The following is a 57,671-nucleotide window of genomic DNA, read 5'->3' on the forward strand; positions in this document are numbered from 1 at the left end:
AAGATAAATTCTTGAGCCATCGAATCAGCCGCAACCGCTAAAATTGGTTCCAAGCCATGGTCAGTGACTTCATAATAGGCATAATTGGAACCAATCGTATAGTCCTTGACTAATTCATCTTTCATTAAAAGATTTTTCCCAAGAGGATCGGCATGATACACTTTGATCACGTCGCCATTACTGACCGTCAACGGTTGCCCATTATTGAATCCCTGGATGGATTCACGAATCGACTGATTACCTGCCACTTCATAACGGAACTTGCTGGTAGCTCCTTGTAAAACTTCGATAGAATAATACGTATCACGCCCAAAATAATTATCCACCGGATCATTTAAGTTTGTGCCGTCCACTCCTTGAGATGCTTGGATTTGCCATTGATTTTGATTCTTCAATAAACTAAACGCACCAACTGTCGCCTCTTTCAATCCTTTAATAACAAAAGTGTCTCCCCACTTCACTTGGTAAGAAATCTCAATGATTTCAGAAGCCAGTTTATCTTTTGTTGTGACTTTGACCCGCATATTTCGTTTACCGATCGTGCTGGTATCAAACTCATCAAGAGGTTCTACTGTATAAAATTCATTGTCCGCTACCCCACCGTTGATCCGCACATTTTTTACTAGTTCATTCAAATTCGTTTGCTTCACGTCTTCGCCTAAAACGAACGCTTTTTCCGCACTTTCTGCCGTCATGACAGGTGCTGGATCAAACCCATAAGGAGTCACACGGTAACGAGCGATCTCCGTACCATACGTAAAATCATTTTCTTTTTCCTTAATCATCACAACCGAAGCATTAGGTGTCTTGCTTGGATATGTGATTTGGATAATATCATTCATTTGTACCGTAGTGTTGTTATTAGCATCTCCATAATCATTCATGATTTCTTGTAACGTGGCACGTTTCGGCACCTCTTGTTTGTAAATTTCATTGCCATTACGCAAGATTTCCAAACGATAATAAAGACCAAATGGATCGGTCATATCGCCAACTCCTTCATTTAAAGGAGACGCAATGCCCTGACGAATCGATAGCGTAGCTGGGGCATTATTAGAATTACTACCATCTAACGCAAAAGCTCCGGCGGAATAGCCATCAACCGAACGTATTAAGATGGTATTACCCCATAGTACGTTCACGGTAGTAGTTCCAGATCCTTTGATCATAACATTAGAATTAGGATGCTTCGCTTGCACAGTGATGCGTACTTCATGGGTACCAACCGATTGAAATTCAGTCTTGGACGATTCGTTCGCAACAAACTCAAGATCATCAATCGCTACAGGTTCCCCTAACAGTGTTGCCTCTTCAATATAGTTTTTAAATGTATTGGCTAACGTATCAGACGACTCCACCAAGGTTACGGTACGATCCTCAATCGGTTTTAATTTTAGTTGTAACTCAGGATGTGGCAGCACTCTCATGGTTATTGATTTCGTTATTTCTCGGTTATCAGAGGTTCTTACTGTAGCTTCCCACTTATGTATTCCTGCTGTCATTGTGTTTGGGTTATTAGACCATTGAAGCGTATAGGATCCTTCCGTGGTTACCTCAAAATAATCATTGACATCTGGCAAAAGAGAATATTGATAGATTTCACCTGCTTCCTTTTTTACTGTGAGCAGAGATTTAACTGTCATCGTAAATGTTAGTTCTTTTGACCGACCTGTTTCATCTTCCACTAATACCTTAACGTTTTGATTTCCTAGTTTATTTGTATCTGGTTTTGTTATCCATGTATAAGTCACTTTTCCAAGGCTATCTTTCACCTCTACATAATCTTCTGGTTTAGGCGAGCTCTTTTCTTCGACCACATGAGGACCATCTTTTACCTCTGCCTTAAGCGTTCCTTTACTTTTAGGAAAATCAACGTTAAACGTCATCGGAACATAACGAGTAGTATAAGCTACCCCATAATCATGATTGATATTACTATAAGGGAACTTACTTACTTTGAATACTTCTTTTTGAGGAATAGCTACTTTTAGTCGCGTAAAGGTAACATATAAATTATTATCTGAAGGTGCTACATAATAAAGTCCCTTAGCTTGATCAGACGTTGTAATTTTCATTTGCCAATTTCCACTTTCTGATTCACTAGTAACATAAAACAAGGCATATGTACCTCTTAAAATATTTAGAAGAGTGACTCTATAATTACTAGAGTTTTCCCAGTTCTCCCAGAAATCACTGAACTCACTAGAAATGATTTCAGCTCCATTCGTATTCCCACCTAGAAAGACGCCAGGAATTTTATAAGTAATTGTATCGCCTACTTTAAAATCATCTGTCGAATTATCTATCATATGATTCAACTTTTTAGAAAGAAATTCATTTACAGCTTTTCCAATTTCTTTTTCTGAGTCAGTAGATGCTGCTATAATGTCAGCTCCAACAGGTATTGGTAAATCAAATGTCGGATTAGCAAAACTTTCAATTGAACTTTTTATTTTATTACTTTCTGTTGAACCAGCAACTTTTTTGTCTTCCTCAGTATTTTTTTTCTTCGTGCGTTTCTCGTCTTTTTTTACTTCTTTCTTAGTCGTAGTTATCTTTTCATTCTTTTTTGAACTTTGCTTGACAGCACTACTTCCAACTGAACTTAACATCGAAACAGCTTCAACAACTGTACCGCTGGTTTGTCCAAATGCGAGCGCTAATATCAATGTACTATGTAATAATTTTTTTCTGGTTTTCAATGTACTCCTCCTTTTAAGGCTATATCTTTAAATGGCAATAGAAAAGTAATGTCTGTTTTCTCATAAGAAAGACTCCTTTTTATGCCATACTTATGTTTGATTTCTTCCTTTGTTTCTGCCAATGTAGTAAAGTTAAAACGTTATGTTTCTTAAGTTTTTTTTCTTTTCTCCCAATTCGCCCCTTTTACGTTTATTTTTATGGAAAAACTTCAATAAAACCCTACTTCTTTAAGTTTAATGGGAATCGCAAGAATATGTAATGTCACTTTTTCACAATGGACAAACACTAAAAGACAGAAGATGTTTTTGTTATGTAAAACATTTTACTTACCATAAAAAAAGGAGCCTTAGCCAAAAATAGAAGAGACCGAGACAAAAACTTGTCTCGATCTCTTCTATTGACTCTATAAATAAACTAATTTTTAGTTACTTCGCTTTCAACTACTTAGCGACTGAACGAACAGCTAATTCGTGCTTGAATCAGTTGATTATTGGTTATTTTCTTTTTGTTGCTCAATTGCTGATTTGGCTTTTTCCGTTTGTTCAGATGCAAATTCTCCTGTGGCTTTTGCCGCATTTGTCAATTTATCTTGAACTGTTTCACTGTTTGCTTCATATTCTTCTTTTGTCTTAATGTCGACAACATCGACATTGACTTCAATGACATCCAGATGTGTCATTTCATGAACTTCTTTGGCAATGATTTTTTTGATTTGTTGGTAAATTTCTTCGATGTCTTTGCCGTATTCAACAACGATCTTAAGATCAACAGCGACTTGTTTTTTCCCAACTTCCGTGTCAATACCGGCTGTTACATTATCAGTGTTGACTAATTTTTCTGCCACGTTAGAGAAGAAGCCACCATCAGCTGTTAATAATCCATCCACTTTTTCTAAGGAGATGCCTATGATTTTTTGAATGACCTTATCTTCATATGTCACATCACCATTCATAGATTCACCGTTTTCCGTTGTGTTTTTTGGATCTTTTGCTGGGGCTTCTGGCTTAGGTGGTGTATGCCCTGGCATTGGAGGTTTTGGCTGATCTCCATGATGTTCTTTTGGATTACTAAAATTTTCATGTTTTCCTTGTTGTTCTGATTGTCCTTCGTTTTCTTTTTTATCATGAGCCACTTTGTTTTCAACGTTGGGTACAACCGGATCTGGATGTGCTGAAACGGGTGCTGTTTTATCTTTGGCATCATGAACACCATTTGCATTGTTCGGTGTCGTTGGATCTGGATGTGCAGATACTGGTTTGTTTTGGTTATTTGTTTTGTTGTTATCCATAATAGAATTTCCTCCTAAGATTTATGATCAAAAATTTTCGTTTGTTTTAAATACATTCCGACCGCCACGCCAATGATCGCCATAAGGATCAGCAACAAGGTTTTAAAGAATCCCACTGTGATCAATAGTACGGCGAGAATCAACCCAATTGCCCCGCAAATGATCGGAAGCTTATAAGCAGCAAAAAGTTCATTCATTTGTGCCCCTCCTTATTCCACACGAGCGTGTTCGTTTGTTTGATATTTATTGGTAGGTGCTTGGTAACCTGTATACTTCACCGACACTTTTACTTGCTCATCTGTGCCGAGTAACTGTTTCACTTCTTTTTCGATTTCATCCATCAATATTCTTGTTTTCCCGATCAATGAAGAAGTCCGTTTTAATTCACCTTTAACTGTAACTGCTATCTTATTTTTTGTGGCTTTGATATTAACCTTAGGTGAGTGAATGAATTCATCTTCATGTAAATGTGAACGGACCATACCTTCAATGGCTTTTTTATCTAACGTTAATTCGCCGTCCCCTTTTTTCAATAAGAAGGTTCCAATCGTTTTCGGATAAAAAATGACGATCAATAATGCAATAATTAGTAGAATCGCTAAGCCGACTGCTACCCAAAAAATATATTGCTGCATATAGTAATTCGTTATTGTAAAGAAACGGAATCGTTCAAGCATCAATGGTAAAGGATAGACCGCACTGATCAAGACGACAAATAGTAGAATAGACAAAAGTAGCAGAGAAAAAATGACACCAATTGTTTTAGTCCCTTTATTCATCCTGGCACCTCCCATTTTTTATAAGTTGATAGCTTCCCCACCAGTTACACCATAAATTTGTGCAGTAACGTAGCTCGCTTTATTTGAAGCTAAGAAAACGTAAACTGGAGCTAATTCTACTGGTTGGCCGGCACGTTCAAGCAAGCTTTGTTGACCAAATTCAGGAATAGAATCTTCCGGTTGTCCTTCGTCTAACTGTAGTGGTGTCCAAATAGGACCAGGAGCTACTCCATTAACACGAATGCCTTTTGGTGCTAATTGTTTTGCTAAGCCAATCGTAAAGTTTGCAATAGCTGCTTTCGTGGAAGCGTAATCTAAAAGATGTTCACTTGGATTGAACGCTTGAACAGAAGTAGTGTTGATAATTGCCCCTCCTGCTGGAATATGTGGAACTGCTTCTTTAACAATCGCAAACATTGCTAAAATATTCACCATGAATGTGTCTTTCACTTGTTCTAATGGAATTTCTTCAATAGCCGGACAAGAGATTTGTTGTCCCGCATTTAATACTAATGTATCTAAGCCACCTAATTCACTGACAACTTTTTCAACGATTTCTTTAGGCGCTGTTTCGTCTCTAAGATCATATGGTAGTAAAACAACTTTTCGTCCTGCTTTTTCAATATAGGAAGCTACTTGTTTGGCATCTTCTTCTTCTCCTGGGAAAAAGTGCAAGCCGATATCTGCCCCTTCTCTTGCAAAAGCAATAGCTGCCGCGCGACCGATCCCTGAGTCTCCGCCAGTAATCAGAACACGGCGATTTTCTAGTTGATTTGATCCTTCATAAGATTCTTCTCCACAGTCAGGAACTGGTTGCATTTCTTTTTGTAATGCTGGTGTATCCTGGTCTTGTTTAGGAAATTCCTCAGTATGGTAAAGTTTACGTGGATCAATTAATTTTGGTTCTGTCATGTGTATCCTCCTCATAGTTTGGTACATTTTTATTTTGTATAATCTTTTCGGTAAAGATGGTAGCCTACAGCTCCTGCAACAACGATCGAGCCAAAGATAACTAATAAAAAGGCTAAGCCAGAGCTTTTACCAGGTAATCCGCCGGTATTCATTCCCCATATTCCTGCAATCAATGCTGGAACAGAGATCACTAGTGCCGCCGAATCAAGATATTTCATTAAATGATTCAAATGATTGTCCATCATTCCATTAAAAAGTTCCCCAATACTTTCTAACAAGTCACGGTAGATCAAAATCATTTTTTCTGTTTGTCTTTGTCTCAATTGGATGTCATAAAGTAGACGAGCATCAGATAATTTCTCAACAAAATCTTCTGATTGCCATAAAGTATCTAAAGTCTCTTTTTGATCTCTCAACGTATGATCAATATAAACAATGTCCCGTTCTAAATCCGCTTGCTTATATAGTTCTTCGTTTTCCGTCGTTTTACGCGCTTCTTGATCGAGGGAATCAATTCTTTTTTTCATTTCTGTTAGTTCTTTCACGTAATGGGTATAGATATTCAAGACAGAATATGCAATAAGTGTTTCAAAAGAATTGATCTTATTCCCATGTTTTGCTAATACTCGATCAAAAAAGTCCGTTTTTTTATCGATACAACTAATCAATAACTCATCCGAATAAATAAACGAAATAGGCATTAATCGATTCTCGATTTTCTGCTCCTGATTGGACAAATTCAGTAGCACTAAGGAAATCGGATTGTTCAAATTCGTCCCCACAAGCTCTTCAATTCTTGAAACTTCTTCTGGTAGAGAAGTTCCAACAAAGATATCTTTTGGTAAACGATACTTTTCAATCACCTGTTCGATTTCCTTAGTGTCACTACTGTCGATCACGAGCCAATTATAGTTGTTTTTGTCTGTCGTTATTACTTTCTCTTTTCCAATAAAGTAATAGTCCAGCATGATCAATCTCCCTTTCTACAAAGGATGTTAGCTAAAGAAACAGTTGCTTAATTTAATGTTACGATCCAAGACAACAATCTCATTTTCTAAAGAGAAACTGTTTAATTGGTGGTCATAGGCAAGATTCAAATGTCTACCTAAATAAGATTGCTCTAATTTAGATGTGTAGATTTCCAGAGTGGGATGTTCGATTTTATTGACGTATTTCCCAAATTCTACAAAGAAAGGAATAATCTGGAAAAAACTGCCTTTTGCACAAGCCCCTTTATCTCTTAAAAACGGATCTGAAGAATCAATCAATGCCAAAGCAATTTTTGAATCTTTTCCTACTTTTTTTGTCAATGCCTCCATCGCATGTTTTGTCATCGTGATTTCCATCATCATCATCTCCTTCAGATTATATATAAGTTACGACATTTTTCCTCAGCGGCTCACTTCTGTGTTACGATTGATTCTGGCATAAAGTGGATATTTAGGAAATTTTGCGACACAACGGAAAGCTGTCATGTTTGCATATTTATCGTAGTATTTTTTAGTTGGCCCTTCAAAATCTTTACTCCATGGTTTAACATGACCAGAGAAGTGGATGATCGATGGATCTTTACGTGTTTCTTCGTATTCCTTTTCTCCTTGTGGCGTTGGATGTTGCTTCGCTTTTGCCATGATATACCCTTGAGCATTCCATTTTGGATGTAATGGAATCCAACGATCATGTAAAATTGCATTTAACGCATCTTGATCGTGGAAACGTAATTTTTCAGGATTTTCTTCAATGAATGTTAGAACTTTTTTAGTAATGTCTTGTTCTAACCATTTTTCAACATTGATGAGCATCAATCCAGAATTAAAGTAGCGTGTTGATTTTGCTGGGATCTCCATTTTTTCTAATCGTTGGTGGAAACCAGCATCTTCTACGGCGGCCAAGATCGCACCGTTAAATTCAAGATCCCATAATGGTGTAACATCTTTTACGGTAATCATGTCACAGTCCATATATAAAAGACGTTCGACATTTTTTCCTCTAAATAACTCAGGAATAGCAATACGATAGTAAGCAGTTTCCGGAATACGATCACTTGTTACTACATTTTCAAAGAATTTTTTGTTGATCTTCAAGAATTCAACCTCTGTATTCATACGAGAATTCTTAACAGAGAAACGTAATAATTGTTTGCTTTCATTATCAATGTTGTCATCAATGACATAAAATCGTACAAAAACTTTTGGATCACTATTTTCTAATACTGAAACGAACAGCGCCGCTAGATGAGGCACAAATTTGGTATTACAACTTGATACGATTGCGATTTCTTTTCTTCTATTCATTTACCTCTCCCACTTTCTTTAAAACGCTATGCGCTAATTTTTTTAAATAGACATTTGTATATGGATGATCTTTTAACGTATTCCATGGTTTGTCATGCCCTGTGAAATGAACGATCGACGGCGATTCATTTCCTGCTTTGTATAATTTTTCATACGCAGCATCTGGAGCAGGATGACGTTCAAAAATCAAGGAAGTCTGCATATTCCATTTTGGTTCTAATTGCTCCCAGTCTTCATACAGAACTGCATTTAACGCGTCTTGATCATGGTAAATAATTCGATCACCATTTTCTTTTAAATAATTGATTGTTTTTTCAGTGATCATTTTTTCATTCCAACGATCAATGTCGATAACCATCACGCCTGAATTAAAATAATAAGCATCTGATTCAATCCCTAACCGTTTCAAAGCTTTCGTTTGACCTGGATCGATGACAGCTCCAATCGTTTTACCATTTAATGGTTGATCATATAAATGAACGATGTCATCCAGTACTAAAATATCTGAATCTAAATAAAGCACTTTTTTATAGTCGTATTTAGCTAAGATCTTAGGTAAAGATATTCTTAAGTATGCTGTAGTAGTAATATGGTCACTTACTAGGAAATCTTCGTAGACATCTTTATCAACTGTTAAAAATTGAATCGTTGCATTGTCTGAATGTTTTTTAACCGTTTGTCTAAGTCCTTCTTTGCTATATTCAGAAATACCGTCGTCAATGACATAAAAATAAATGTGTCTTGTTTTAGTGGAGTTTTCCAGTACAGTGGCAATCATCACGCTTAAGTAAGGAGCGTAATTTTCATCTGAAGCAGTTACTACCGGAACGATACCTTGTTTCATCTCCATTAAAATCACTCCTTTTTCTAATCTTTTTCTAACCTTTTCTATATCCAGAATATGCCTCAATAAACTTTAAAGCAAAAGATATGCTTCATTTTCATTGAATAATTCATAAAAATAAACCTTTTTTATCGAATTGAAAACGTTAACTTAATCGTTTTTCTGCCTATTTATTCAATTATAGGATGTGGAATACTACCTATATATGTCCAATGAAAACTAAGAATATTTTTTGAAAAAATTCAAAAACACAAAGCATTTTATTTTTATTTTAGGAAATTCTCATTTAACCTTAGAGTAAGCAATAGATAAAGGGAGCGAATAATATGAAATTAGCAGCAATTGATTTAGATGGTACTTTACTCGATCGGAATGGAAAGATACCAAAAGAAAACATCGAGGCACTTCAAAACTTTGATCGACATGGTGGGATCGTCACGATTGCGACTGGTAGAAATAGCATCTCTGCTAAAGATGTATTTGAAGAACTTGGGATCGGCGGCTATTTGATTTCATCTAATGGTTCTTTCGTGGCAAAGATGATGAAAGGCGAGATCCTTCACGTATTGAAACGTTCTAAAATTGAGCTTGCTACCCTTAAACGGGCCTTCTTCTTAGCACAAGAGGCAAAAATATCAATTATTGCTAGTCGAGAAACTCAAGATGATCAATTAACCTTTGATGAGTCAAATTTGGTGAAAGATGATCCCTACTACCAACATTTCAATTTACAAAATCAGACATTTGCTGAAATCACCAAGTTATTAGAAGATCCATCTGTCAGCTATTTAAAATTGGCATTAACAGATAAAGATGAATCAAAATTGCAAAAACTACAACAAGATTTAAAAAGTGAAGGGATTGATTCCGTCTTTTCAGACCCCCATTTTTTGGAAATCACACCTAAAAATGTAACAAAGGCTCACTCATTAATCTTTTTAGCTGAGACCTTGGAAATCGATCCTCATGAGATCGTTGCCTTTGGTGATCAGGAAAATGATATTGCGATGCTAAAAGTCAGTGGAACAAGTATTGCGATGGGAAATGCACAGAAACAGGTAAAAAATATTGCGGATGAAGTAACCAAAACAAATGAAGAAGCTGGTGTAGCGTATATTATCAACAATTATTATTAAGGTTTAAGGAGGGAGACAAAATTGTTAGTAATCGTCGATATGCAAAATCATATTCTAGATCCTGAGAGTAAATATTATGTTCAGCACGCAGATAAGTTAATCAAACAAATCCACTCACGTTTAGAAGCTGCACGTAAAAAAAACGAATATATTCTTTTTACCAGAGATATACCAGTCGAGCGAAAAGAGCAGGATGAAGAAGGCGAAGATTTGCAAATCATTCCTACACTTGCTCCTAAAGAAAATGAAAAAGTCGTCAAGAAATACTACTTCACGATGCCACCGGAAAGCTTACTTGAGATTAAACAAGAAGCTTTTGACCAAGATGAAAAAGAAAAGCACATTGAAGTCGTTGGTACAGAAACGAATCTCTGTGTCTTATCGAATACCATTGCTTTACAAAGCGTATTTCCAGAAGCTGATTTTTTAGTGGATACAGCTTTTGTTTCTGAAAACAAGCATGGCGATCAAGCGCTAAAACTACTCAAAGATTTTAATGTTGAGTTGAAGTAACCGAAAATAAAACGCCCACAACATTTAACTTTGTGGGCGTTTTATTTCGTTATTTACTAAAGGCTTTTCTTTGTTCGTACTATCTATTTCCTAAAATTTGTATTGATCGTTCCCTCACTTTGTGGAAAGTAACGGTTAGGATTTTCTTACTAATAAACTTCCTATAGCGTTTATAAAAAATATCAAATGAGGTTCCCCATCTCCAATAAACAATAGTTGAAACATCAGTTATTAGTCATTTCTAAAAGCATGCAACTTTTCAAAATAAAAAAACAATGATTATCTAATCATTGTTTAAAGAAACGAGCGCTTTAATATGTACCCTGTAGGACTCGAACCTACGACCGGACGGTTATGAGCCGTCAGCTCTAACCAACTGAGCTAAGGGTACAGTAAAAATTTTAAGATATAAAAATAACTTATATCTACTATAGCATGAATAAAAATCCGAAACAAGCTTATTTAATAAAAATCCAAAAGCATCCCATTAAATAACAAATATTCTATTTGGATCAGACGATTTCCAGCTCTTCCCTCCCTCTTCACCACAAATGCTCTATCACTTGGTATATGAATTGTTTGAATCATTTGTTTTTTCAAACACGTAGCATATTATTTGTTCTGTTACTCGGAACGTGCTATCTTGTATTTGGGTTGTTTTTTTATTCTTATGATTATTTAAGTCGTAATCACTTTTCGAAGTGTTTTCCACCTCTTAGTATAAGTGGTTGTTCGTTGTTAACCTACGACTGAAAATCAATGATTATTTAAATACGAAATCTATAGGAGTTAGTACTATGATAACATTGAGTCGACTTATTTTTTTTATTCCTACCTTAATTCTTATCCCTATTATTTGTTACTTAATCAACTGGAACAAGGAACGCCTAATTTTAGCGTTTTTTACGTTACCAGCAATCTTTTTTTCATATAAAATCTTAAATTATCAGTATTTTGAACCAGATCAATTATTCGTAGCAGAACTGATTGGTTTGATTCTAGCTTTGTTATTACCAATTGCTTATTTGGTTTATTTAAATAGAAAGCATTGATCGATGAATTTATTTGAATGACAAAAGGAGCGAATTTATGAGTATTGAAGAAGCGATTTTATTAGATACACTACGCTGTCGGCTGGATTATCTCCGAAAAAAAAAGAATTTAACCGTTAAGGAAGTGGCTGAACAAACCTCACTCCCGTTGGAAACTTATCTACAATTAGAGCAGGGAAAACGTTGTCCGAGCGCTATCGATCTAATTTTTATTGCGGATTTTTATAATGTATCTGTTGACTATTTGATCGGACGATCAGAAAAACCAGACCGCGTAAATTAAACCATCTAATCTAAATGAAAGAGAGTGAGTAAATGCGCTTATGGCATGAAGAATTAATCCCTTTGCTTCCTAGAAAACAATTATTAGGTCAACATAGAGAATGTTGTGCATTAAGAGGTAATGGTTGGGGAAGAAAGCATGCAACAGTTGATTATGTCTTCCAACATTCCCCTTACAAGCTTTATCAGTATCACCAACTTATTCTTACTGAAATGAAAAAGCGCCATTATCTTCCTTCTCCAGAATGGTCTGTCCCGGAGTACCGTGGGAAAGCCTGTGATCCTTATACTTATCTTTCTCCTCAAAAACAAACTTCACCTATTTATCCTGAGCATGACGAAGACTACCTGATGATCTGTTTAACAAACCTTAAACAAAAAGGAATTGATTTAATCCATATAAAAGCTACGGATTCTTAAAAGTTCATCAGATTTTCCTCATTTATTGATTCAAATAAACGCAATGAATATGAGAGTATGAACCTTTTCTCACTCTCATATTCATTATATTAGGATTCATTTAAACTGTCTGACTGACACATTCATTCGTCGATCACGATTCTTCGCTATTGAATAGGGAGAGGTCCGTATCCCTTCCTCAATAGTCTTCACTTGAGCGGCAGAGCAGCATTTTTCTTTACTAAGAAAAAACAAAAAAACTACTCTAATGAAAGAGTAGTTTTTATTATGACAGTATTAACCTTTTACGATGTTTACTGCTTGAGGGCCACGTTGACCGTCTTCAATATCAAAAGTCACTGCTTGACCTTCGTCTAATGTTTTGAAACCGTCACCTTGGATAGCTGAGAAATGTGCAAAAACATCATTTCCATCTTCAGCAGTGATAAATCCAAAACCTTTGTCTGCGTTAAACCATTTTACTGTACCGTTATTCATATATATTTCCTCCTAATACGTATCAACGTACGATTTTATTGCAATAAATTATTGATAGGCAAAAGGAGTCATAAACTAAAATAGTTAGCTCAAATTACGTTTCAAAATAGATTACTTACTTAATATAGCATAGATAAATGAGAAACACAAGAATAAACCTCTACTTTTTTTATAGTTTTTTAATTAAAGCGAATAGGCTATTTCTATCCTGTTTATCTTATCTTCTATATAAAGTTAAACAATCCTTAATTAGCAAAGTTTTCTTCTTTATGCTATAATAATAAATGGAATTTCGTTATCAACGTTTCGTTGCCTTTCGCAAGAATTTAAGAAAGGAGAATGATTATGACATTCTATAACAAAGACTTACAATATCGTGTAACTCTAAATACTGATTTGAATCTATTTGTGGTATTTGATAAAACAAATGAAAATCGAGTAGCCACTGGAGTGACGATTGAACAAGCAGTGCAAGAATTGAAAAAATCCGCATAGGAGTGAAAACCCCAAATGAACGATTACAGTTCTAGTTCACTTTAAAAGCACCTATTCATTCAATGGTAGGTGCTTTTTTGTCGTCTATTTACCTCACTTTATTCAGTTCTCTCCTTAACTTATTCCGCCATTAATGAGTATACAATTAAAAATTGGACAAGGTAATACAAAACTCTTTGTCGGTTATATACTACGTGCTATTATCTAAATTATGCAAAGGCTGTATAAGGATGGGTCATATGATTACGATGAGTAAATTACTGTTTTGGATCCCTTTTATTGGTATTATTCTTTTTTTGTCTCTTTATACAAAATGGAACAAATATGACATACTAATGCTTCTCTCCTCTTTTCCGTCTATCTATTTTATGATCCAAATTTTAGAATATTCCTATAGTCAACCTGTTCAATTATTCGATTTCTATCTTAAAGGACTCGCTTTTTCCACCATCTTCTATTCCATTCTTGTTTTCATTATTATCAAAAAGAAGAAATAGCTCACTTGTTTTAATGACAAGAATATTATTTTTCACTTTTTAAAATCTGTAACTACTGGCATTCTAACAGAGAAAACTATGCAAGGTGTCCAGCGATATTCAATCGATGTAATAAAAATAATCTTACAGCCTAAAAAACTAACCTAAACAAAATTAGTAAAAAAATTTTTGGAACACCTGCTGCAAAATAACAAATAAACGGCGCTCCAGCATCTGCTCTTCAGACAGGATAAATGTTGAACGTCTACCAACGTTTCATTTTTTTATCCTGTCTGAAGAACTGATTGATGCTTTTGCTACCGTTTTCGTTTGACTTACGTCACGTTTGAGCTTTGGCACTATGCAACGTAAAGTTTGCACTTAGCTACCTTAAGAAAAGCCTTGCTATCGACAATCCCTGTTCTACCCATTGGCGTCTCTCGACATTTTTGGGCAGTAGCTTATGTTTACATAGAAGCCTCACCTAACTATTTGAAGATATTTAAATGAAAATCATCAACGACACTAAAAGTCCAAAAAAGCCGACTACCGGAATCATTCCCCAAGTTACAAAGGTTTTATCCTTAGCAAGCTTAGAGTACCTCTGGTCATTATCCATTTCATTCACCTCATCTTTCTATTCTTAATAAACCATATTAATGATTTTTTGTCAAAATTTCATTCGTGAATCCTAGAATGCGTATTTGGACAATCCCCTGCTAATCTATTTCTCCATCAAATTGCGTCAATGCTTCATCACATGGAATAACTGACCAACAAAAAAAATCTAACCAGTACATGCTCCGGCTAGATTTAATAGTTGTTTTTAAATCAGACTTTTTATCGTCTCATTCATTTTTTGAAAACTAATTTAATTCATCTACTTTATCTTTGATTTTTTTAGGAATCTTTTCTTCTGCAATTACTCTAGGAGAGCTTGTTCTTTTGTCACTGATGTCAGCTTGCACGTAACTACCTGGTTTCAATGGTTGTGGTGCTTCTCCACTCACACTAAATGTTCGTTTAGTTGCTTTGCCATCAGCTTTTACAAAAGTCACGTCATAATGGTAACTATATTCACCCGCAATGATTTTCCCATCGCTGTTCTTTGATTTCGTTTTTTCTGGCACTTCTGCTGGAATCTTAGTGTATGCAGTAGTTGTTTTATACGTTTCGCTATAATATTTGTAACCGAAAAATCCTCCAACTCCTAATAAAATTAATACAATAACCCCGAATATTCCCTTTTTCATAAACTCACCTCATCAATAAATTTAACTTATTTTATCTTTTTTGAGCTTTTTTTTCCATTTATTTATCTTTCAAATTTGTCACATAAATGACATTAACCACTTATCAATAGATGCTTATCATCTCCTACATTTTTTTGATAATCCTACTTCTCTATTACTTTCTCGATACCTAATATGATCTTTCGAATAATAAAAAATAACAAATTTTATAATTACATATTTCCAAATCAAACACATCATGTTACTATATGTAAGTAAAAAATGAATATTCTTATTTGATGCGAACTGTTAGGTGTTTTTTTGAAGCTTTTCATTTGTGAAAAACTGAATATTTGGTAATAAAGATGGCTTAATAAATGAAACACAAGATATCTATCATTTGGCGACTATCACTACCTGCCATTAAGTGGGAGTAAATTAGATAATTATTATGGAGGAAACAATGGTTAAAAAAAGTGTTGTAGGGGAAGATGGCAAACGTTACGTAGTAAAGGAGAAAAAGCCATTTTATAAAAAAGTTTGGTTTTGGGTACTAGCAATCATTCTTGTAGCAATAATTGGATCTGCACTGGGTGGCTCAGATGACAATAAAGCAAGCGATAACGGCGGAGAAAAAGTGAAAAAAACAAGTTCTACTAAAGAAGCTACATCAAGCTCTTCTTCAAAAGAAGCGCCAGAAAGTTTTTACCAAGTTGGGGATACTGTAAAAGTTGGCGATGCTGAGTATACATTAAACAGTGTGGAACTTACTGACGAAAGAAATCAATTTGCAGATGAACAACCTGCTCAAGTAGTCAAGATTACTTACACAATTAAAAACAATGGTCAAAATGACCTTCCTGTAGGAATGGATGTAGAAGTTTATGGCTCAGACGATAAAAAAGCTTCTTCTTATCCAAATGACAATACAATGGGATCAGTTGCTCCTGATAAAGTAATGGATTGTACTGCTCATTTTGGTCTGAATCAAACTGGAGACATCGAAATTCAGTTTAGTCCATTAGTTTCTATCGAAAAAGCGGCGAAATTTAAAGCAACAGTCTAGTTTATAGATTCATATCGGGACATTTTAGAAAAAAAGTTAAACGACGGTTAGCTATTGATATGGTTAACCGTCGTTTTTTGGTGAAAAACAAGTTCAGAAATAGCGAGTATCTACTGTCCTTCTTTTAAATAGTCACTATCTGTTATTGCTTTGAACAGTTTGTGTATTTTGCGTTCATTTAGTTTTGTTTAGTTTTTTTCATCTCATCCTTCCTAATACTAAATTCTATATATTACATAAAATTTATATTACATAAGTGAACTAATTTTTCGATCGTATTTCATAGTTCCCGCATATCATTTTATAAACCTCGGTTGTATTCTTCTAGTTGGAGTAATCGAACGACAAAGTCTTTGATAAGTCTCTTGATAACCAAAGCTTAGGACACGAATCAACTATTTTCTGACTCGTGTCCTTTGCGTTTATCCTTTTTCTTATGAGGGACTATATAAAAAAGAATCGTTTGGTCAAAACCATCTTAACCTGGCGCATCTTCTAGTGTCCAAATTAGGCTTCCTTGATATGCCCCAGTTTTGTAAAAAGGATGTAAATTTAACTGGATCGTATGATGATCAGTGAAGCTTGCACTACCGTCTCCTTGCCAAACCAATTGGTCTTCTGCATTAATCGTTTGATCCACTCCACTCTTATACAGATGAAGAGCATTATGCAACTGGTCATTCTCTTGGTTAGTTAAAGGTCGTTCTTCTTTTAACTTAACGTGCCAATGACTCTTCTCCAACACACTTTCATCGATAAGCTGAATTTCTTTTTGATTCGTTGCTTGTACCGATTGATCTTGCCCCGGAATCTGTTGTTCCCCAAACGTCAACTGTTCCGGTAATCTAAGCTTAACCCCGTGATCAATTAAAACCTGACGGCTCTCTTCCTTTGATTTTTGTCCTTTTTCGTTTTCCATATAAAAGCAACTTCCTTATTCAACCAATTTTCAGGAAGCTGAACATTCACTTTATCTTGGATCTCGTTTTCAGAACTTAGATAGTCCTTTAACCTTAAGACTTCATCTCCACATTTCGCCATAAATGATAAATTCTGTTTCTCTTCATAAGAAATATGAATCGTCATCTCTCTTGTTTTTGAGAAACGAGAAAACAGTAAAGGATTTTCTTTAGGCATCAAAGTAAATTCAATTGGCGAACCTTTCTTATAATGATGAACGAATTGCTGTTCTTCTGGAGTAAAGATTCCTTGATCCCTTTCCACTATTTCCTTGACTGGATAATATCCGTTCAATTCTGGATATTCTTGTGATAGATCAAAAGAATCTGTTATGATTCCTGAAATGATTTTAGGATCAGAAAGTTGTTGGTTATTTTCATCCAAGTAATTCAGTATGACCTTCCCCACGTAGTATACAGAAGAATAGGCAGAACTCGTTCCTTTCTGTTTGTGATTAATCTGTGTAGTAACAGTGAAAGGAATGTTTAAATAGCCTTCTTTCAAATTCGTTTTATCTACCGGATTTTGCTTACTCCCAATCCACTCAAGATTAAGTTGATAATTCAAAACTGTATCATAAAGATTTTCATTGTTAGGGTCTTTTAACGTTAGTTGATAGGAGTGATCCTCTTTTTGATTCCCCACAAAAAGATCACTAATGTCCGTCCCATCAAACTTCACTACGTTAAAATCTTTAATCTTATATTGTGAGTGAGCTGTCACATCATCCAATGAAAAAGTCACAGATAAATCTTTCATTTTATTCCCATGTCCCACATTCGGTATGGTTTGCATCGCATTTAAAGTAACCTTTTGTTGTTCCTTATCAAAACGCTTATCCACTGCTTCAGCAGTAGGAAACTCTGGACTAGCCAAAAAATCTGTTTCATACATGAGAGAGGATGGCGTATTATCTAAGTTTTTAACAACCGTTTCTATTTTAGTTACTGGTTTAGTGATAATCTGGAACTCTTGTGTAGGATGCCCCCATGGTTTCGAAAAATTATTTTCAAAATACGTCCAGAAAGAATGATCATCACTCCACGTATGGTAACTGATATCTGTTGGATTATTCGCAACAAGATATTTTGCCACCTTACCGATATGATTATAGCCGATATACTTGTTTCGATTGATCCCAAAATAATTAAAAGAAGTTTCAATTGGAAAAGCATTCCCCGCTTGATCGAAAAATTCATAAGTAAGAAAGATTTCGCCAGAGATATCGATATCTAAAAAACTTTTTGGATTGCCAATACCGATCTCTCCTCCTGCTTGTCCATCCTTTTTTTTCATTATTATTTTAACATCTACTGGTTTCCCATTGAAAAAGCCAACGTTTTTGATCAACGCACTACTTTCTGGATTTTCCTGATTGACAACCAGCCAATTCCCAGAATACTGACCTTTAACTTGTTCCACAGTTGTAAAACTACCATAATGCATCATAAATGTGTTATTGGCGGGAGTTTCTATCGTATTTGCATATCTGAAATACGGAAGATTTGTAATACTTCCAGCTGCTCGAACTTCTTTTGGAAATATGCCAATCAACCCTAACAAAAAAGGAAGTAACCAAATTTTATTAAACTTACGAACAAATTTCTTCCTCTTTTTACACCAATACAGGATGACTAAAGTCAATAGAGCTGCACCAATAAAGAGAGATAAATGATGGTTAGATTGGTTTGTTTTGGGATACATTTTTATTTTTCCAGCTTCTTCAGACTTCGCTTGTCCATCAGTAACTGGTCTATTTCTCTCATTTGGATTAGGAACTTTTTCCATTGGGACAATTTGGTTCGCACTCGTTGGTTGGTAAAAACGAATCCCTACCTGACTATTGACCTGGCTATCAGCTAAACCAATTCGTGGGAAAACCACTAAGAAAGCCAGTAAGAGTATATTGAGCCATCGTTTTTTCATCAATGTGCCACTTCCTTTAATTTCCTTTATTCCTTCGCAATTTTGTAATATGCCACAGTAACAAGCCAATAATGAGTAAGCAAACAATTAGCCCCCCATATAAGTATTGGTAGTTATTGTTCTTCGATTTTTTAAGCTTAACCGTTTTGTTGTTAAGACTTTCATCTTTTCCTTTTACCGTAAAGTCTTTTTTCAACGTCCAAACTTTCCCCGACTTTTCTTTCAAAACGGTAGTTAACGTATACTCTCCTTTTTTTAAAGGTTCATTTTCCCAACTAATCGGTAATTTGAAGGTACTTCGTGGTGCTAAAGAAACCAGCTTACTAACATCGTGCAGTACTTCTTTCTGTTTCTTTTTTGTGATGAAAGCATGAAGATCCAATTGACTCATAATCATTGGTTGTGGATTTGCCAATTTTGCATAGACTGTTAAATAACCATTATCTAGTCCTGGCTTTGCCTCCAAGAGTTTTAGTTCAGGAGCAATTTTTTTGTCTGAACATTGGAGTTGGATACCAATTGTATACGCAAATTTATTTGCTAAGCTAAATCCAGCTGGTTGATCCTCTGCCTTATTCTTTTCTTCATAGCAATAAAAACCACCCAGAACCGTCCCCTCAAATCCAGTTGACGGAATCTTTAATTGAAACACGACATCTTTTTCTTCATTCGGATTCAGTTCAACTGTTTGAGGACCTGAAATCAGTTCTTCTAAAGAAGGACCACCTAATAATTTTTGATCATGTTGTGAATAATCTAGCACCCCATTTTTATTGGTAGTCGCATTATTGGCTGCTACTTTGACTTTTATCTTTTCAGAGCTGGTATTTTTAAGCTTTATCGTCAACTCTTGGGACTGGTTAGGCTCAACTTTAAGATCATAATAGCTTACTTCTGAACGTTGATTCTCTGGCAAGACAGCCTTAGCTTCAAAGTTCACTTCTGTTTTTTCAGCAAAAACTGAGGCAGGGTGGCAAGCAAACAGTAAACTTGTCATAAAAAGGATGGAGACTATCCAGCCCCATCCCGGCCTAAATTTATACTGGAGCATCGCTTAACGTCCAAGTAATCTCAGCTGTATAATTTTTTGCTTCCACACCTGCCCGGGGAACATGTAATTTCACATTTTCGTTCTTGCCATCTGTTCCTTCGAATACTGCAGCAAAAGCCCCTGCACCTTCGCCTGGTTGAGCCAACATAACGGTTTGATTGACTTCGTTTAGTACAAATGTATGATCTTTTGACTCTACCAAATGAGGTGCTTTGGATGAGTTGTTTTTCGTTACTACTTGACCATTGCTTAAAGATAGCTGTGCGCCTGTCAACTCCGAGTGATCTTTATCTGTTGAAGTAAATGGTGAGATAGATACACCTAATGTCCAGCCTTTCGCTCCCCCACGAGTATCATTCACTTGGACAAATGGCTTTTTATTCAATGCAAAATAATCCGCATCTCCTTGTTGGATTTCTTGTTCACCAAAAGTAATGTTTGATGCGAAAGGAATAGACAATGAACCTTTCGCTCCTGTGCTTGGATCGTCATCATGGGTATCATCTGGTACCACTGGCTGGACATCACTACCCGAACCTTCCTTCAAAGTTACATTTGTTTTATTTGTGACTTGACTCGTTAGTCCTTCATTTTCAGCTGCACAAACCACGGAACTAGATGTCCCTAATGCCAATAAGGCAAGTCCAGCTATACTAACAACTTGTTTCTTCATAATTCTCTTCCTCCTAATAAAAATTAGTCTGCAATTGCGACTACAACTATTCTTCCATTTCTTGATGAGGAAAAAAACAGTAAAAAAATTCCGGAATCTGGAAAAAAATTAGAAGTACTTTTTTGAAAAACGTTTCGTCTCTCATTTGATTTCCTATTGATACTGCAATAATTGATTGAAAACAGGTGCCAATTCGACTTATTCTCAGCTAAGCCATTTACGATCAAATCCAAAAGTGCTGATTGACTCAATCTATTTTTCAATTAAATTGAGGTCGTGATATGTCCAGATTTGAGAAAAAGCCGGAGAATCCAAAGACAGTTTTCCTATTTTTGGAATTCTTCGGCTTATTTCAAGGAGCTGATGCTTAAACATCGTTTAGAGTAAAGTGTGAGTTTTATGTCTCAGACTCTGACAAATAAACCCTTGAAAATTTTTATTGTTGATAAGTATTTAATTATTTGTTTGTAGTTCTTTCTCTATGCAACTCATATAAAATTTTTTCAAGATTTCGCCAGTTACGTTCTGTCGGAATGTTTTTCATTAACAGTAACGGTGTATCTTTCGTATCCAAGAAATAATTTGAAATTACTAAATCAACCTCTTCAAATTTGGTTTCAGAATCAAAAAAAGAAAGAGCATAAACATTACTAAACAATGTTTTGATTTTATTCATTAACCATAATCGATGAGGACGATGTAGATCATCCGTGAGCAAAATTTTTATTGGTTGGATACTTTTGAGTAACAATCCATAATAATCCAGCAAATAGTAATAATTTAAAAACAGCTGGTGCGTGTTCTTTAAATGGGGTAATAACTCTGCGGGAGCTATCTGTATCATCGAGTCATGAAACTTCTGAACCATTCGGCAAATTTGAGGATCAAGCTTTTCTACTTCAGATATATATGATTTATTGAAAAAAACATCGGGATTCCCCCAGAAAAAACAGCTTCTTTCATAAAACGCAATCAAGCTAAACAAATGGTTCTGGTTTCTTCGATCAAAGTCGTAATCAAAGACTTCTTTTAACGAACAACTGAGCAATTCAACTAAACGATAGGCTAAACTTTGACTTCTTGTATGAGCACGCACCGCTTGTTGCTCATAGCACTCCTTTCCCTCAACAATACCGAAAGCATAGATTACCCGATATAGAAAATATCGTTCATTGTCTGGCAATAGTAACTGGCTTTCTTTCAACCACATCGAGACCAATTCAAAGTTTGGATCACTCTCGATTGTTGATTTCACCTCTTCATCTAGTGAAATAATCTGCTTCTTAGTTCTTTCAAGTATAATCGCTAACCAAAAACTCAGCGTTTTCGTTTGTAAAGCATCTAATTTAAATCCATAGGTTTTTTCAAAACATTGAACATACTTCATGATCCTGTCACAATCAATCAAAAAGGGCCAGTGACCATCTCGTGTTGATTCCCAATAAAAATAGTAATAAAAACTTCTGATATTGATCTCTTCGGCTTCTATTTCCAGTTTAAACGAGTGAAAACCGATCTTGTATCTTTTAAAGTAAGGAACTAATAATTTAGCATATCTAAAAATGGTAGATGTACTCGTATATTGTTTTTCTGCAAAGTCTTCGATTCTTTTTTCGGGATATTTGAACATAAAATCGATTAATTGGTAATTATATGATTCTTTATAATAGGGAAGATAAATACTATATATGGGAAAGTCTTCTTCCTTTTGGATACAAAAGCGCTGATTGTTCTCATTTTGTAAAACAATTTTCCCATTAAACTGTTCAAACAGCTCTGATAATTCCTTCATATAAAGAGAAATTGATTTAACAGATCCTCCTATATATTGCTGTATCTCATCCATCGTATACCCATTGTCCGCTTCAAGTAAAAAGTGAATTAGTTTCACTTTTTTTTGGGAGGCTTTCGTCAAAAAAGTTTGCATTCAATCACCACCAATTTAAATATTTTTAACTTTCTTAACATTCAAAAGACATTGTTCGTTAACGTTTTGGATTATAGCATACACTGGTTTACGATCAATTCATATGAAATTAACGAGTCATTTTTCAAGTCACAAAGCTAAATCCATTCTCCCATGACAATCAGAAAAATCTACCATTCGGGTAACATTATTTATAATATTTTGTCCAAAATAAAAAGCCCTAGATAAGAGCCATTTTTTTCTTTCTATAAAACTACGATTTATTAACTAAAACAAAACTATGAATAGTCAACAAAAGTTCAAACATGCTTTTAGCTCTAATTCCATTTATAATCTGATCAATTAATTTTAGACTAGATGAACAACTCGAACTACTCTAGCTGTCAATTTTTGATTTTCTAACTCTCTTATCTTTTATTCGTTTCACACAAACAAAATAAATATCCGAATAGCAAGACGTGTTTCGCTCACAGTGAAGAAACTCTGACATCTCTCTATTCGGATATATTGATTTTGAAAAAATATTGCTTGTGAACGATAGACGATTTTTTACTTAGCTTTTTTGATCATAAAATTGTACACAGCACCAACTAAATTGGCATTATTTCCAAATTTTGAAGGTAGAATCTCCGTTTCCACTCGCTGTGCTCCTGTCCGCGTCCGTAAACATTCTATTTCTTCTTTCATCTTCGTGATAAATAATGAGTTACTGGAAATGGCTCCCCCAATAATTATTTTATCTGGGTCAAAACTGATCATCAGATTATAAATACCTCTAGCACTATACCGACAAAATTGTGTGATTAAATATTTTGCTAATTCATCCCCATTTGTTGCACGTACGAACAATTCTTGCCCATCAATCGACTGGTTTTGACGTTGATTGTATAAGGCAGTTGTACGAACAATACTTGCTAATTCACTAAATGAACCCTCTTCATTTAGCATCATATAGCCAAATTCTCCCCCAAATTGATGTTTTCCTGCCTGAATTTGTCTATTTTGGATAATAGCACCACCTACACCTGTACCAAAAACAAAATATAAAATACTTTGGGCATCATCTGCATGCCCTTTCCATATTTCTGACAAAGCAGCACAATTCGCATCATTTTCCATAGTAACAGGTAATTGAAAATAATCAGATAGCTCCTGAGTGAAACTTCTGTGATGAATGTAATCAATTGCCGTTAATCCATAAATTTTGTCTTCTTCTTGACTCACAGCTCCAGGTACACTAGTTGCTATCCCATCAATCAGATACTCATCGTTTCGATAACGTTCCAAAATTATTTCGATTGCTTTTAAAGCTTCCTCCCAAGTGTTGGGCAGTGGCGTCACACCTTGTTCAATCAATTCCTCTTTCCAAAGTCCGTATTTGATTGATGTACCCCCAAAATCTAAAGCTAAAATGCCCATGGTTATACCCCTTCCAAATTGCTGCCATTACTTGCAATGACCTTTTGATACCAAAAATAACTGTCTTTTTTGTAACGCTTAAGGCTTCCTTTTTGCAACTCATCTTGATCAACATATACAAATCCATAGCGCTTTTGATAGCCATTTAACCAACTAAGTAAATCAGTATATGACCAAGTACAATAACCTAAAACTTCGACACCGTCTGTTAAAGCTTCTTGAATCGCTTGAATATGACTTTTGAGATACGTGATTCGATAGCTGTCATGAATCTGGTTATTTTCAGTTAGTTTATCGTATTCCCCCAGCCCGTTTTCAGTAATGATGATGGGTGTTTGATAACGACTAGCAATTCTTCTTAAAGCAATTCTCAGCCCACTTGGATCAATCTCCCAATCCCAATTTGTTCGTTCAACAAAAGGATTTGGGACTTTTTTGTAGACTCCTGGTAAACCACTTTCTCCAGAAGTTCCTTTTTTACCAGTCGTATTCATTTCACCAAAACCAACTCCTGTTAGCGGATTAAATCCATTGGTTGTTGACTGATAATAATTGATCCCTAAAAAGTCTGGTTTGGCACTTGCTAACAACGCCATATCTCCTGGTTCAATTTCAGGAGCCCAGCCCTTTTCTTCTAAATAGCGCAAAGCAGCTAGCGGATAACGCCCCTGCATGTAAATATCCATCCAAAAATTTGCAAGTAGATCCTCCGCATTTTCTGCAGCAAGAACGTTTTGGGGATTACTATCAATGGCATAGTTTGGAGAATAAGCAAAACTTGGTCCAATCTTACCTGGCATCTCTAATTCATGAAATTTATTGATTACTGCTGCATTTGCAAGATTTGCCATATGATTTGCATGATACATACGCTTAGGATCACTAACTCCTGGTGGATGAGCAGCTAACAAATACCCATGGGAAATAAATATGTTCTGCTCATTCAAGCTTATCCAATAATGAACTTTTCCACGAAATGCTTCAAACAATACTTGGGCATAGTTGGTAAAATCTTCGATAATTTTTCGAGATTCCCATCCTTGATACTCTTCTTGTAATGCTTGAGGAAGATCCCAATGATATAACGTCAACATAGGTTCAATGTCATTGTCGATCAATTCATCCACTAAACGTTGATAAAAGGCTAAACCAGCTTGATTGATTGCTCCTCTGCCGTTAGGAAAAATCCGAGTCCATGACACGGAAAATCGATAAGTTTTCAAGCCTTGTTCTTTCATTAATGCAATATCTTGTTTAAAACGGTGATAATGATCAACAGCAATTTCTCCTGTTGTTCCTTTAAATGTTTTACCAGGAATTTTTACGAATTTATCCCAAACAGATTCTCCTTTGCCATCTTCATCATAAGCACCTTCTACTTGATAGGCAGCTGAAGCAGAGCCCCACAAGAAGTCTTCTGGGAAGTCATTTAATTTTTGATGTTCCATTTTCTACACCCTTTTCATTTTCTTCATACCAATCTAGTACCTTAAAAATTTGTTTATCCCAATAGCCCCATTCGTGACTTCCATTAGAATAATCGGTTGTCAATTGGTACTTTTTCTTGTGACATTCTTTTTCAAAAGCTTTTGTATGGTCATATAAAAAATCTTGATAGCCACAGCAAGCAAAATAGTTCGTTGCTTCTTTACCGAGACCCGCTTCCAACATTGTAAAAAGATTTTCTGATTCCGCTTGTGCAAAATTTCCGAAAATCCCTTGCCAATAGAGTTTTTCCTGGTCAGACAATGGTTGCCCAGTCAAAGACTGCTGGTTATTGTTCTTTAACCCGTTAACCACATCTAATGCGCCAGACAATGAAGCTCCATAGGCAAAATAATCACTACGTTTCATCGTTAGTTTGATCGCGCCATAGCCCCCCATTGATAGTCCAGCAACGAGATGATCAGTTCTTTTTGAGGAAATATATGGGAAAAATTCATGACAAACCTGTAGTAATTCTTCCGAAATGAATTTCCAGTAATTCAGCCCGTATTTTGTATCTGTATACCATGACAAGTGTACATTTGGCATTACTACGATCATATTTTTATCTGAGACATAACGCTCGATATTAGAGCGCCTTAACCAAATTGTATGATCATCAGTCATTCCATGAAGCAAATATAAAATTTTATAAGTTTCAGATTCGGGAGCTTGTGACACACCGATTGAATGGTTCTGTCTTTGAGGGACGATCACCTTCATTGTCGTGTTCATATTCAATGTTTTGGAAAAAAAATTAATATCAAAAAGAGCTGTCATTGATTATCACCTATCTGTTGCATATCTATGATTTGTTTTACTGAACCAATTACACCGGCATCATTTGCCAATTTGCAAGGAATGACTTGGGGCATTTGAACGCTGGATAATACTCGGTACTCATGAATAATTCTTGTATAAGCTGCTTGTATCTCCGCCATAATCTGAGAATTTCCACTAACCCCTCCTCCTATCAAAATAGCTTCGGGTGCTATATACACACTAATGTTGGTTAGAAGTCGGGCAACATCATCTAAAAATTCATCTACATATTTTTTAGCTAATGCATCTTTTTGTGCGGCCAAATCAAAGATATACTTGGCATCCTTCACTTCTTTCCCAATCGCTAAGCTATATTTGCGACATAAACCGCCGACAACACCCGCATGTAATGAAGTAGAATCCAGTTTATATTCCTGATTTTCTCTACCCATTAAAGAAACACCGAACTCACCAGCTAAACCACCTTGCCCCCAATAAAGCTTACGATCAATCACGATCGCCCCTCCAATAGCGGAGCCTAAAGTCACGCAGACATAATTACTATAGTTCGCCCCATTTCCAAGCCAACCTTCAGCTAAGGCAACCGCTTTACTATCAGTAATGATTTCCACTGGTAGTTGTAAATGGTCTTGAGCAATTTCTTTAACGTTCAAGCCAATCAATTTTTTTAAGGAGCCTGCTGTTTGCATCGTTCCATCATGATTTATCACTCCTGGTAAACTAATTCCTACACCAGAAATATCTAAATACTGTTGTTGCTCGTTTAAATAATTTTTCAAATCGGTCAAAATTTGTGTCATATCATTTGTACTAGTGATTTTTTCTTTTTTTATTATCTGTCCTGTAGAATCAACTATTCCTAATTTAATAAAGGTCCCCCCGATATCGACACCTAAGTAATAGCTAGTCATACTGTTTGTTCACCTCACAAAATCTAAAATCTTCAAAGCGTTGTATGTTTTTCATCTCAAATAACCGATCTTCCGGAATATGCCCCACAAGATTGATTTTTTTATCACCAGGGCGATCTTTCAAAGCAATTTGAACTTCACCTTTATATTGCCCATAAGCCTCATTTAAAATGAGAATATCCCCTTTTTTGATCATCTGAACTGGGTGATTGCTAGGCAATGGTTTATCTACAATCTTAGCGCGAAGCCTAGTTGAACGAATCATATAATCCGAAGAGTCTCCTCGATAGTTATGCGTGTAGTCAAATAAGAGCTGTCGTTCGAATGCAGTAATATCTTCCACTAAGGTGATATCTATTTTTTTCATTGAATCTTTGGCAGCTTCACTGACTTGACGTAATTCTTCTTCTGAGGCAAACATCGTACCAATCAGGACATCATCTATTAGACCACTTTGTAAAAGATCCCTCACTTGTATTCCTATTGGTAGGTGACGATGTTCCTCTAAGGTACAAAGCCCCTCTTGTAATGGCCAAGGGCCCTGTTCCCCGAACTGAGAAGTAACAAATGCTGCTGTCGTTAAATAACTTTGACAGAATTTTATTGAATACTGCTTAAACTGCTCTCTGGATAGCCCTGTATATTGCTGTGGGAAAAAATTATGGCAACCAGTAAGCTGCTTTCGATTCGGACCATAATCCAAAATTTGATCAAGATAATGAGAATAATTGCTCATATTTAATTCAATCTTGATACCATAAGGATTTTTAGTCATTTCAGCTTCTTCTTTCCCTGTCATACCAGCATCTAAGCGTATACAATTAATTCCCCAATCAGCTAAAAATGTTAAGTCTTTATAGGACTCTCCTAAAAGATCAAATATTGGTGGGATAAAATCAATAGCTACTTCAAATTCTTGCTCTCTTGCTTCTTTGATTATTTTTAAATATTTTTCCATGGACTCACTGACATTGTTCCGATCAATTTGAAGCAAGCTCAAGAATACACGTTGAAAGCCATACGATTTTGCTAAAGCTAAATAGTTTTTCATTTCATTAAATGAAGCTTTTTCTGGATATAAGGAAATTCCTAACACTGGATTTACTCCTAACAATTATTTATTTTTCATTTCTTCCTGTAGCTCTTTCATATCAGCCACTTTAACAAATGGGAACCAAATCAATGCCACAATTGCCGTGATAATAATGTAAATCAACAGGAATTGCCAGTTACCAATCAATGAAAACTTAACAAATCCTGGTGTTGTCCAAGGAATCGCTTCTGCCGTAGGATTATAGGGAATTGGCAAGATCGTACTCATTAATCCCCAAGAAACAAAACCTGCAACAAGTGGGCTTAAAACTAATGGTAAGAAAAAGATTGGATTCATTACTGTCGGAATCCCAAAGTTTAGCGGCTCGGTAATATTAAAAATCGTTGGCAACGCACCTAACTTAAACATTTCTTTATAGCGAGCTGACTTAGAGAAGAATAAACAAATAACCAGACCAAGCGCATTTCCTGCCGCTCCACAAACACCATACACAAGAGAAGCCATGGCAAAAGGCAACGTGCTACCATTGGTATAAGCATCGATATTAGCAGTCATCATTGTTAAGGTTACAGCTGAAAGTGGTCCAGATAACACAGCATTATGGATACCAAAGAACCACAAGAAAGCAATCAATACTTGAATAAAAATCATTGATACTGGATTAGCCATCAAACTATTCAACGGTGCACTAATCATTTCTGTAATAAAAGTAAAGATATCTCCAAAATCAGTAAACGAAAAAGCAATCCGAATGGCACATACAAATAAGAAAATCGTGGTCACAATAAACGTCGGTGCTAAGGAATCAGAAACCATTGGTGGCACTGATGCTGGTAATTTGATCGTAAAATTTTTCTTTGACAAGATAGAATACAATTTGGTAATTCCAATTGCAACGATCATTCCTACAAAAATACCTTGTCCTCCTAAATAATCAAATTTCACCGCGTTGACTGTTGATTCCACCCATTTTCCCCCATCGTTGACATGCGTAACAACTTGTTGAGGGATTAAAATAAAATATGAAGCGAGAGAAATTAGACCTGCATTTTGTGAATGGACACCTAAGCGATTCGCATATGCATACGCAATATTATAAACTGCAAATAAACCCATTAGACCAATAGAGGCATTACTAACAGCGGCTAAACCAGGTGCTAAGTTCATATCCTGTAACCATTTAAGCCAAGCAGGAATCGGGAAATTTGCTAAAATTAAAATGAACGCAGATCCAATCGTCGCTGGACTTGTTCGAATAAATCCTTCAGATAGTGCTCCTAAGATATTATTGTTTTGCATCTTTGCTGAAAGCGGCAACAAATTGTTGTTTAAAAATGCTTCGAATTTTTTCATTACTCAATACTCCATTCTAATATGTTTAAATAAATGTTTTTTTGATCAAGTACTTTAATCATCCATAGTATAAACAATGATTATGAATAGATATACCAAAAAAGTGTTTCTTTTATTAAGAAAGTGTTTTATATTTTGAATGGAGGTGTTAGTATGTCGCCAATCCTTATTTCATTAATATCCATAACAGAAAAACTAGGCATTCCCGTCAGTGTGGTTGAAAAAACACTAAAAACAGAAGAAAATCAGCTTTCTGCTATTCAAATGTATAATATAAAACGAGAAATCTATGGAACTTTTTTATATAGTGACAGTTCATCAGAGACAGGTTATATGCAGATTACCTGTGGCCCATTACTCATGGCTGAGGTAAATTTTGGTTTAAAAGAAGCCGAGGATACCACACAAGAATTCAGACAAATCCTTACAAATCTATTTATATTAGCAAATCATCATTCACCAAAAAAAATCGACGATAAGCAATTAAATCTAGAAGAATTTTACCAATCACAAACATTCTCTTATAATACTTTTTACGATATTGAAGAATACTATAAGTTAGAGTTGCTGCTCTTTTCTCATGTAAAAGATCGCAATAAATTAGCTGCAATAAAAACACTTGAATTATTTATCAAATATTACTATAAGAGCCTTACAAGCGATCAACTTAAATGTTTTTATTGTGCGCTCATTACATTACTTACACGAGTGGAAGTTGAAAAAGGTGTACCGGTAAGCAAAGTTTTTAATAGACAGTTTCAGTACTATGAATATTTACAGGAAATTCGTGATATCAATAAGTTTGAAACATTAGCTAAGCAAGCCATTCATGACTTTTTGGCTCATCCAACCAATATTCCTAAAAAAACCTATAGCCCTGTTACCGTATGTGTTCTTAACTATGTAGAAAATCATCTGTATGAAGCTATTTCTTTAAAAGATATCTGTGATGTTTTAAATCGGGATTCAAAATACGTGGGAAGGTTATTTTATAAAGAAGTTGGGATGCATTTTAAAGATTTCATGCATTTGAAGAAAATTGAAAAGGCCAAGTACTTTTTATTATTTTCTAACAAATCCATCAATCAAATTGCCGAAGAACTATCATTTAGCACCCAGAGCCATTTCTCAACCGTATTCAAAAAGATCGTAGGCATAACCCCATATAAATATCAGCGCAATCGTGTCTATTATTCTTATTGAGTAGTGATAATAGTAGTAATCGCTCAGTTCAAGGATTAGGGGAAGCATGAAACTGATCATTCAAAGTGTAGTGAAATGAAATACTAAATCTAGAATGCACTCCCCCTCTCATTCAACTTTCATTCTTTGCGGCATACTCACGCTACTCTTCTTGAAAATGGTGCTAAGATGAAGGAAATTCCTGAACGACTAGGGCATAGCAGAATTTCTATTACGATGGATACTCTCACATGCCGAATAAAATGCAAAATGAAACGGTCGACATTATGGAGAAGCTTAGAAAGAACTCTTGAGGTTTGCCACCAAAAAAAACCACCGGTGGCAAACCGGTGGTAAATCCATGTAAACATGGTCTAATTTTTACACTATTTTCAAGTAAGCGCTGCTATTTCTTCACATGTGGGAAAACCGTGGGAAAAACAGATAAAAAAGGGTCTAGCTCAATGGCTAGACCCTTTGCTATTTTTTCGGTTCATCCTCATCCATTTTCAGAACAGCCATGAAGGCTTCCTATAAGATTGTGTTATTCACAAAGTTTTTCTAATATCTATACATCATTATAAATCCTATTATACCAACTTTCATATTAAGCAAGAGCCTATTATTTAATACTTGCTGATACTCATATAATAATAATGGATATTTTATAAAGGGGCGAAAAAATGGCGAAATTATTTCTTTAATAGAATATTTTTTACCTTGTAAGACTCGATTATACGACCGGATGCTTATGAGCCATAATATAAAAAAAACCACCTCAATCGAGGTGGTTAAAGTTCAACATTATTTTACGATATTTACCGCTTGAGGACCACGTTGTCCTTCTTCAATATCATATGAAACAGCTTGACCTTCGTCTAATGTTTTGAATCCATCTCCTTGGATAGCTGAGAAGTGTGCAAATACGTCATTTCCATCTTCACCAGTGATAAATCCAAAACCTTTATCTGAGTTAAACCATTTTACTGTACCGTTATTCATATATATTTCCTCCTAATACGTATATAATACGTGTTTTGTTGCAATTAATATTACTTGGTAAAAGGAGTTTTTATAGTGTGAATATATCGCTCAGATTACGTTTCAAATTAGATTACTTAATTACTATAACACGGATGCAATGGTAACACAAGGATAACTGCTTGATACACTTTTTAATACAAAATTTGGAGTAAATATTTAGAATGATTAATTAAAGGATGAAAAATTTGAAAATAAACGACTAACGCCACTAATTACAATATTACATCATTTACTTAAAACTTTAATAAATTTTACTTTTCTACTATATTGACTATTGCTTTTCCACAAATTAGTTCTTGTTCTAAAAATGATTTTATTTGCAATGCACATTCTTTTGAAAATGGTTCAGCCTCTTTCCATGATCCTAATAGTGGATAATTATTGATTACACTTTTGACATATTGTTTGTTTTTTACTCCTCGTGTTTGTACTTCTACATAATACATAGTGATACCTTCTTTATTAGTTTTTTATGTAAAGACTACTCTTATGAGTAGTCTCATAGATAATAAATCGCAGTAAAATACAGGAGATCTTTGTGAGGTTGATCGTAGTTACTACGAAATTTATTTTGTGCTACATAGTTTAACCTGAATAATGCGAATACAACATGAAATATCTTGTAGCACATTTTAATTATAATCTATTAAATTAAGTTTTTTTATTTGTTTTTGTTATATCTAATATAAAAAATATTACCTAATAATAAAAAACATTATATTTAACCAAAAATGGCAGAATAAAAATGCAATCTATTCTTAATAAAATAGATTAATCAAAAGCAACTAAAAAGAGCTACTTTTTCAAGTAGCTCTGAATAGATGTCATCAATCTTAAAAAGAAAAGAGATCATTCACTATTTGAGGACTGTTTATCCAGAGAAGTCAGCCGGCTACCTGAAACTTATGCGACAACTTTGCGAACATTTAAAAAGTTTCTGCCACAGATCCAAAATGCCCTCCGCTACAGTTATTCAAACGGACCACTAGAATGTTTAAACAACCATATTAAAGTATTAAAACGCAATGCTTATGGGTTTCGAAATTTTTATCATTTCAAACGACGGATCATGATTCGACATGGTAAAACTATTTTAACCAAATAAAAAGAACAGAAAGAAGTTTTTCTTCTTTCTGCCCCAAATTATTCTAAGATTTCTCTTTACCAACATCATTTGACAAAGAGCCTGAGAAAACCGTGGGAAAAACAGATAAAAAAGGTCTAGCTCAATGGCTAGACCCTTTGCTATTTCTTCGGTTCATCCTCATCCATTTTCAGAACAGCCATGAAGGCTTCTTGTGGGACTTCGACGCTACCGATTTGTTTCATTCGTTTCTTTCCTTCTTTTTGTTTTTCAAGAAGTTTACGTTTACGTGAGACATCTCCACCATAACATTTTGCTAAGACGTTTTTACGTAATGCTTTGATATCTGAACGAGCAACGATTTTTTGTCCGATAGCTGCTTGGATCGGCACTTCAAATTGTTGACGTGGAATTAGTTTTTTCAGTTTTTCAACGATTGCTTTTCCTCGTTCATAAGCAAAATCTCGGTGAACGATGAAACTTAACGCATCGACTTTTTCTCCATTTAATAAAATATCCATTTTTACTAACTTGCTCTTTTGATAACCGGACATTTCATAATCCAAGGAAGCATAACCTTTCGTGCTGGATTTTAGTTTATCGAAAAAGTCAAAAACGATTTCAGAAAGTGGAATGTTATAAACAACATTCACTCGATAATCATCTAAATAATCCATTGTGATGAATTCTCCACGTTTTCTTTGGGATAGTTCCATCACTGCACCAACGAAGTCATTTGGAACCATGATCTGTGCCTTGACAAAAGGTTCTTCAACATCTTGGATCGTTACTGGTTCTGGAAAATCTGCTGGATTATCGACGACTGTCATAGACCCATCTGTTTTATTCACATGATAGATTACAGAAGGTGCCGTTGTGATCAACTCTAAGTTGAACTCACGTTCCAAACGTTCTTGGACTACATCCATGTGTAATAAACCTAAGAATCCACAACGGAAGCCAAAGCCAAGAGCTTGTGAGGTTTCAGGTTCAAACTGTAGTGCTGCGTCGTTTAGTTGTAATTTTTCAAGTGCTTCACGCAAATCATTGTAACGGGAAGTATCAATTGGATATAATCCACAGTAAACCATTGGATTCATTTTACGGTATCCAGGTAGCGCTTCTTCTGCTGGATTATCTGCTAACGTAACTGTGTCCCCTACTCGTGTGTCTTGGACCGTTTTGATACTTGCCGTGATATACCCTACATCACCGACCATCAAGAAATCTCTAGCAACAGCTTTTGGTGAAAAGACTCCCACTTCTGTCACATCAAATGTTTTGCCGTTACTCATCAATTTGATTTTATCGCCTGGTTTGACCATGCCGTCTGTGATTCGAACATTCAGAACGACTCCTCGATAACTATCGTACACGGAATCAAAGATCAATGCTTTCAAAGGGGCATCCAGATCGCCTGATGGGGCTGGTACATATTCAACGATTTGTTCAAGTATTTCTTCAATCCCAATTCCTGCTTTAGCACTAGCCAGGACTGCCTCACTGGCATCGATTCCGATAACATCTTCGATTTCTTGTCGTACACGTTCTGGATCAGCAGCTGGAAGATCGATTTTATTGATGACTGGCAAAATTTCCAGATCATTATCCAAAGCTAAGTAAACATTTGCTAATGTTTGAGCCTCGATTCCCTGTGCCGCATCAACTACTAATACCGCACCTTCACAGGCTGCTAAACTCCTTGATACTTCATAAGTGAAATCGACGTGCCCAGGGGTGTCGATGAGATGGAAGATATAGGTTTCGCCATTTTTGGCTGTATAATTCAATTCGACAGCATTTAATTTAATCGTGATTCCACGTTCACGCTCTAGATCCATTGAGTCTAATAGCTGATCCTGCATTTCACGAGACGTCACAGTGTTCGTCTTTTCCAGAATACGATCGGCCAGCGTTGATTTTCCATGGTCGATATGAGCAATGATCGAAAAATTTCGAATTTGCTCTTGTCGTTGTTTCATTTTTTTTATATCCATAGCGTCTCCTCTTTTCGTTTAATCAGCACCTCTCATTATATCAATGAAAAGCATGAATTTAAAGACTTTTTACCTAGTCAGCTTTAGAAGTTTTTTTTATGAAAATTTGCTATACTAATAACAAGTAAATAATTGGAGATGAAAGAATGGATGAAAAAGATTTCAGAGAAAATCTTGAATTAAAACCTGTTACTGAAAAAGATGTTGATCAATTCAATGAGTTATTGTCTTATGTGTTTCAAGTAACAGAAGCAGACATCGAAGAAAGTGGTTTTGAAAGCAAAGGGGCATTTATTCGTTCCAAGCGCCCAATCTTGGAACTATCGGAAGTATTTGGCTGGTTCCACCATAACAAATTGATTTCTCAAATTGCGATCTATCCATGTGAAGTCAACATCCACGGTAAACCCTACAAAATGGGTGGCGTTACCGGTGTCGGAACGTATCCTGAATATGCAAATCATGGATTGATGCAAGATTTGATCTTGGTTGCGTTAGATAATATGCGTAAAAACAAACAATGGATCTCTTATCTTTATCCCTATAGCGTGCCTTATTATCGACGCAAGGGTTGGGAAATCATGTCTGATAAGTTGACATTTAAAATTCGTGATACCCAATTACCGAAGAATGTTCCTGTGGATGGAATGGTTGAACGATTACCAGTAGATCATCCAGATGTTTACCGAGTGTATCAGAAATTTGCGGCTCAAAATCACGGTGCTTTGTTTCGTAGCCAATTTCATTGGGAAGAATATTGGCGATTTGAAAATAAAGAGGAACGGACAGCTGCGATCTACTATACGAAAGAGCATGAACCAATTGGTGTTTTATTTTATTGGGTCGCTGAAGAAATTTTCCATGTTAAAGAGATGTTTTACTTGAATCAAGAAGCTCGGAATGGTTTATGGAATTTTATTTCAGCACACTTTTCAATGGTTTACTGGGTTCACGGTGACATCTACAAAAATGAGCCACTGGCTTTCTTGATTGAAGATAGTCAAATAAAAGAACAGATCGAGCCTTATTACATGGCGAGAATCGTAGATGTCAAAGAGTTTCTGAAGCAATTCCCCTTCGTTTCTACTGCGAAACCTTTCCACTTTGTTGTCGAGGACCCTATCGCCTCATGGAACAATGGTGTTTTTGGGTTGGTCTGGAACGAAGACGGACAATTGGATGTCGTGGACGAACCTGTCGGACAATCGGTTCAGTTGTCCATTCAAACATTAAGTTGTTTGATGATGAATTATCGTCGCCCTTCTTATCTTGCAAGGATCGAACGAATCAAAACAGATAATGAAACACTTAAAACACTTGAATTGATTCTTCCAAATATGGAAGCTTATTTCAGTGACTATTTCTAAGAAAAGGACGATGAAAATGAATATTTATTTTGCTGCCCCACTTTTTGCGAAAAGTGACTTATTATATAATGCGAAACTTGTAGAAGAAATCAGGAGTCTTTCCAATGAATTAACCATTTATCTTCCGCAAGAAAACGAAGCGATCAATGATAAAACAGCCTATGCTGATAGTCAGATGATTGCTTTAGCCGATACAGAAAAGGTATTGGAAAGTGATTTGATGATTGCACTATTAGATGGTTTGACCATTGATCCTGGTGTTGCATCCGAAATTGGTGTTGCCTATGCTAAAGGGATTCCTGTCATTGGATTGTATACAGATAGTCGGCAACAAGGCGGTACCCACCCGCAAAAAATTGCTGCTTTACAAGAAGTAGCTGAAAACCAATTCCATTATTTAAATCTTTATACAATTGGGTTAATCAAGCTAAATGGCGCTCTCGTAACTAGTGAAGAAGCGCTACTCAGTCAAGTAAAGACTTACTTAGATGGAGGTTTGAGCCATGAATAAGACAATGAAAAAAATCCAACTTGCACTTGTTGCTTTTGGTGTGTTTGTGGTTTGTTATAACCTTTATGAATTTATTACTAAAAAATATTCAACTACTCAGGGAGTTACTTTCATCATCGAATCTTTAGCTGGGATTCTATTGATTTTTCTCCCTCAGATCGTTAGAAAGATCGCAAAATTATACGTTCCAGATGCCATTGTTTTATTTTATTGGTTTTTCTTGTTTATTTCCGTGTTCTTAGGTACCGGTATGCATTTGATCAGTATCATTTCATTCTGGGATAAAATTTTACACGCCGTTAGTCCTATGGTATTGACTGCCCTAGGTTACGGATTGATCGGCTTATTATTGAAAGATGCACCAATTGCGAAGACTAGTCCATGGTTGTTTTTACTGTTTGGTTTTGCCTTTGCTGGCCTCTGTGGCGTGTTCTGGGAATTTTGGGAATTTCTCTGTGATCAATTCTTAGGAATGAATCTCCAACGGTTTGCCGCTTCAGATGGCACCTTATTTGTCGGACGAGCTGCTTTGATGGACACGATGGGTGATTTATTCACAAATACGATTGGTGCATTGGTCATGGGAATCTTTGCTTGGACCCAAGGAAGAAACAATCGTGATTATTTTGAAAATTATCGGTTGAAAATTTTGAAATAGAGCAAAAAAAATATCACATTAAAGAATTGTGACAAAAGTGAGATGCTTCCTAAAAATTGTGCGTGAAAACGTCAATGGTTAGGTGGCATCTCATTTTGTCTCACCCACTTATTTCTTATCATCAACCCTTACGGTGATTTTGTTACCATTCCCAATGAAAATTGTACTTAGTGACAAGGGTTGAAATGATGGGAACCAAAGAAGATATTTACCTGCCCACTCCTATTTATATGGGGAATAAAAACATTACCTTAGTAGATGAACTTGGAGATAACGATTGAGATCAACTTATTTTATGAATGATTTATTCAGACTTATGACCAAATTACAAAAAAACAATAAAGCTAGGTTGTTGACCTAACTTTATTGTTTTATTTTTTTGAGAGCTGAGATGGTGTGTGGCTCAACTAAAAAATTTGATCGATTCTACTTACTGTTCGCCAACACCCGTTTTCTTGCGAATGTTAACCGTTTCTTTACTCTTCCGTGTCTTCAAGTTCTTCCGTTTGGAAATGAAGTTTCTCTGCTAGCAAGGTAATCGTTACTTTAGATTTTGGTAAGATGTGTCCTGCTACGATTTCTTTGGCTAATGGTGTTTCTACTTCTTTCGTAATAAAGCGTTTCAATGGTCGAGCCCCGTATGCTGGTTCGTAGGCATTTTCAGCAATCCATGTTTTGGCTTCGTCGCTGATTGTTAGATGAATTTCTTGATAATCCAATCGTTTTGCCAATTGTGCCACCATTTTATCAACGATTCCTTTCACATTTTCAAGACTTAATGGTGTGAATAAAATCGTATCATCGATTCGATTTAAGAATTCTGGTTTGAAATGACCTCGAAGGATCGTTCTTACTTGTTCTTCCACTTCTTCAGGGATAGTGCCATCTGCTGACACTCCTTCTAATAACAGTTGAGAACCAATGTTGCTGGTCATGATAAGAACGGTATTTTTGAAGTCAACCACACGTCCTTTAGAATCAGTTAAACGTCCATCATCTAATACTTGTAACAAGATATTGAAGACATCTGGATGGGCTTTTTCGATTTCATCGAGTAAAACGATCGTATAAGGATTTCTGCGAACGGCTTCCGTCAATTGTCCGCCTTCTTCATAGCCAACATAGCCTGGAGGAGCCCCCACCAAACGAGATACGGCATGTTTCTCCATATACTCACTCATATCGATCCGCACCATGTGTTCTTCAGAATCAAATAAGTTTTCTGCTAAAGCTTTCGCTAATTCTGTTTTCCCAACTCCGGTTGGTCCTAAGAATAAGAAAGAACCTAGTGGGCGGTTTGGATCTTGCAATCCTGCTCGAGAGCGAATGACCGCATCACTGACAGCATCTACTGCTTCATCTTGTCCAATCACACGTTTATGCAATGTTTCGTTGAGCTTGATTAGTTTTTCTCGTTCTCCTTCCACTAATTTCGTGACTGGGATACCAGTTAAACGTCCAACCACTTGCGCAATTTCATTTTCAGTGACTGATTCTTGAACCATTTTGATTTCACTGTCTTTAGCTTTTGCTTCCAATTCCTTTAATTCTTTTTCTAATTGAGGAATCGTTCCATGTCTTAGGACGGCAGCCCGTTCTAAATCATAGTTGTTTTCTGCGTCTTCTAATTCATGTTTGGCTTTATCGATTTCCGCACGTTTAGAAGAAACGCTATTGACTTCTTGTTTTTCTGTTTCCCATTGCATTTTCATCGAGTTTGCTTCTTCTCGAAGATCAGCTAACTCTTCTTGTAGATTTTTCAAACGTTTTTTACTTGCATCGTCTGATTCTTTTTTCAATGCTGCTTCTTCGATCTCTAATTGCATCAAGCGACGAGTCACTTGGTCTAGCTCAGTCGGCATAGAGTTCATTTCTACTCGGATCGTTGCACTTGCTTCATCGATCAAATCAATTGCTTTATCTGGTAAAAAGCGGTCTGTGATATAACGGTCAGATAAAGTTGCAGCAGCGACTAATGCATTATCATGAATGTTGACTCCATGATGAATCTCAAAACGTTCTTTCAATCCTCGTAAGATACTGATAGTATCTTCTACTGTCGGTTCTTTGACTAAGACTTTTTGGAAACGACGTTCTAATGCTTTATCTTTTTCCATATATTGACGATATTCATCTAATGTCGTTGCCCCAATCAAATGCAATTCACCACGAGCAAGCATTGGTTTTAACAGATTTCCAGCATCCATGCTGCCTTCAGTTTTCCCTGCACCAACGATATTATGGATTTCATCAATAAATAAGATGATTCGTCCATCACTTTTCTTGACTTCTTTCAGCACAGCTTTTAATCGTTCCTCAAATTCACCACGGAATTTAGCACCAGCAATCAATGCCCCCATGTCTAATGAAAAGATCGTTTTATCTTTCAAGTTTTCTGGCACGTCTTTTCGTACGATACGTTGTGCTAACCCTTCTACAATTGCTGTTTTACCGACACCAGGTTCACCAATCAATACTGGATTATTCTTGGTTTTACGAGATAAGATACGGATAACATCCCGAATTTCTTCATCACGTCCAATGATTGGATCCATTTTCCCGCTTCTAACTTGTTGAACAAGATCAACGCCGTATTTTTCTAATGCTTTGTATTGTTCTTCTTGGTTTTTAGATGTCACCTTTTCTCCTCCTCTCATGTCTTCGATATTTTTACGTAACTCTTTTTCTGATAAACCATTTTTGGTCAAATAAACCGTCAATGGATAATTTTTCAATTTCATCAAGGCTAAAATTACAATCTCTGTTGAAAGAAATTCATCGCCAAAACTTTCTCTTAACTGGTCTGCTTCATTTAATAAACGGAATAGATTTTGGCTTAGATTCTGTCCATATTGGACGTTTCCCCCTGAAACTGTGGGATATTCATCTAATACACGATCTACTTCCTTTTCAAACGTATCAACATCCATTCCCGCATCAGTGTATAGATTGCGCCCAAAATGATTTGGTTGTAAAAAAATCTTCCACAAATGCGCAATATCAATTTCTTGATGTTTTCTTGTGACAGCGATTTGTTGCGCTTCAGCAATCGCTTCTTGAAGCGTGGTTGTCATTTTTTCAATGTTCATTTTACTTACCTCCTGAATATAAAATTTCAATATCCAATATGATACATCTCGTTCCAATAAACATTATACCTCTTTGGTCAGTCTTGGTCAAAAGATAACCTCGCTTATTTTATCGGAAATAAGTGATCAAAAAAAACACAACAGAGCCAACTTGGATGGACTTACTGTTGTGTTTTAGATCTAATAAAATGACTCTATACAATCGCTGTAATAATCAATTTGATTCTTTTTTGTTGTTTTTTACATCTTGGATCTCTTGTTTTATTACCCTTCGACGATCAGCAATCACGTAACATAACCCATAAATAAAAGGTAAGATAAATGAGCTAAACCGATACAGTAATAAAGAAGAAACAGCATCTACGGTTCCCACAAGTGGTCTGAATAACAACAGATAGACAAATTCAAATGAGCCGATTCCAGCTGGTGTAGGGATGACACCAGATAATACTACCGCAAAACTGATAAATGAAAAGGTCAAGAGAAAGTCGATCGTGGGATGGTTTTCAACCAAAAAGAGATAGGGCATGATATACCAAAAAATAAGTTTGACCATATTCCAAAAATAGATGCGTAATAGAGCTGTTCGATCTTTGACAATTGTCTGGACAGTTTCTCTCAACGAATAGATTTGTGTATTACATGTATCTACCCAACTTCTGATGCGTTCACTTCGAAACAGTTTGTTTGAGATACTCACAAAGAAAATTTGTAGATTCAGACTCATTGAGACCATCAATAAAAAGGCAATGATCAGCCCAGTTAAAATAATGCCAGCAATAATGAACCAAATCATGTTTGGTCCTTTGGAATAAAATAAAGAGAACTGGATGATCAAACCAATGATCGCATAGGTAATCACGGCTAATTTATACATAATCATATGCAACGCAGTGACACCTGCACCTTGTGAGTATTTCATTCCTTTTTTATTATAAAAATAAATTTCTGAAATCAAAGTTCCCGTTCCAAATGAAACGATTCGATAAAATGCAATATAGCAAGACGTCCAAAAACCATCCCAAGTGGAAAATGTTGGTTCGAACGGCTGGGCAATCTCTTTGATTGAACGACCTTCTGCCACCTGATAGATCGTTCCTAACAAGAATGCCGCTACCAGAACGATAAAGCTTGTAGACAGCAATTCAGCGAAAATATCTGCAAAAGATTGGTTGATCAAATAATAAATAATGGCAAAAATTCCAATCAATAAGAATAGATTTAACGCTATTTTCGTTTTTGCACCTTTTGTCGCCATCAATTACTCCTTAATGAAAAAAATAAATCAACAGTAAATCCACCAATACACCCAGTACAAATCCTACTGTAAATTTCTTTTTTCTCGTTTTATGATGGAATACTTTACGAGAAATCAATCCGCCAATTCCACCGCCTAATAAACTAACAAAAATCAAATTATTTTCTGGAACGCGCCAACCGCCTTTTTTTGCTTGATACTTATCATACCCCATCAAACAAAATAAATATAAATTGACGATCACTAAATAAAACCACAAAGGATTGTGTAGTAAAGCTTCCATACGTGTTTTCCTCCACCTCTAGCACATCATTTTTGCTCTTCTTTAGGAGCAAAGACCGACAACCCTTTTTTGACTACGACTAATTCGATAGGCAGATTATCTGTCGTATCACCATCTGTACGAGTGCCAACTGATTTTTCCCGTGCTTGGATATTGATCTGACTAGCAGTCAAATAATTGATACCTGGGACAGAGTAAATTTTTCCTTTGATTAAACGAGGCAAATAAAAAACAAATCGAAAAATATCTAAAGATGGGATGATTGTGACATGAAACATACCATCATCGGGTGAAGCTGAATCATCAAAATTCGTATAACCACCTACTGAGTTAGACATTGTGACTGTCAATAATTGTGTTTTTCCTCGCCAATGTTCTTTTTCTGTTTTGATATCTAAATGATACTTTCTCTTTTTTAATAATAACTTGATGAACCGTTTGATAAAAATCCAAGAACCATATTTTTGCTTTTCTTTTTGACTGATCCAAACAGCTGTATCTGCCAGTATACCGATCGTTAAAGTTGAGATAATGACTTCATCATTGACTTTTCCATAATCGATTTGACGGATTTGTCCCTCTAAGATAATGTCCGCAGCTTTTTCCTTTTCTAATGGAATACCGAGAACACGGGCTAAATTATTGACTGTTCCTCCTGGTAGTAGTCCTACTTGATAATGCTCAAGTTTATCTTGAAAAGCCTGTACAATATGATGGATCGTACCATCGCCTCCGATTACGATTAAGGTATCTGCGTGCGTTTCTTCAGCCTTTTTGACTAATGTCTCATGCTTGATTGAAGGACCTGTTTCCGTTAGATTGATGATTAGTTCTGGTCGTTTCTTTAAGGCATATTCTTTAAACCAGCTTGCTAATTTTTCACCTTCATCTTGTCCTGAGCTTTGATTATAAAAAACTAGCAATTTTTCCATTTCTTTCTTCCTCCCATTTTTACACAAAAACCAAGGGGTCAGACGTTCCATTGTTGGAATACGCCCACCCCCAGCTAAAAGGATAGATCCACTTCGTTCACTTACTTGATCCATCCACGTTCCTATTTGATTTTATACGTTTGTATTCAATTCTGCAATTTTTACAATCACATCTGTTGCTTTTTCCATCACTTGCAGAGAAACAAACTCAAATCGGCCGTGCATATTTTCGCCACCCGCGAACAAATTAGGCGTTGGAATGCCTAGATAAGAAATTTTCGATCCATCTGTTCCACCTCGTACTGGTTCAATCACAGGCTCGATTTCTAAATCGATCATCGCTTGTTTTGCTAATTCAACAATGCTCATATCTTTTTCAATAATTTCTCGCATATTATAGTACTGATCATACATATCAACTTTCACACGTGTCTGATCGAAGCGACTATTTAGTTTTTCTTGGATTTCAGTAATTTTCGCTTTCCGTGCTTCAAATTTTTCTCGATCGTGGTCACGGATAATATAACTCATAGTTGCTTCTTCGACATTTCCATTTAATCCCATCAAATGGAAGAACCCTTCATAACCTGTCGTTTTTTCTGGGACTTCATCTGCTGGTAGTTGATTATGGAAGTCTATCGCTAATTGTAATGCATTGATCATCGTATCTTTGGCTGTACCAGGATGGACATTTTTTCCTTGAATTGAAATATTAGCCTGAGCTGCGCTGAATGTTTCATATTGTAATTCGCCTAAAGGTCCACCATCAACGGTATAGGCAAAATCAACATCAAACTGCTGTACATCAAATTTATCTGCTCCTACCCCAATCTCTTCATCTGGTCCAAAAGCTACTTTAATCTCACCATGTGGGATAGTTGGGTTTTTCAGCAGAATTTCCATTGCGGTCATAATTTCAGCGATCCCAGCTTTATCGTCCGCACCTAACAACGTACTGCCATCAGTTGTGATCAATGTGTGTCCTTCGTAGTTTTTCAAATTAGGGAAGTCTTTGGTATTTAATGTATAATGTTCTTCACTATCTAGAACAATCGTTGATTCCCCATCGTAGTTCTCAATGATTTGTGGATTTACATTTACTGCATTGAAATCTGCGGTATCCATGTGGGCAATGAAACCGATCGAGCGAACTTTCTTTTCAATGTTACTTGGCAATGTTCCTATAACAAATCCATTTTCTTCATTGTAAAATACATTGGTTAGTCCTAAATCTTCTAATTCCTTTTTTAATACTTGCGCAAAAGCGACTTGTGTTTGTGTCGAAGGAGTCGTTTGACTACTTTCATCAGATCTGGTTTCAGTCTTAACATAGCGTAAAAAACGTGGTAAAAGATTTTCGTACATACAACAGCTCTCCTTTAGTTAAATTGAAATGGGTTCGTATCCGTTTCTGAAACAAAGAAATCAACGGTCCAATTTTCTTCTTGTTTCCATTTCTCAAATTTTTCGACAAACTTTTCTTTACATAAAGATTCAATATAATGACCTGGATCAATCGCAATCAAGCCTGCACTTTGCATATCTTGAGCTGTGTGGTAATAGATATCTCCAGTAATATAAACATCCGCTTTTTGAGCTAATGCATAAGGATAGAACTTTTCGCCACTACCACCACAAATGGCGATTCTTTTAACAGTGCTCTTTGTATGAGTTGGACGAACAACTCGTAGCCCTTCTAATTGGAAGGCTTCTTTTACTTTAGATACAAAGGTATCTAAATCAAGCGCTTCTGGTAATTCTCCGATTCGACCGATCCCCCAGGTTTGAGTCGGTTCGTCAATTGAAAACAAATCAAATGCTACTTCTTCATAAGGATGGACACGATACATAGCTGATAACACTTTTTCCTCACGGTCTTCAGGAAAAATCACTTCCACTTTAGCTTCTTCTACCTTTTCTAGTTGGCCATTTTTACCAATTGCGGGATGTGCCTGTTCATTCGGTCGAAAACGACCTTCGCCAATACTGGTAAAACTTGTATGATCGTAATGACCTTGTTCACCCGCACCAGCCTCGGCTAAAGCCTTACGTAATTTGTCAGCGTCTTCGATCGGTACATAAACAGCTAGTTTTTTGTAATGCCTTGTATGTGTCTTTAACAAATAATTTTCGACATTGATTCCTAACGCTTCACAAAACCAATCATTCAATCCATCCTCGATAATATCCATATTGGTATGTGCTGCATAGACAGAAATATCATGTTTTAATAAATCAGCATACATTTTTTCTTGTGGATGATCCGTTGTTAATCGTTTAATTGGTCGAAAAATGGGAGGATGTTTAGCAATTAACAAATCAATCTTTTTTTCGATGGCTTCTTGCACAACTTCTGGACGAACATCTAATGTCATCATTATGCGTTGAATCGGTTTATTTAACGTTCCAAGGTGTAGCCCCACAGGATCTCCTTCTTCAGCCAACCATTGAGGACAATATTCTTCAAATTTGCGAATAAATTCATTACCGTTGATCGCCATTAAGCTAAAACCTCCTCGATCATCTGAATTTCTTTTTTTATCGCTTCAACACGTTCTTCTTGGTTCTGTGCTTGTGCCAATTGTTTTAAAATCGCTTGTCTTTGTTTTAATTCTCTTTGCCATTTCTTTTGGAATACCACTGTTTTTCCTTGCAATAAAAATGGACCAAACAGAATCTCTTCCTCATTATAGATATGCTTCGTCGGTGTTTTTTCAGCTACAATGATTTCATAGATTTTTTTGTTTTCCTCTAAAATCTCTTCTGCAATGATTTGATAGTGATTGTCTTGCAACCATTTTCTCACTGCTTGCTCGCCAATATTTGGTTGGAGAATCAAACGCTCCTTCCCTGTTAAACGATGCTGTTTGGCGCCTGCTTCTAAAATATCTCGAATCAAAGCCCCACCCATACCAGCAATCGTGATCGCATTGATCTGATCTGTTGGCTCAATCGCATCTAATCCGTTAGCTAAACGAACAACGATCCGCTTTTCTAAACCATTTTTCTGTACTTGTTTTTTTGCTGACTCATAAGGGCCTTTCACCACTTCGCCAGCTACAGCAAATTCAATTTTATCCTTTAACATTAATGCAACTGGCAAGTAAGCGTGGTCAGAGCCAATATCTGCTAAAAACGCTCCTGTTGGGACATGTTCTCCTACTAATGCTAAGCGTTTCGATAAATCTAAGTGGTTCATACCTTCACTCCTTCCCCCTCATTATAACATTTTCCCTATAAATGAAGGAGATTTGAAAAAGAAAAATTTCAAATCTCCTGATGAGCTATTTGCTTTTACGAAACGTTTAACACTGACTATTCAATAACTCTTACCTCAACGATCGAATTACCAGGAATTTGCGGAGGGATTGACATTGTCATAATTGGTTTTTCTTTTAAAGTAAACTTGATCTCGTCACCTTTTTGAAAAGATTCCTTACCTCCAACTAATTGATCATTCGAAACATTTAGTGTTACACCATCATTATCAAAAGAGGTTCCAATATTCTCGGGGTCTTCGATTTCATCTACATTGACCACTTTGATTTGAATGGTATCATCGACTGAGTCATCAATACTTTCAATTTCACCCTTAAAAATACTTTGTCCTTCGTTAGAAGAATCCTTCGCTTTAGTCGTTGTTTCCGCACTAATCGAATCGATCGATGCCTCATTTTTATCTCCATTACCACAACCTGTTAGCGAAAAAAGTAACCCTGTCGCCAACAAACAAGAAAAAATCACTTTCATATCTTTATCCTCCGGCTAATTATTTACATTACTTCAATTGATGATCGTTCTTTGACTTTTTATTTAGTTGACGATAATCAATATATTCTGTTTTTAGTCGTACAATTTTGTTTTTGATACTTGTTCATCAGAAATTTATGGTTGTCTTTTTTCGTTACCATGATGACTATTGATCAGGCATAAGCTTCTCAGTAATCATCACTCTATCCAGTATGACACCACTTTTGTAACTTGTTACGATCAAAAAAAGTGGCGTTAAGTATGAATTCAGATACACTTTCATCTCAAATTATGAGTTTCTTGAATAACTAAGCGAACATCGAGAGTCATTGAAAAGAGAATTATTTGCAGACTTCTCTCAATTAATTGTTTGCATTGCTTATTTTCCTACCCATCAAAGCAATAGGCAGGAAATAGGGCAATAACTAATTCAACAAAAGGCTTTCTCGATCACATCTTCTAAGCCTACTAAGGCTAAAATTATGACTTCTATGCTTTCTCTTTTCGCTAGCCATTTCTCCGATTGCGTCCAGTCATTTCAATTTCTTTCGTCAAGTAACGGATTCGTTCCATGATTCGTTTGGCTTTCAATGGTTCTTCATCTCCACGCTGCGTCACAGCAAGATGATGTTCCAATTCATTCATTGTAAAATTGGAAGAGAAAAAGGTTGGTAGTTGCTCTTGCATTCGATATTGCAAGATCACACCAAAGACTTCATCTCTGATCCAACTACTCATTGCATCAGCGCCAACGTCATCCATCATTAAAATCGGTGAACGTTTGACCGCATCTAGTTTTTCTGCGACTTGATCTTTTCCAATCGCTTGTTTCATTTCAACAGCAAAAGTTGGAAAATGGACAAGTGTAGTTGTAAAGCCTTTAATGGCTAGTTCTCTGGCAGTCGCCCCTAAAAGATAGGTTTTTCCTATTCCAAAGCTACCAACTAAATAAAGTCCTTTGTGATATTCTTTGGGACTTGCACTATAATTTTCCACAAAGTCTAGTGCTTCAAAACTTGCATAGCTCCGTCCATCGGTACGCTCAAAATTATTGAAAGAAGCATCTTGGATATCTTTTGGCATATCGACAGCTTTGATCCGGTTCCTGATTTCTTCTTGTCTTTTCTTCGCCAATAAGGCTTCTGTTGGAACATAAGTCACATCAACATAATGAAAATTCAAGGTTAGCTTGGGCTCATAGCCAGGAGCGATCATCGTAGGGTCATTTTTTTGGTATTTTCGTTTTTCTTGGACAAATTCATATAGTTTTGCATAACTTTTTTCGATATCTGCTTGTGTTAATTCATCTTTGTGATCCGCCAAAAAGGCTTGCACATCTGGATCGTTGAGGACTTCTTCGATCATTTCAGCATATTTTTGTTGATAATTTCGCTGGCTGATGATCCGCTTTAATTCTTTTCCTACATCTTCCATTAGCTATCTCCCTCCTTCTTGGCAAAATATTCTTTGAATCGTCGTTCGATCTCCGCTTTTTTCTCACTACTGATTTTTTTCTCTTCTTTTGGCTGGTTGACCCAATCCGGTAGTTTCTCACGACGAACGTTTCGACGATTAGTTGAATAATTCTGGTTCGTATTTTTAGTATTTTGTTTGCCTTTGCTATTGGTTTTCCGAATATGTTCAATGGCTTCTTCTGGGGTCATGATCTTTTTTTGTGCCCATTCGTTAGCGATCGTGTTGACAAAGCTTGCGGTTAAGCTAGGACGATCTTTGATTACTAAGACATAATTGATCAGGATATTGATCAAACTATTCGACAATCCCGATTGTGAAACTAAATCCTGTAAAAGCCAAGTTTCTTGTTTTGAGACATAGCCGCCTTTTGCTTGTTTCAGTGCCTCTAAGTATTTCATTGGCGGAATGCTTTTGGCTTCGTTCACTAACTGTAGTGTCGCATTTGTCAGAGCAGTTGCTTCCTTAGGTGTCTCATTCTGATTGGCAGAGGTTGCTTCTTCATTTTGATTAGCCAATGTATTTGTTCGCTTCGTCTGTTGGTTCATCAATACGATGCGTTGAAGCTCTTTGACAGATACTGTCTGCTCAGAAAAATCATACGCTTGTACGACCCATTCACCTAATGTCAACTCATCCACGCCATAAAGTAAATGATACATTGTTAACTGTTCCTTCAATGATTCATCTAGATTCATGATATGTTTTTTTGCCAACCAATCTGTCAAAAAGCGCCAATCAAGAGTGGATTGTTCCATGGACTTCCCCAGATCAGCTGATTTGGTTGTAAATGACTGTTGGTTTTTCTCGAGTTTCTCTTGATCTGCAGCATAAGTTTTTTCATTAAAGCGATATACTTCTAAAAATTTCTTCGTGATCTTTTGATAATCATTCGTCGAAAAATGTTCCGGCTGAAATAGTTGGATCAACTGATCGAAACGCCGTTGACCGACTTTTTCTAATAGCAGAAAAGACAATAATGTATCTTTAAAAAATGCTAACGGTTCAATTGGCTCAAGTAACTCATAAATAAAACATCCCCCTAAGCTAGGGTCTTCTTTGAAAAAAACTTCTAAAAGTCCGATCCCTTCTAGTTTTTTTCGTGCTTCATAAAGCTGAGGAATACCACAATTCAAGCTACTTAACAGATCAGCATGTAATCCTTCCGGTCCAACGCCTTTTTGTAAAGGAATTTCTGATAGTAAGGTAAAATACAAACTCAAAGCTTCACTGCCGATTAATGGCTGGTAGAGATAAAGTAATGAGGATTTCCCTTCTTCTCTTAGCGGATAGCTTTTTCTTCCTTGGTAGATATTTTTAGGTTGAAGCTCTTTCCATGCGTTATCCAAGGAATTTGGCCTCCTTTTATGACTTGATTTTATTTCTGATTTATTCGTTGTTTTCTTTATGATTCTCTTTATTATTTTCTTTTGCTTTATCAACGATGTCTTGTAATTCTTTTAAAAACACCGACATATCTTTAAATTGACGATAAACACTGGCAAAACGGATATAAGCAATCTCATCTAAATTGACCAGATCTTCCATCACGTATTCTCCGATCAACGTCGTCGATACTTCATTTTCACCAAGACTTCGCACCCGATTTTCAACATGATTTACGATTTGCTCCATTTGTTCCATCGCAACTGGTCTTTTTTCTGCTGAACGGATTAATCCTCTTAAAATCTTGTCACGATTAAATTCTTCCCGTTCCCCATTTTTTTTGATCACTAATAAAGGTGCTGCTTCAATTCTTTCAAATGTTGTAAAACGAAAAGAACAGTTTTCGCACTCTCGTCTTCGACGAATTGCTCGACCATCATCCGCTTGTCGACTATCAATCACTCGGGAATTGTTATGTTGACATCTAGGACATCTCATTATTTTCACCTCTTAATCTGAAATTTTTCTGATATACATTCATTTAATATATTGAATCAATTTATATAGTATTGATTCAACGAACATTCAAAGGATAAATTTTCACTCGATAATAGTTACGTAAATAATTACGTATGAAACAATATTTTTATGATTCACTCCTGCTTTTCATAAAAAAAGTTTCACACATGTAACTAGTTGTATTATAACATGAAACAATTCTTACAGGCGACTCTCCTGTATAAAAAACCTCGTTAGAAGAACCTTTTTTTCAATCGATTGATCGAAATTGTTCCAAAGCAAAACAATTAGGCTTGACTTTCGAGAAAATTGCATGTAAAACAGTGCTTCTTAAAAACTTCTTTCAGGTGCATACTTCAAAAAAACAGAGAGTGAGACAAAACTTGTCTCACTCTCTGTTTCAACAGTCTAAGTTATACCCATTAAAGTTTTTCTTCAATCCCTGTATAATGTTTCATTCGTTGTTCATCGATTTTTTGTTGTTCAGGAATATGATCGGCTTCTGGTAAAGGTGTTTTTTTGTGTGTTGGATCATCTTTTTTTCGTTCTTGTGTCAGATCTTGCTCCTTGGCTTCTTTTTCTGCTTGTTGGTCTTCTAATTCATCGACTCTGGCTTTGTAGCGTTCATCATTTTCTTTTGCAGCTTCTGATTGTGCCCGTCCTTCATCTACCAGTTCATCTTTATTCAAGATCTCTCCTAGTTTTTCTTTTGCAGAACCGACTACTTTATCTTTTTGATTTTTAAAAGTCCCCATACCAATCCCCCTCTTTTCTTTATATTCAGCATAGCAAACTATCTAAATATACTCAAAGAAATCGATTGTTGAAGTCCGAGAGCCAACGTTCGATTTGACAAGTCAGTTCATCCTTACTACCGGAATTGTCAAAAACAATATCTGCTAATTTTTTCTTTTCTTCAATCGGCATCTGGCTTTGTATTCTTTTCTTTGCTTCGTCCAGTGTCAATTGATTTCTTTTCATCAAACGTTGCAATTGAATTTCTTCTGGAAGGTAAACGACTGCTACAGCATCCATTTCCGGTTCATAATGACCTTCAAATAATAAAGGGATATCAACGACAACTAAAGGATAATTTGCTTTTTGTTGCTTAATCTGTTCCGTAATCGCTTGACGGATAAATGGGTCTAATAAGCGATCAAGTTTTTGTCTTTGTTCTGTCGAATCGAAAATAATCTTAGCTAAAGCTACTCGATCAAGCGAGCCATCTTCTTGAAGGATTTCTTCCCCAAATTCTTGAACGATTGCCGCCAATCCAGGAGTCTGAGGTTGGACGACTTCACGGGCGATGATATCTCCATCGATCATCGGGATTTGGTGACGGCTAAAAACAGCTGCTGCAGTGCTTTTCCCAGTAGCAATCCCACCAGTTAAGCCTAAGACATAGCCTACTTGCTGATTTTTAGTCTTTGGCAATTTGGACAATAGTGAGTCCCCCTTTGCGCTACTTTTGTTTTGACGATCGGTGTATGACAACGAACACATGGTTGACCAGTCTGACCATAGACATGTAAAGCTACTTGAAAGTTACCTGACTCGCCTAACGCATTGAGATAACTCCTGATCGTCGTTCCGCCAGCCTCGATTGCCCGAGACAACACGTCAATAATTGCTTTTCGTAACAACTCTGCTTCTTTGGGCTTCAATGTATCCGCTGGCTGTTCTGGATGGATCTTCGCTTCCCAAAGCGCTTCATCCACATAGATATTCCCTAAACCTGTTACTAATTTTTGATCTAATAATAATGGTTTAATCGCTTTATGAGATTTTTGTAAGCCTAAACGAAAGCCGTCTAATAAAAATGTATCTGGCAACGGCTCTGGACCTAATTTCATGATGCCTTTGTAAGCATCACTCGCTCCTTTTTCAACTAATGTCATTCGTCCAAATTTACGTACATCATGGTATCGGAGTTGGCTACCATCTTCAAAGAAAAAAATGACATGCGTGTGTTTATCGATCGGTTCATTTTTTTCAACAAATTGGTATTTTCCTTCCATACGTAAATGTGAGATCAATTCATAATGAGTCAAACGAAAAATTAAAAACTTGCCTCTTCGATCAATAGCCAGAATCTCTTCGCCAACTAACGAAGCTTCAAAGATTGCTGTTTCTGGTTGTTCAATGATTCTTGGCCATAAGACTTGGATTTTTTGGATTTTTTTTCCAACGACTAAACGAGACAAGCCTTTTCGTACAGTTTCTACTTCTGGTAATTCTGGCATGTTTTCACCTTCGACTTATTTGCTTTTTTATCTATTTATTGAACAGATCGGTTCAATAGTGGCAATCAGCTATTTCGCTTCATACCACGTTTTCCCCCAACTACTATCTGTAATCAATGGTACGTGTAAGGACACGGCATGTTCCATGACTTCACTTACTAATTTGTCTAATCGTTCTAATTCTGTTTCTGGCACTTCAAAAACCAATTCATCGTGTACTTGTAACAACATGGTTGCTGATAGTTTTTCTTCTTTTAAGCGTTTATCCAACTCGATCATCGCGATTTTAAGAATATCAGCGGCACTTCCTTGGATTGGGGTATTGATTGCTGTTCTTTCAGCAAAAGAACGTATATTATAATTTCGTGAATTGATATCAGGCAAATAACGTCTGCGATGGTAAAGGGTTTCGACAAATCCTTGTTCCTTTGCTTCACGAACGATACGTTCCATATATTCTTTGACTCCAGGATATTTCTCAAAATACGTATCAATGTACTGTTGTGCTGCTTTTCTTGTAATCCCAAGATTTTGTGATAAACCATAGTCAGAAATGCCATAAACGATCCCAAAATTGACTGCTTTTGCCTGACGACGCATATTTGGTGTGACATCTTCTGCTTTTTCAATCCCAAAAACACGCATAGCAGTACTTGCATGGATGTCTTGTCCTTCAAGAAAGGCTGCTTTTAAATGTTCATCATTCGAGATATGAGCCAAGACTCGCAATTCGATTTGTGAATAGTCAGATGAATAGATCAACCAGTCTTTTTCTCTAGGCACAAACGCTTGGCGAATCTTTCGCCCTTCATCTAAGCGGATAGGAATATTCTGTAAATTAGGATCTACTGAACTTAAACGCCCTGTTTGAGTCAATGTTTGAACATATCTGGTATGGACTTTTCCATCGGATTGAATGACTTTTAACAAACCTTCTACATAAGTTGACTGGATCTTGGCGATTTGGCGATACGTCAAGATGTCATCCACGATTGGGGCTTGTTCTCTTAATTGTTCTAAAACATCGACCGCAGTGGAATAGCCTGTCTTCGTTTTCTTGATCACCGGTAACCCCATTTTTTCAAATAAAATGACCCCTAATTGTTTTGGTGAGTTTAAATTGAAGGATTCACCAGCCTCTTGATAGATTGTTTCCTCGATCTCTTTCAATCGATTGGAGAATTCGATTTTCATTTCTTGTAAACGAGAAGCATCAACTTTGATACCAGTGATTTCCATTTCAGCTAAGATGATTGAAAGGGGTAGTTCCATCTCACGGAACAAGGCCATTTGGTTTTTTTCTGTTAATTCTTGACTTAACTTAGGTGTTAAAACATTAATGGCAGATACTTTTCTGGCAAGGTGGGCAAAAAATACTTCTTCCTCTACCGGTAATCCTTTTTTTGCCCCTTTTCCATAAATTGCTTCATCTGACTGCACTTCATGATAGCCATAATGGGCAGCGATTCCTTCAATATCCGTACTTTTCTCATTTGTATCAAGCAAGTAGGCACCAAGCAAGACATCAAAATCGATCCCTTTTGTTTTCGTAGCATAACGATTTAAAGCCACATAAGTCCGTTTGGCATCATAGACTTTTTTCAACCGTGTTGGATCAGCTAGCCAAGTACAAAAAGCTTCGTTCTCAAATAACGCTAGATCATTCGTAACATAAATTTTTTGTTTCGTCCCCCAAGCTACACCCACGATATCTTCTGTATGGTAATTGTCTCCCATCATCTCCACATATAAAGCCATGTCAGTCGTGAACATGTCCTCATGGTATTCATGGACTACTTCAAATAGGATATCTTCAAGTTCTACTTCTTCCTCAACAAGGTCCAGCTTTGCCAGGAATTGTTTAAATTCCATTTCTTTATAAAATGGCACCAATTTCTCTAAGTTTTTCCCTTCATATTTCAATGAATCAATTGAGACTTCAACTGGCGCATCTGTATTGATCGTCGCTAATTGTTTGGATAAGAAAGCTTGTTCTTTATCATTGATCAAATTTTCTTTCATTTTGCTTTGTTTCATTTCATCAATATGCTCATAGATCCCTTCAACGGATCCATATTGTTTTAACAATTTGATTGCTGTTTTTTCGCCGATTTTCGTCACACCAGGAATATTGTCTGAAGCGTCTCCTGCCAAACCTTTCATATCAATGATTTTATTTGGCGTCAACCCATCATATTTTTCAGCCACATGTTCAGGTGTGTAACTTTCGATATCACTCACACCTTTCACCGTAATGTCTACTTTGATTTCATTACTAGCTAATTGAGTCAGATCTCGATCACCAGATAAAACAACGACATCAAATTCTTCTTTATTGACTTTTTCGGCTAATGTCCCAATGATGTCATCCGCTTCATAATTAGGTAATTCATAGTATTGGACACCTAGTCCTGTGAGTAATTCACGAATGTAAGGCATCTGTTCTTTAAATTCTCCAGGAGTTTTTGAACGGCCACCTTTGTATTCTGCATACATCTCGGTTCTAAACGTCGTCTTTCCTGCATCGAATGCAACTAATACATGAGTAGGTTGCTCTTTTTGCATCACATTTTCAAACATCGTGTTAAAAGCATAGATCGCATTTGTATGCAACCCATTTCTATTTTTAAACCGTTCTAATGAATTGTGTAAAGCAAAAAATGCGCGAAAAGCAACACTATTTCCATCTACAAGTAATAATTTATTTTTTGTCATCTGCCTAACTCCTTACTGTAAAGTTCTTATTTATTCTAACAAAGAATACTGAGGAAAGCGAAAAGAAAAACGCAAATTAACCACTTTACTGGACAAAAAAGAGTGAAAAGACTCAATGCTTTTCACTCTCATAATTATTGTTCAACTGAACGATCCATTCAATCGCTTAATTGTTACGTCCGAAAATTCTTAAGAATGCTAAGAACAAGTTGATAAAATCAAGGTATAGTTGCAATGCCAAGAAAACGGCAATTCCACTGTGTGCTGTCCCATTTGATTCTATATAGATTGACCGGATCTTTTGGTTGTCATATGCGGTAATTCCTGCGAAGATCACGACTAAAAGAAGAGAAATAAACAACTCTACTGCGCTGCTTCGTAAGATAAAGATATTCAAGACCATGGCAATAATGACACCGATCAATGCGGCCATTCCGGCACGGCCGACACCTGTCAAATCTTTTTTAGTAACCAAGCCTACAACGGACATCCCTAAAAACATTCCAGTTGCTGTAATAAACGCTCTGGTAATGCTACCGATATCATACATCGCTAATGTGACAGCTAACGTCAGTCCATTCAAGAGCGAATACGCAATAAAACCACCAATAGCTAAACTTGGATTTTTAGCTGCTTTAACGCCCAATACAACTACTAAAATCAACTCTACGATCCAGAGACCCATAAAGCCTAATGGGAAATTATTGATGAACGAGAAAACTTGTTGAGGATATACTTGTAATGCGAGATAAGAGATAATCGCACTTAATGCTAGACCTCCTCCTAGATAACCATAGACCTTAGCATAGAAGCGATTCAGTCCTGTTGAAATAGTACCTTGATTATTCATATGTTTCACCTTCACTTTCAAGAGTAATCTCTAATTCTGGTTCGACCGGTGGCTGAACCATCACTACTGCATCCAATACCCGATTTTCTTCGCTATTGTTTGCTTCGACAGAGATTGTCACGACATTTTTCATTTTGTCTACTTTGATAATATCAAACTGAAAAGTCAATGTTTGATAATGGAAAACTGGCTCAATAAAATTGACAGAAAAATTGACTACATGAGACCCAGGACCTGGCAAATGTTTTGAAATTGCACTGGTGATGATGCCCATCAACATGACAGAAGGCACAATCGGTTGTTGGTATTCCGTGTGTTTCGCAAAATCATGTTGGATGTAGAGTGGATTCGCATCATTTGTTAGTCCTAAATACAATAACAGCTGATTGTCTTCAATCGATTCAGTTAAAGACAACGAGTCCCCTTCCTCCAGTTCATTGATGGTTTTTCCTAATTTACGTGGTTTACTTATGTTCAAGTTAGTAACCCTCCAGTTTATATATTGATCACTTCTTATTGTATCAAAACAGTCCAAAAAGGCAAGTTACACTGATTAAAACAAGAAAATATTAACGAAACTGAAAGAAGACAGCGATGTTGATTCCTCTTTTGAAAACCAGAAAAATCAAAAAATCTCTACCTGTTAAGTTTCATTCTTTAACAGATAGAGACTGCTTTACAATCGACTACTTAAAAAAATAGATTACAATACATTCTTTGTCGTACTACTTAATAATTTTTCATACGCTTGTTCAAATTTTTGAACGTCCCCTGCACCCATAAAGATAATGACAGCATCGTGGAAATCAAGTAAAGGAGAAACATTGTCTTCTTTGATCACTTGACCACCTTTTTTGATTTTATTGCCAAGATCTTCAATTTTGACATCGCCCTGTTCTTCTCGAGCAGAGCCAAATATATCACATAGGTAAACTTTATCTGCAAGATCTAGTGCTTCTGCAAACTCATCCATCAAAGCAATTGTGCGGGTAAATGTATGAGGTTGGAAAACTGCAATGATTTCTTTATCAGGGTACTTTTGTCGAGCCCCATCGATTGTTGCTTTGATTTCAGCTGGATGATGAGCATAATCATCTACAACTGTCATATCAGCTACGATTTTTTCGCTGAAGCGACGTTTTACACCTGGGAATGTTAACAATTCTTTCGCTACTTCTTCTTGGTCTAGTTTTTCAAAATAAGCAACTGCGATCACGCCTAATGCGTTTAATATATTATGTTTGCCAAAAGCAGGAACAGTGAAATGTCCCACAAATTCATCTTTGTGGTACACATCGAAAGCTGACCCCGTCGTTGTGCGTTCGATATTCCGAGCTTGGATATCATCGTCTTCAGAAACACCATAATAATAGATCGGAACATCTGCTTCTAATTTTCTTAAGTAAGCATCATCTCCATAGGCAAAGATCGCTTTTTTCACTTGATTTGCCATTGATTGAAATGCGGTAAACACATCATCAATACTTGTATAATAATCTGGATGATCAAAATCAATATTTGTCATGATAACATAATCAGGCGAATATGCTAAGAAATGGCGACGATATTCACAAGCTTCAAATGCAAAAAATTCTGCTTGAGGATCGCCATGTCCTGTGCCATCACCAATTAAATAACTTGTTGGACGAATGCCAGTCAACATATGTGAAAGTAATCCTGTCGTACTCGTTTTACCATGTGAACCAGTCACTGCAATACTCGTGTAGTTTTGGATAAAGTCGCCGATAAAGTCATGATAACGAACAACTTCTAATCCCAACTCTTTCGCTCTTTGAATCTCCTCATGCGTATCTGGGAA

The 57,671-nt window shown here is 36.2% G+C and carries 54 protein-coding genes, 1 tRNA gene, 2 pseudogenes and 1 riboswitch (2 of these 58 running past the window's edge); of the genes and pseudogenes, 13 read left to right on the forward strand and 44 right to left on the reverse strand.

Annotation, left to right across the window (positions count from 1 at the left end):
* The 9 genes from IGJ11_RS06905 to IGJ11_RS06945 form a co-directional block, all read right to left on the reverse strand.
* Positions 1-2,702, reverse strand: the 5' portion of a protein-coding gene (locus tag IGJ11_RS06905; RefSeq protein WP_207432116.1) for an LPXTG cell wall anchor domain-containing protein. 2,491 nt of this gene lie to the left of the window's left edge; only the first 2,702 of its 5,193 coding nucleotides appear in the window; it begins with the start codon at positions 2,700-2,702; its stop codon lies off the left edge, out of view.
* Positions 2,703-3,190: 488 nt separating this feature from the next.
* On the reverse strand, positions 3,191-3,991 hold the full coding sequence (locus tag IGJ11_RS06910) for an Asp23/Gls24 family envelope stress response protein (RefSeq protein ID WP_178286198.1): 801 nt from the start codon (positions 3,989-3,991) through the stop codon (positions 3,191-3,193).
* A gap of 14 nt (positions 3,992-4,005) precedes the next feature.
* Positions 4,006-4,188, reverse strand: coding sequence for a DUF2273 domain-containing protein (locus IGJ11_RS06915; protein WP_010719084.1), 183 nt, complete (start codon positions 4,186-4,188; stop codon positions 4,006-4,008).
* A 12-nt stretch (positions 4,189-4,200) separates the two neighbouring features.
* Positions 4,201-4,770 carry an alkaline shock response membrane anchor protein AmaP gene (gene amaP / locus IGJ11_RS06920; RefSeq protein ID WP_034698115.1) on the reverse strand — a complete coding sequence of 190 codons (570 nt, stop codon included), beginning with the start codon at positions 4,768-4,770 and terminating at the stop codon, positions 4,201-4,203.
* Positions 4,771-4,788: 18 nt separating this feature from the next.
* The gene (locus IGJ11_RS06925; protein ID WP_010719082.1) at positions 4,789-5,682 is read right to left on the reverse strand and encodes an SDR family oxidoreductase; all 894 of its coding nucleotides are present in this window, start codon (positions 5,680-5,682) and stop codon (positions 4,789-4,791) included.
* Between the two features lie 29 nt (positions 5,683-5,711).
* Positions 5,712-6,650, reverse strand: a complete 939-nt coding sequence (locus IGJ11_RS06930; RefSeq protein ID WP_207432114.1) for a magnesium transporter CorA family protein — start codon at positions 6,648-6,650, stop codon at positions 5,712-5,714.
* A 27-nt stretch (positions 6,651-6,677) separates the two neighbouring features.
* The gene (locus IGJ11_RS06935) at positions 6,678-7,028 is read right to left on the reverse strand and encodes an iron-sulfur cluster biosynthesis family protein (RefSeq protein ID WP_010719080.1); all 351 of its coding nucleotides are present in this window, start codon (positions 7,026-7,028) and stop codon (positions 6,678-6,680) included.
* A gap of 45 nt (positions 7,029-7,073) precedes the next feature.
* On the reverse strand, positions 7,074-7,976 hold the full coding sequence (locus IGJ11_RS06940; RefSeq protein ID WP_010719079.1) for a glycosyltransferase family 8 protein: 903 nt from the start codon (positions 7,974-7,976) through the stop codon (positions 7,074-7,076).
* Positions 7,969-8,826: a glycosyltransferase family 8 protein gene (locus IGJ11_RS06945; protein WP_010719078.1), complete on the reverse strand. Its 858-nt coding sequence runs from the start codon at positions 8,824-8,826 to the stop codon at positions 7,969-7,971. The genes IGJ11_RS06940 and IGJ11_RS06945 overlap by 8 nt, the downstream gene beginning before the upstream one ends.
* 320 nt (positions 8,827-9,146) lie before the next feature.
* Between IGJ11_RS06945 and IGJ11_RS06950 the strand changes: the two genes are divergently transcribed.
* Positions 9,147-9,956 (forward strand): Cof-type HAD-IIB family hydrolase, encoded by an 810-nt coding sequence (locus IGJ11_RS06950; protein WP_010737655.1) that lies wholly within the window; start codon positions 9,147-9,149, stop codon positions 9,954-9,956.
* A gap of 21 nt (positions 9,957-9,977) precedes the next feature.
* Complete coding sequence (locus IGJ11_RS06955) at positions 9,978-10,469, forward strand: isochorismatase family protein (protein ID WP_010719076.1); 492 nt, start codon at positions 9,978-9,980, stop codon at positions 10,467-10,469.
* A 317-nt stretch (positions 10,470-10,786) separates the two neighbouring features.
* On the opposite strand, the gene IGJ11_RS06960 is transcribed toward IGJ11_RS06955, so the two are convergent.
* Positions 10,787-10,860 (reverse strand) — tRNA-Ile (locus IGJ11_RS06960).
* 406 nt (positions 10,861-11,266) lie between these two features.
* On the opposite strand from IGJ11_RS06960, the gene IGJ11_RS06965 reads away from it, so the two are divergent.
* From IGJ11_RS06965 to IGJ11_RS06975, 3 genes are read left to right on the forward strand one after another with little or no spacing between them, the layout of a single operon-like run.
* Complete coding sequence (locus IGJ11_RS06965) at positions 11,267-11,521, forward strand: hypothetical protein (RefSeq protein ID WP_010719075.1); 255 nt, start codon at positions 11,267-11,269, stop codon at positions 11,519-11,521.
* A gap of 37 nt (positions 11,522-11,558) precedes the next feature.
* Positions 11,559-11,804 carry a helix-turn-helix domain-containing protein gene (locus tag IGJ11_RS06970; protein WP_010719074.1) on the forward strand — a complete coding sequence of 82 codons (246 nt, stop codon included), beginning with the start codon at positions 11,559-11,561 and terminating at the stop codon, positions 11,802-11,804.
* A gap of 32 nt (positions 11,805-11,836) precedes the next feature.
* Complete coding sequence (locus tag IGJ11_RS06975) at positions 11,837-12,223, forward strand: TIGR02328 family protein (protein ID WP_053766832.1); 387 nt, start codon at positions 11,837-11,839, stop codon at positions 12,221-12,223.
* A 276-nt stretch (positions 12,224-12,499) separates the two neighbouring features.
* Here IGJ11_RS06975 and IGJ11_RS06980 read toward each other — a convergent pair whose 3' ends face one another.
* Complete coding sequence (locus tag IGJ11_RS06980) at positions 12,500-12,700, reverse strand: cold-shock protein (RefSeq protein WP_010719072.1); 201 nt, start codon at positions 12,698-12,700, stop codon at positions 12,500-12,502.
* 345 nt (positions 12,701-13,045) lie between these two features.
* On the opposite strand from IGJ11_RS06980, the gene IGJ11_RS06985 reads away from it, so the two are divergent.
* The gene (locus IGJ11_RS06985; protein WP_010719071.1) at positions 13,046-13,195 is read left to right on the forward strand and encodes a hypothetical protein; all 150 of its coding nucleotides are present in this window, start codon (positions 13,046-13,048) and stop codon (positions 13,193-13,195) included.
* An 806-nt stretch (positions 13,196-14,001) separates the two neighbouring features.
* Positions 14,002-14,170, reverse strand: a riboswitch (M-box (ykoK) riboswitch).
* A gap of 367 nt (positions 14,171-14,537) precedes the next feature.
* Here IGJ11_RS06985 and IGJ11_RS06990 read toward each other — a convergent pair.
* The gene (locus tag IGJ11_RS06990) at positions 14,538-14,924 is read right to left on the reverse strand and encodes a DUF1093 domain-containing protein (protein ID WP_081127537.1); all 387 of its coding nucleotides are present in this window, start codon (positions 14,922-14,924) and stop codon (positions 14,538-14,540) included.
* Positions 14,925-15,366: 442 nt separating this feature from the next.
* Here IGJ11_RS06990 and IGJ11_RS06995 point away from each other — a divergent pair, with 442 nt between their 5' ends.
* Positions 15,367-15,969 carry a DUF4352 domain-containing protein gene (locus tag IGJ11_RS06995; protein ID WP_438772463.1) on the forward strand — a complete coding sequence of 201 codons (603 nt, stop codon included), beginning with the start codon at positions 15,367-15,369 and terminating at the stop codon, positions 15,967-15,969.
* 478 nt (positions 15,970-16,447) lie between these two features.
* Here the strand turns inward: IGJ11_RS06995 and IGJ11_RS07000 are convergent, their stop codons facing one another.
* The 11 genes from IGJ11_RS07000 to IGJ11_RS07050 all read right to left on the reverse strand — a co-directional run bounded on the left by IGJ11_RS07000 (position 16,448) and on the right by IGJ11_RS07050 (position 29,511).
* Positions 16,448-16,888, reverse strand: a complete 441-nt coding sequence (locus IGJ11_RS07000; protein ID WP_251849145.1) for a hypothetical protein — start codon at positions 16,886-16,888, stop codon at positions 16,448-16,450.
* The gene (locus tag IGJ11_RS07005) at positions 16,837-18,855 is read right to left on the reverse strand and encodes a MucBP domain-containing protein (RefSeq protein WP_251849147.1); all 2,019 of its coding nucleotides are present in this window, start codon (positions 18,853-18,855) and stop codon (positions 16,837-16,839) included. Before IGJ11_RS07005 ends, IGJ11_RS07000 begins: the two co-directional genes overlap by 52 nt.
* A gap of 16 nt (positions 18,856-18,871) precedes the next feature.
* Positions 18,872-19,852 carry a DUF916 and DUF3324 domain-containing protein gene (locus IGJ11_RS07010; protein WP_242697154.1) on the reverse strand — a complete coding sequence of 327 codons (981 nt, stop codon included), beginning with the start codon at positions 19,850-19,852 and terminating at the stop codon, positions 18,872-18,874.
* A gap of 40 nt (positions 19,853-19,892) precedes the next feature.
* A complete protein-coding gene (locus IGJ11_RS07015; protein WP_010719065.1) occupies positions 19,893-20,579 on the reverse strand; it encodes a WxL domain-containing protein in 687 nt (228 codons plus the stop codon).
* Between the two features lie 457 nt (positions 20,580-21,036).
* On the reverse strand, positions 21,037-22,470 hold the full coding sequence (locus tag IGJ11_RS07020) for a helix-turn-helix domain-containing protein (protein WP_438772464.1): 1,434 nt from the start codon (positions 22,468-22,470) through the stop codon (positions 21,037-21,039).
* A 585-nt stretch (positions 22,471-23,055) separates the two neighbouring features.
* Entirely contained in the window at positions 23,056-23,925 is an 870-nt protein-coding gene (locus tag IGJ11_RS07025) for an ROK family protein (RefSeq protein WP_207432096.1), read from the reverse strand.
* Positions 23,926-23,927: 2 nt separating this feature from the next.
* Positions 23,928-25,373: a glycoside hydrolase family 1 protein gene (locus IGJ11_RS07030; protein WP_207432094.1), complete on the reverse strand. Its 1,446-nt coding sequence runs from the start codon at positions 25,371-25,373 to the stop codon at positions 23,928-23,930.
* Complete coding sequence (locus tag IGJ11_RS07035; RefSeq protein ID WP_438772465.1) at positions 25,351-26,145, reverse strand: alpha/beta hydrolase; 795 nt, start codon at positions 26,143-26,145, stop codon at positions 25,351-25,353. The genes IGJ11_RS07030 and IGJ11_RS07035 overlap by 23 nt, the downstream gene beginning before the upstream one ends.
* Before the next feature lie 41 nt (positions 26,146-26,186).
* The gene (locus IGJ11_RS07040; protein WP_034698145.1) at positions 26,187-27,104 is read right to left on the reverse strand and encodes an ROK family protein; all 918 of its coding nucleotides are present in this window, start codon (positions 27,102-27,104) and stop codon (positions 26,187-26,189) included.
* Entirely contained in the window at positions 27,097-28,200 is a 1,104-nt protein-coding gene (locus IGJ11_RS07045) for a DUF871 domain-containing protein (protein ID WP_178286183.1), read from the reverse strand. Before IGJ11_RS07045 ends, IGJ11_RS07040 begins: the two co-directional genes overlap by 8 nt.
* 18 nt (positions 28,201-28,218) lie before the next feature.
* The gene (locus IGJ11_RS07050; protein WP_010737665.1) at positions 28,219-29,511 is read right to left on the reverse strand and encodes a PTS sugar transporter subunit IIC; all 1,293 of its coding nucleotides are present in this window, start codon (positions 29,509-29,511) and stop codon (positions 28,219-28,221) included.
* Positions 29,512-29,646: 135 nt separating this feature from the next.
* Here IGJ11_RS07050 and IGJ11_RS07055 point away from each other — a divergent pair, with 135 nt between their 5' ends.
* Positions 29,647-30,714, forward strand: coding sequence for a helix-turn-helix domain-containing protein (locus IGJ11_RS07055; RefSeq protein ID WP_438772467.1), 1,068 nt, complete (start codon positions 29,647-29,649; stop codon positions 30,712-30,714).
* Between the two features lie 93 nt (positions 30,715-30,807).
* Positions 30,808-31,007: pseudogene (locus IGJ11_RS07060) on the forward strand (tyrosine-type recombinase/integrase); the annotation flags it as partial.
* A 490-nt stretch (positions 31,008-31,497) separates the two neighbouring features.
* On the opposite strand, the gene IGJ11_RS07065 reads toward IGJ11_RS07060, so the two are convergent.
* Positions 31,498-31,695 (reverse strand): cold-shock protein, encoded by a 198-nt coding sequence (locus IGJ11_RS07065; protein WP_010718754.1) that lies wholly within the window; start codon positions 31,693-31,695, stop codon positions 31,498-31,500.
* 293 nt (positions 31,696-31,988) lie between these two features.
* On the reverse strand, positions 31,989-32,183 hold the full coding sequence (locus IGJ11_RS07070; protein WP_053766822.1) for a hypothetical protein: 195 nt from the start codon (positions 32,181-32,183) through the stop codon (positions 31,989-31,991).
* Between the two features lie 374 nt (positions 32,184-32,557).
* Between IGJ11_RS07070 and IGJ11_RS07075 the strand changes: the two are divergent.
* Positions 32,558-32,842 (forward strand): annotated as a pseudogene (locus IGJ11_RS07075) (transposase); the annotation flags it as partial.
* 140 nt (positions 32,843-32,982) lie between these two features.
* On the opposite strand, the gene lepA reads toward IGJ11_RS07075, so the two are convergent.
* On the reverse strand, positions 32,983-34,818 hold the full coding sequence (gene lepA, locus IGJ11_RS07080; RefSeq protein ID WP_010719053.1) for a translation elongation factor 4: 1,836 nt from the start codon (positions 34,816-34,818) through the stop codon (positions 32,983-32,985).
* 146 nt (positions 34,819-34,964) lie between these two features.
* Here lepA and IGJ11_RS07085 point away from each other — a divergent pair, with 146 nt between their 5' ends.
* The 3 genes from IGJ11_RS07085 to IGJ11_RS07095 are packed head-to-tail and all read left to right on the forward strand — an operon-like array spanning position 34,965 to position 37,354.
* Positions 34,965-36,185: a GNAT family N-acetyltransferase gene (locus tag IGJ11_RS07085; protein ID WP_207432092.1), complete on the forward strand. Its 1,221-nt coding sequence runs from the start codon at positions 34,965-34,967 to the stop codon at positions 36,183-36,185.
* Between the two features lie 16 nt (positions 36,186-36,201).
* Positions 36,202-36,696: a nucleoside 2-deoxyribosyltransferase gene (locus IGJ11_RS07090; RefSeq protein WP_010719051.1), complete on the forward strand. Its 495-nt coding sequence runs from the start codon at positions 36,202-36,204 to the stop codon at positions 36,694-36,696.
* Complete coding sequence (locus IGJ11_RS07095) at positions 36,689-37,354, forward strand: hypothetical protein (RefSeq protein WP_010719050.1); 666 nt, start codon at positions 36,689-36,691, stop codon at positions 37,352-37,354. Before IGJ11_RS07090 ends, IGJ11_RS07095 begins: the two co-directional genes overlap by 8 nt.
* Positions 37,355-37,830: 476 nt before the next feature.
* Here IGJ11_RS07095 and clpB read toward each other — a convergent pair whose 3' ends face one another.
* From clpB to murC, 18 genes are all read right to left on the reverse strand, one after another.
* Positions 37,831-40,443, reverse strand: coding sequence for an ATP-dependent chaperone ClpB (clpB, locus tag IGJ11_RS07100; RefSeq protein ID WP_010737669.1), 2,613 nt, complete (start codon positions 40,441-40,443; stop codon positions 37,831-37,833).
* Between the two features lie 214 nt (positions 40,444-40,657).
* On the reverse strand, positions 40,658-41,701 hold the full coding sequence (locus IGJ11_RS07105) for a lysylphosphatidylglycerol synthase transmembrane domain-containing protein (protein WP_053766821.1): 1,044 nt from the start codon (positions 41,699-41,701) through the stop codon (positions 40,658-40,660).
* Between the two features lie 10 nt (positions 41,702-41,711).
* A complete protein-coding gene (locus tag IGJ11_RS07110; RefSeq protein WP_010719047.1) occupies positions 41,712-41,984 on the reverse strand; it encodes a DUF1294 domain-containing protein in 273 nt (90 codons plus the stop codon).
* Between the two features lie 26 nt (positions 41,985-42,010).
* Complete coding sequence (locus IGJ11_RS07115; protein ID WP_025480176.1) at positions 42,011-42,916, reverse strand: diacylglycerol/lipid kinase family protein; 906 nt, start codon at positions 42,914-42,916, stop codon at positions 42,011-42,013.
* Positions 42,917-43,048: 132 nt separating this feature from the next.
* Positions 43,049-44,281 carry a peptidase T gene (pepT, locus tag IGJ11_RS07120; protein WP_010719045.1) on the reverse strand — a complete coding sequence of 411 codons (1,233 nt, stop codon included), beginning with the start codon at positions 44,279-44,281 and terminating at the stop codon, positions 43,049-43,051.
* A gap of 14 nt (positions 44,282-44,295) precedes the next feature.
* Positions 44,296-45,417, reverse strand: a complete 1,122-nt coding sequence (locus IGJ11_RS07125; protein ID WP_207432090.1) for a Nif3-like dinuclear metal center hexameric protein — start codon at positions 45,415-45,417, stop codon at positions 44,296-44,298.
* Entirely contained in the window at positions 45,417-46,115 is a 699-nt protein-coding gene (locus IGJ11_RS07130) for a tRNA (adenine(22)-N(1))-methyltransferase (RefSeq protein ID WP_010719043.1), read from the reverse strand. The genes IGJ11_RS07125 and IGJ11_RS07130 overlap by 1 nt, the downstream gene beginning before the upstream one ends.
* 116 nt (positions 46,116-46,231) lie before the next feature.
* Positions 46,232-46,666 carry an LptM family lipoprotein gene (locus IGJ11_RS07135; RefSeq protein WP_010737674.1) on the reverse strand — a complete coding sequence of 145 codons (435 nt, stop codon included), beginning with the start codon at positions 46,664-46,666 and terminating at the stop codon, positions 46,232-46,234.
* Between the two features lie 507 nt (positions 46,667-47,173).
* A complete protein-coding gene (dnaI, locus tag IGJ11_RS07140) occupies positions 47,174-48,100 on the reverse strand; it encodes a primosomal protein DnaI (protein WP_207432082.1) in 927 nt (308 codons plus the stop codon).
* The gene (locus tag IGJ11_RS07145; protein ID WP_207432064.1) at positions 48,100-49,488 is read right to left on the reverse strand and encodes a replication initiation and membrane attachment family protein; all 1,389 of its coding nucleotides are present in this window, start codon (positions 49,486-49,488) and stop codon (positions 48,100-48,102) included. The genes dnaI and IGJ11_RS07145 overlap by 1 nt, the downstream gene beginning before the upstream one ends.
* 40 nt (positions 49,489-49,528) lie before the next feature.
* The gene (gene nrdR, locus IGJ11_RS07150) at positions 49,529-50,023 is read right to left on the reverse strand and encodes a transcriptional regulator NrdR (RefSeq protein WP_010719039.1); all 495 of its coding nucleotides are present in this window, start codon (positions 50,021-50,023) and stop codon (positions 49,529-49,531) included.
* Positions 50,024-50,466: 443 nt separating this feature from the next.
* The gene (locus IGJ11_RS07155; protein ID WP_010719038.1) at positions 50,467-50,799 is read right to left on the reverse strand and encodes a hypothetical protein; all 333 of its coding nucleotides are present in this window, start codon (positions 50,797-50,799) and stop codon (positions 50,467-50,469) included.
* A gap of 52 nt (positions 50,800-50,851) precedes the next feature.
* Positions 50,852-51,487 carry a dephospho-CoA kinase gene (gene coaE / locus IGJ11_RS07160; protein ID WP_161651736.1) on the reverse strand — a complete coding sequence of 212 codons (636 nt, stop codon included), beginning with the start codon at positions 51,485-51,487 and terminating at the stop codon, positions 50,852-50,854.
* Complete coding sequence (mutM, locus tag IGJ11_RS07165) at positions 51,451-52,287, reverse strand: DNA-formamidopyrimidine glycosylase (protein ID WP_096709056.1); 837 nt, start codon at positions 52,285-52,287, stop codon at positions 51,451-51,453. The genes coaE and mutM overlap by 37 nt, the downstream gene beginning before the upstream one ends.
* 69 nt (positions 52,288-52,356) lie before the next feature.
* Positions 52,357-55,002, reverse strand: a complete 2,646-nt coding sequence (polA, locus tag IGJ11_RS07170; protein ID WP_251849149.1) for a DNA polymerase I — start codon at positions 55,000-55,002, stop codon at positions 52,357-52,359.
* A gap of 166 nt (positions 55,003-55,168) precedes the next feature.
* Positions 55,169-55,852 (reverse strand): Bax inhibitor-1/YccA family protein, encoded by a 684-nt coding sequence (locus IGJ11_RS07175; protein ID WP_053766814.1) that lies wholly within the window; start codon positions 55,850-55,852, stop codon positions 55,169-55,171.
* Positions 55,845-56,330: a MaoC/PaaZ C-terminal domain-containing protein gene (locus IGJ11_RS07180; protein ID WP_053766813.1), complete on the reverse strand. Its 486-nt coding sequence runs from the start codon at positions 56,328-56,330 to the stop codon at positions 55,845-55,847. The genes IGJ11_RS07175 and IGJ11_RS07180 overlap by 8 nt, the downstream gene beginning before the upstream one ends.
* A gap of 225 nt (positions 56,331-56,555) precedes the next feature.
* Positions 56,556-57,671: the 3' portion of a UDP-N-acetylmuramate--L-alanine ligase gene (gene murC / locus IGJ11_RS07185; RefSeq protein WP_010737682.1), read on the reverse strand. 219 nt of this gene lie beyond the right edge of the window; only the last 1,116 of its 1,335 coding nucleotides appear in the window; its start codon lies beyond the right edge, outside the window — the gene reads right to left on this strand; the stop codon is at positions 56,556-56,558.

The organism is Enterococcus sp. DIV0691, assembly GCF_051711145.1.
GTDB lineage: Bacteria > Bacillota > Bacilli > Lactobacillales > Enterococcaceae > Enterococcus_B > Enterococcus_B hirae.

What these genes read in the sequence shown, in the direction of transcription:
- IGJ11_RS07115 (WP_025480176.1), bottom strand. Translation starts at nt 42,916, where the DNA reads ATGGAAAAATTGCTAGTTTTTTATAATCAAAGCTCAGGACAAGATGAA.
- IGJ11_RS07070 (WP_053766822.1), bottom strand. Translation starts at nt 32,183, where the DNA reads ATGTATTATGTAGAAGTACAAACACGAGGAGTAAAAAACAAACAATAT.
- IGJ11_RS07125 (WP_207432090.1), bottom strand. Translation starts at nt 45,417, where the DNA reads ATGGCGATCAACGGTAATGAATTTATTCGCAAATTTGAAGAATATTGT.
- IGJ11_RS07175 (WP_053766814.1), bottom strand. Translation starts at nt 55,852, where the DNA reads ATGAATAATCAAGGTACTATTTCAACAGGACTGAATCGCTTCTATGCT.
- IGJ11_RS07135 (WP_010737674.1), bottom strand. Translation starts at nt 46,666, where the DNA reads ATGAAAGTGATTTTTTCTTGTTTGTTGGCGACAGGGTTACTTTTTTCG.
- IGJ11_RS07085 (WP_207432092.1), top strand. Translation starts at nt 34,965, where the DNA reads ATGGATGAAAAAGATTTCAGAGAAAATCTTGAATTAAAACCTGTTACT.
- IGJ11_RS07050 (WP_010737665.1), bottom strand. Translation starts at nt 29,511, where the DNA reads ATGAAAAAATTCGAAGCATTTTTAAACAACAATTTGTTGCCGCTTTCA.
- nrdR (WP_010719039.1), bottom strand. Translation starts at nt 50,023, where the DNA reads ATGAGATGTCCTAGATGTCAACATAACAATTCCCGAGTGATTGATAGT.
- IGJ11_RS06970 (WP_010719074.1), top strand. Translation starts at nt 11,559, where the DNA reads ATGAGTATTGAAGAAGCGATTTTATTAGATACACTACGCTGTCGGCTG.
- IGJ11_RS07155 (WP_010719038.1), bottom strand. Translation starts at nt 50,799, where the DNA reads ATGGGGACTTTTAAAAATCAAAAAGATAAAGTAGTCGGTTCTGCAAAA.
- mutM (WP_096709056.1), bottom strand. Translation starts at nt 52,287, where the DNA reads ATGCCAGAATTACCAGAAGTAGAAACTGTACGAAAAGGCTTGTCTCGT.
- IGJ11_RS07065 (WP_010718754.1), bottom strand. Translation starts at nt 31,695, where the DNA reads ATGAATAACGGTACAGTAAAATGGTTTAACTCAGATAAAGGTTTTGGA.
- IGJ11_RS07110 (WP_010719047.1), bottom strand. Translation starts at nt 41,984, where the DNA reads ATGGAAGCTTTACTACACAATCCTTTGTGGTTTTATTTAGTGATCGTC.
- IGJ11_RS07015 (WP_010719065.1), bottom strand. Translation starts at nt 20,579, where the DNA reads ATGAAGAAACAAGTTGTTAGTATAGCTGGACTTGCCTTATTGGCATTA.
- IGJ11_RS07095 (WP_010719050.1), top strand. Translation starts at nt 36,689, where the DNA reads ATGAATAAGACAATGAAAAAAATCCAACTTGCACTTGTTGCTTTTGGT.
- clpB (WP_010737669.1), bottom strand. Translation starts at nt 40,443, where the DNA reads ATGAACATTGAAAAAATGACAACCACGCTTCAAGAAGCGATTGCTGAA.
- IGJ11_RS06935 (WP_010719080.1), bottom strand. Translation starts at nt 7,028, where the DNA reads ATGGAAATCACGATGACAAAACATGCGATGGAGGCATTGACAAAAAAA.
- IGJ11_RS06910 (WP_178286198.1), bottom strand. Translation starts at nt 3,991, where the DNA reads ATGGATAACAACAAAACAAATAACCAAAACAAACCAGTATCTGCACAT.
- IGJ11_RS07005 (WP_251849147.1), bottom strand. Translation starts at nt 18,855, where the DNA reads ATGAAAAAACGATGGCTCAATATACTCTTACTGGCTTTCTTAGTGGTT.
- IGJ11_RS07035 (WP_438772465.1), bottom strand. Translation starts at nt 26,145, where the DNA reads ATGAACACGACAATGAAGGTGATCGTCCCTCAAAGACAGAACCATTCA.
- IGJ11_RS07030 (WP_207432094.1), bottom strand. Translation starts at nt 25,373, where the DNA reads ATGGAACATCAAAAATTAAATGACTTCCCAGAAGACTTCTTGTGGGGC.
- IGJ11_RS06925 (WP_010719082.1), bottom strand. Translation starts at nt 5,682, where the DNA reads ATGACAGAACCAAAATTAATTGATCCACGTAAACTTTACCATACTGAG.
- IGJ11_RS07090 (WP_010719051.1), top strand. Translation starts at nt 36,202, where the DNA reads ATGAATATTTATTTTGCTGCCCCACTTTTTGCGAAAAGTGACTTATTA.
- IGJ11_RS06985 (WP_010719071.1), top strand. Translation starts at nt 13,046, where the DNA reads ATGACATTCTATAACAAAGACTTACAATATCGTGTAACTCTAAATACT.
- IGJ11_RS07040 (WP_034698145.1), bottom strand. Translation starts at nt 27,104, where the DNA reads ATGACTAGCTATTACTTAGGTGTCGATATCGGGGGGACCTTTATTAAA.
- IGJ11_RS07000 (WP_251849145.1), bottom strand. Translation starts at nt 16,888, where the DNA reads ATGGAAAACGAAAAAGGACAAAAATCAAAGGAAGAGAGCCGTCAGGTT.
- pepT (WP_010719045.1), bottom strand. Translation starts at nt 44,281, where the DNA reads ATGTACGAAAATCTTTTACCACGTTTTTTACGCTATGTTAAGACTGAA.
- polA (WP_251849149.1), bottom strand. Translation starts at nt 55,002, where the DNA reads ATGACAAAAAATAAATTATTACTTGTAGATGGAAATAGTGTTGCTTTT.
- amaP (WP_034698115.1), bottom strand. Translation starts at nt 4,770, where the DNA reads ATGAATAAAGGGACTAAAACAATTGGTGTCATTTTTTCTCTGCTACTT.
- lepA (WP_010719053.1), bottom strand. Translation starts at nt 34,818, where the DNA reads ATGGATATAAAAAAAATGAAACAACGACAAGAGCAAATTCGAAATTTT.
- IGJ11_RS06915 (WP_010719084.1), bottom strand. Translation starts at nt 4,188, where the DNA reads ATGAATGAACTTTTTGCTGCTTATAAGCTTCCGATCATTTGCGGGGCA.
- IGJ11_RS06990 (WP_081127537.1), bottom strand. Translation starts at nt 14,924, where the DNA reads ATGAAAAAGGGAATATTCGGGGTTATTGTATTAATTTTATTAGGAGTT.
- IGJ11_RS06975 (WP_053766832.1), top strand. Translation starts at nt 11,837, where the DNA reads ATGCGCTTATGGCATGAAGAATTAATCCCTTTGCTTCCTAGAAAACAA.
- IGJ11_RS06940 (WP_010719079.1), bottom strand. Translation starts at nt 7,976, where the DNA reads ATGAATAGAAGAAAAGAAATCGCAATCGTATCAAGTTGTAATACCAAA.
- IGJ11_RS06965 (WP_010719075.1), top strand. Translation starts at nt 11,267, where the DNA reads ATGATAACATTGAGTCGACTTATTTTTTTTATTCCTACCTTAATTCTT.
- IGJ11_RS06995 (WP_438772463.1), top strand. Translation starts at nt 15,367, where the DNA reads ATGGTTAAAAAAAGTGTTGTAGGGGAAGATGGCAAACGTTACGTAGTA.
- IGJ11_RS06950 (WP_010737655.1), top strand. Translation starts at nt 9,147, where the DNA reads ATGAAATTAGCAGCAATTGATTTAGATGGTACTTTACTCGATCGGAAT.
- IGJ11_RS07025 (WP_207432096.1), bottom strand. Translation starts at nt 23,925, where the DNA reads ATGGGCATTTTAGCTTTAGATTTTGGGGGTACATCAATCAAATACGGA.
- dnaI (WP_207432082.1), bottom strand. Translation starts at nt 48,100, where the DNA reads ATGGAAGATGTAGGAAAAGAATTAAAGCGGATCATCAGCCAGCGAAAT.
- IGJ11_RS06945 (WP_010719078.1), bottom strand. Translation starts at nt 8,826, where the DNA reads ATGGAGATGAAACAAGGTATCGTTCCGGTAGTAACTGCTTCAGATGAA.
- IGJ11_RS06930 (WP_207432114.1), bottom strand. Translation starts at nt 6,650, where the DNA reads ATGCTGGACTATTACTTTATTGGAAAAGAGAAAGTAATAACGACAGAC.
- IGJ11_RS07010 (WP_242697154.1), bottom strand. Translation starts at nt 19,852, where the DNA reads ATGACAAGTTTACTGTTTGCTTGCCACCCTGCCTCAGTTTTTGCTGAA.
- IGJ11_RS07130 (WP_010719043.1), bottom strand. Translation starts at nt 46,115, where the DNA reads ATGAACCACTTAGATTTATCGAAACGCTTAGCATTAGTAGGAGAACAT.
- IGJ11_RS07105 (WP_053766821.1), bottom strand. Translation starts at nt 41,701, where the DNA reads ATGGCGACAAAAGGTGCAAAAACGAAAATAGCGTTAAATCTATTCTTA.
- IGJ11_RS06980 (WP_010719072.1), bottom strand. Translation starts at nt 12,700, where the DNA reads ATGAATAACGGTACAGTAAAATGGTTTAACGCAGACAAAGGTTTTGGA.